At 71.1% G+C, this 54531-nt stretch carries 53 protein-coding genes and 2 tRNA genes (2 of these 55 only partly in view); 18 read left to right on the top strand and 37 right to left on the bottom strand.

The genetic code is table 11. The features are described 5' to 3' along the window. A protein-coding gene (locus tag GTY58_RS08355) for a roadblock/LC7 domain-containing protein (protein WP_010983016.1) crosses the window boundary here: on the bottom strand, positions 1 to 334 show its 5' portion. The gene continues 83 nt to the left of window position 1, outside the view; only the first 334 of its 417 coding nucleotides appear in the window; it begins with the start codon at positions 332 to 334; its stop codon lies beyond the left edge, outside the window. A 95-nt stretch (positions 335 to 429) separates the two neighbouring features. Here GTY58_RS08355 and GTY58_RS08360 point away from each other — a divergent pair, with 95 nt between their 5' ends. After that, positions 430 to 858: a PPOX class F420-dependent oxidoreductase gene (locus tag GTY58_RS08360; RefSeq protein ID WP_037646191.1), complete on the top strand. Its 429-nt coding sequence runs from the start codon at positions 430 to 432 to the stop codon at positions 856 to 858. Between the two features lie 19 nt (positions 859 to 877). Here the strand turns inward: GTY58_RS08360 and GTY58_RS08365 are convergent, their stop codons facing one another. The 5 genes from GTY58_RS08365 to GTY58_RS08385 form a co-directional block, all read right to left on the bottom strand. Continuing rightward, positions 878 to 1483 (bottom strand): ATP/GTP-binding protein, encoded by a 606-nt coding sequence (locus GTY58_RS08365; RefSeq protein WP_010983018.1) that lies wholly within the window; start codon positions 1481 to 1483, stop codon positions 878 to 880. Positions 1484 to 1514: 31 nt separating this feature from the next. Then, the gene (locus GTY58_RS08370; protein ID WP_010983019.1) at positions 1515 to 1928 is read right to left on the bottom strand and encodes a DUF742 domain-containing protein; all 414 of its coding nucleotides are present in this window, start codon (positions 1926 to 1928) and stop codon (positions 1515 to 1517) included. A 19-nt stretch (positions 1929 to 1947) separates the two neighbouring features. Continuing rightward, positions 1948 to 2385, bottom strand: coding sequence for a roadblock/LC7 domain-containing protein (locus tag GTY58_RS08375; protein ID WP_010983020.1), 438 nt, complete (start codon positions 2383 to 2385; stop codon positions 1948 to 1950). Then, positions 2382 to 4934, bottom strand: coding sequence for a nitrate- and nitrite sensing domain-containing protein (locus GTY58_RS08380; RefSeq protein WP_010983021.1), 2553 nt, complete (start codon positions 4932 to 4934; stop codon positions 2382 to 2384). Before GTY58_RS08380 ends, GTY58_RS08375 begins: the two co-directional genes overlap by 4 nt. Before the next feature lie 63 nt (positions 4935 to 4997). After that, positions 4998 to 5771 carry an MHYT domain-containing protein gene (locus GTY58_RS08385; protein ID WP_037645905.1) on the bottom strand — a complete coding sequence of 258 codons (774 nt, stop codon included), beginning with the start codon at positions 5769 to 5771 and terminating at the stop codon, positions 4998 to 5000. A gap of 152 nt (positions 5772 to 5923) precedes the next feature. Here GTY58_RS08385 and GTY58_RS08390 point away from each other — a divergent pair, with 152 nt between their 5' ends. After that, complete coding sequence (locus GTY58_RS08390; protein WP_037645903.1) at positions 5924 to 6523, top strand: class I SAM-dependent methyltransferase; 600 nt, start codon at positions 5924 to 5926, stop codon at positions 6521 to 6523. 26 nt (positions 6524 to 6549) lie between these two features. Here the strand turns inward: GTY58_RS08390 and GTY58_RS08395 are convergent, their stop codons facing one another. After that, positions 6550 to 7308, bottom strand: coding sequence for an alpha/beta hydrolase (locus GTY58_RS08395; RefSeq protein ID WP_010983024.1), 759 nt, complete (start codon positions 7306 to 7308; stop codon positions 6550 to 6552). 139 nt (positions 7309 to 7447) lie between these two features. On the opposite strand from GTY58_RS08395, the gene GTY58_RS08400 reads away from it, so the two are divergent. After that, positions 7448 to 7981, top strand: a complete 534-nt coding sequence (locus tag GTY58_RS08400) for a PadR family transcriptional regulator (RefSeq protein ID WP_037646190.1) — start codon at positions 7448 to 7450, stop codon at positions 7979 to 7981. Here GTY58_RS08400 and GTY58_RS08405 read toward each other — a convergent pair. After that, positions 7958 to 8863 (bottom strand): oxygenase MpaB family protein, encoded by a 906-nt coding sequence (locus GTY58_RS08405; protein WP_010983026.1) that lies wholly within the window; start codon positions 8861 to 8863, stop codon positions 7958 to 7960. The two genes, GTY58_RS08400 and GTY58_RS08405, sit on opposite strands and share 24 nt — an antisense overlap. A gap of 99 nt (positions 8864 to 8962) precedes the next feature. Between GTY58_RS08405 and GTY58_RS08410 the strand changes: the two genes are divergently transcribed. Beyond that, the gene (locus tag GTY58_RS08410) at positions 8963 to 9259 is read left to right on the top strand and encodes a hypothetical protein (protein ID WP_037645902.1); all 297 of its coding nucleotides are present in this window, start codon (positions 8963 to 8965) and stop codon (positions 9257 to 9259) included. 155 nt (positions 9260 to 9414) lie between these two features. Beyond that, on the top strand, positions 9415 to 10296 hold the full coding sequence (locus GTY58_RS08415; RefSeq protein ID WP_010983028.1) for a hypothetical protein: 882 nt from the start codon (positions 9415 to 9417) through the stop codon (positions 10294 to 10296). 125 nt (positions 10297 to 10421) lie between these two features. Here the strand turns inward: GTY58_RS08415 and GTY58_RS08420 are convergent, their stop codons facing one another. Together GTY58_RS08420 and GTY58_RS08425 are read right to left on the bottom strand one after the other, a co-directional pair. Beyond that, a complete protein-coding gene (locus tag GTY58_RS08420; RefSeq protein WP_037646188.1) occupies positions 10422 to 10604 on the bottom strand; it encodes a hypothetical protein in 183 nt (60 codons plus the stop codon). 124 nt (positions 10605 to 10728) lie between these two features. After that, complete coding sequence (locus tag GTY58_RS08425; protein ID WP_010983030.1) at positions 10729 to 11790, bottom strand: acyl-CoA desaturase; 1062 nt, start codon at positions 11788 to 11790, stop codon at positions 10729 to 10731. Between the two features lie 265 nt (positions 11791 to 12055). Here GTY58_RS08425 and GTY58_RS08430 point away from each other — a divergent pair, with 265 nt between their 5' ends. Beyond that, entirely contained in the window at positions 12056 to 14995 is a 2940-nt protein-coding gene (locus GTY58_RS08430) for a DEAD/DEAH box helicase (protein WP_010983031.1), read from the top strand. Beyond that, entirely contained in the window at positions 14992 to 16269 is a 1278-nt protein-coding gene (locus tag GTY58_RS08435) for a hypothetical protein (RefSeq protein WP_010983032.1), read from the top strand. The genes GTY58_RS08430 and GTY58_RS08435 overlap by 4 nt, the downstream gene beginning before the upstream one ends. 124 nt (positions 16270 to 16393) lie before the next feature. Here the strand turns inward: GTY58_RS08435 and GTY58_RS08440 are convergent, their stop codons facing one another. Both GTY58_RS08440 and kstD read right to left on the bottom strand, forming a co-directional pair. Beyond that, entirely contained in the window at positions 16394 to 17677 is a 1284-nt protein-coding gene (locus GTY58_RS08440; protein ID WP_010983033.1) for a hypothetical protein, read from the bottom strand. Positions 17678 to 17799: 122 nt separating this feature from the next. Next, positions 17800 to 19608, bottom strand: coding sequence for a 3-oxosteroid 1-dehydrogenase (kstD, locus tag GTY58_RS08445; RefSeq protein WP_042492867.1), 1809 nt, complete (start codon positions 19606 to 19608; stop codon positions 17800 to 17802). Positions 19609 to 19813: 205 nt separating this feature from the next. Between kstD and GTY58_RS08450 the strand changes: the two genes are divergently transcribed. Then, positions 19814 to 20260 carry a hypothetical protein gene (locus tag GTY58_RS08450; protein WP_048894399.1) on the top strand — a complete coding sequence of 149 codons (447 nt, stop codon included), beginning with the start codon at positions 19814 to 19816 and terminating at the stop codon, positions 20258 to 20260. Between the two features lie 84 nt (positions 20261 to 20344). On the opposite strand, the gene GTY58_RS08455 is transcribed toward GTY58_RS08450, so the two are convergent. After that, positions 20345 to 21313 carry an aldo/keto reductase gene (locus GTY58_RS08455; RefSeq protein ID WP_010983036.1) on the bottom strand — a complete coding sequence of 323 codons (969 nt, stop codon included), beginning with the start codon at positions 21311 to 21313 and terminating at the stop codon, positions 20345 to 20347. Positions 21314 to 21720: 407 nt separating this feature from the next. Here GTY58_RS08455 and GTY58_RS08460 point away from each other — a divergent pair, with 407 nt between their 5' ends. Then, positions 21721 to 22575, top strand: coding sequence for a caspase family protein (locus GTY58_RS08460; protein WP_010983037.1), 855 nt, complete (start codon positions 21721 to 21723; stop codon positions 22573 to 22575). 84 nt (positions 22576 to 22659) lie between these two features. Here the strand turns inward: GTY58_RS08460 and GTY58_RS08465 are convergent. After that, positions 22660 to 22733, bottom strand: a tRNA-Pro gene (locus GTY58_RS08465). A gap of 99 nt (positions 22734 to 22832) precedes the next feature. On the opposite strand from GTY58_RS08465, the gene GTY58_RS08470 reads away from it, so the two are divergent. The 3 genes from GTY58_RS08470 (at position 22833) to GTY58_RS08480 (ending at position 24979) form a co-directional block, all read left to right on the top strand. Then, complete coding sequence (locus GTY58_RS08470; protein ID WP_037645900.1) at positions 22833 to 23360, top strand: DUF309 domain-containing protein; 528 nt, start codon at positions 22833 to 22835, stop codon at positions 23358 to 23360. A 59-nt stretch (positions 23361 to 23419) separates the two neighbouring features. Next, complete coding sequence (gene cobF / locus GTY58_RS08475) at positions 23420 to 24190, top strand: precorrin-6A synthase (deacetylating) (RefSeq protein ID WP_010983039.1); 771 nt, start codon at positions 23420 to 23422, stop codon at positions 24188 to 24190. 288 nt (positions 24191 to 24478) lie between these two features. Further along, positions 24479 to 24979: a hypothetical protein gene (locus GTY58_RS08480; protein ID WP_037645898.1), complete on the top strand. Its 501-nt coding sequence runs from the start codon at positions 24479 to 24481 to the stop codon at positions 24977 to 24979. Here GTY58_RS08480 and GTY58_RS08485 read toward each other — a convergent pair. The 4 genes from GTY58_RS08485 to GTY58_RS08500 all read right to left on the bottom strand — a co-directional run bounded on the left by GTY58_RS08485 (position 24966) and on the right by GTY58_RS08500 (position 29438). Beyond that, positions 24966 to 25712: a cobalt-precorrin-6A reductase gene (locus tag GTY58_RS08485; RefSeq protein ID WP_010983040.1), complete on the bottom strand. Its 747-nt coding sequence runs from the start codon at positions 25710 to 25712 to the stop codon at positions 24966 to 24968. The genes GTY58_RS08480 and GTY58_RS08485 overlap by 14 nt on opposite strands. A gap of 21 nt (positions 25713 to 25733) precedes the next feature. Next, positions 25734 to 26507, bottom strand: a complete 774-nt coding sequence (locus GTY58_RS08490) for a sulfite exporter TauE/SafE family protein (RefSeq protein ID WP_010983041.1) — start codon at positions 26505 to 26507, stop codon at positions 25734 to 25736. 102 nt (positions 26508 to 26609) lie between these two features. Beyond that, positions 26610 to 28121 (bottom strand): long-chain fatty acid--CoA ligase, encoded by a 1512-nt coding sequence (locus GTY58_RS08495; RefSeq protein ID WP_010983042.1) that lies wholly within the window; start codon positions 28119 to 28121, stop codon positions 26610 to 26612. A 129-nt stretch (positions 28122 to 28250) separates the two neighbouring features. Continuing rightward, positions 28251 to 29438: a thiolase family protein gene (locus GTY58_RS08500; RefSeq protein ID WP_010983043.1), complete on the bottom strand. Its 1188-nt coding sequence runs from the start codon at positions 29436 to 29438 to the stop codon at positions 28251 to 28253. Positions 29439 to 29630: 192 nt separating this feature from the next. Here GTY58_RS08500 and GTY58_RS08505 point away from each other — a divergent pair, with 192 nt between their 5' ends. The 3 genes from GTY58_RS08505 to GTY58_RS08515 all read left to right on the top strand — a co-directional run bounded on the left by GTY58_RS08505 (position 29631) and on the right by GTY58_RS08515 (position 32360). Then, positions 29631 to 30113 (top strand): DNA starvation/stationary phase protection protein, encoded by a 483-nt coding sequence (locus GTY58_RS08505; protein WP_010983044.1) that lies wholly within the window; start codon positions 29631 to 29633, stop codon positions 30111 to 30113. 19 nt (positions 30114 to 30132) lie between these two features. Beyond that, a complete protein-coding gene (locus GTY58_RS08510) occupies positions 30133 to 30780 on the top strand; it encodes an endonuclease (protein WP_010983045.1) in 648 nt (215 codons plus the stop codon). A gap of 518 nt (positions 30781 to 31298) precedes the next feature. After that, a complete protein-coding gene (locus GTY58_RS08515) occupies positions 31299 to 32360 on the top strand; it encodes an AI-2E family transporter (protein WP_244905204.1) in 1062 nt (353 codons plus the stop codon). 231 nt (positions 32361 to 32591) lie between these two features. Here GTY58_RS08515 and GTY58_RS08520 read toward each other — a convergent pair whose 3' ends face one another. From GTY58_RS08520 to GTY58_RS08540, 5 genes are all read right to left on the bottom strand, one after another. Then, complete coding sequence (locus GTY58_RS08520) at positions 32592 to 33119, bottom strand: MarR family transcriptional regulator (RefSeq protein WP_037645897.1); 528 nt, start codon at positions 33117 to 33119, stop codon at positions 32592 to 32594. Between the two features lie 30 nt (positions 33120 to 33149). Continuing rightward, positions 33150 to 34367, bottom strand: a complete 1218-nt coding sequence (locus GTY58_RS08525) for an FAD-dependent oxidoreductase (RefSeq protein ID WP_010983048.1) — start codon at positions 34365 to 34367, stop codon at positions 33150 to 33152. Then, the gene (locus tag GTY58_RS08530) at positions 34364 to 34561 is read right to left on the bottom strand and encodes a ferredoxin (protein ID WP_010983049.1); all 198 of its coding nucleotides are present in this window, start codon (positions 34559 to 34561) and stop codon (positions 34364 to 34366) included. The genes GTY58_RS08525 and GTY58_RS08530 overlap by 4 nt, the downstream gene beginning before the upstream one ends. Positions 34562 to 34595: 34 nt before the next feature. Next, positions 34596 to 35837, bottom strand: a complete 1242-nt coding sequence (locus GTY58_RS08535) for a cytochrome P450 (protein WP_010983050.1) — start codon at positions 35835 to 35837, stop codon at positions 34596 to 34598. A gap of 343 nt (positions 35838 to 36180) precedes the next feature. Beyond that, on the bottom strand, positions 36181 to 36885 hold the full coding sequence (locus GTY58_RS08540) for a response regulator transcription factor (protein WP_010983051.1): 705 nt from the start codon (positions 36883 to 36885) through the stop codon (positions 36181 to 36183). A gap of 302 nt (positions 36886 to 37187) precedes the next feature. Here GTY58_RS08540 and GTY58_RS08545 point away from each other — a divergent pair, with 302 nt between their 5' ends. Then, the gene (locus GTY58_RS08545) at positions 37188 to 37958 is read left to right on the top strand and encodes an SDR family oxidoreductase (protein ID WP_010983052.1); all 771 of its coding nucleotides are present in this window, start codon (positions 37188 to 37190) and stop codon (positions 37956 to 37958) included. Between the two features lie 300 nt (positions 37959 to 38258). Here GTY58_RS08545 and GTY58_RS08550 read toward each other — a convergent pair whose 3' ends face one another. The 10 genes from GTY58_RS08550 to GTY58_RS08595 all read right to left on the bottom strand — a co-directional run bounded on the left by GTY58_RS08550 (position 38259) and on the right by GTY58_RS08595 (position 49398). Continuing rightward, positions 38259 to 39587, bottom strand: a complete 1329-nt coding sequence (locus GTY58_RS08550; RefSeq protein WP_010983053.1) for an aromatic acid/H+ symport family MFS transporter — start codon at positions 39585 to 39587, stop codon at positions 38259 to 38261. A gap of 254 nt (positions 39588 to 39841) precedes the next feature. Further along, positions 39842 to 40792, bottom strand: coding sequence for a catechol 2,3-dioxygenase (locus tag GTY58_RS08555; protein WP_010983054.1), 951 nt, complete (start codon positions 40790 to 40792; stop codon positions 39842 to 39844). Positions 40793 to 40802: 10 nt separating this feature from the next. After that, positions 40803 to 41903: a 4-oxalomesaconate tautomerase gene (locus GTY58_RS08560; protein WP_174514634.1), complete on the bottom strand. Its 1101-nt coding sequence runs from the start codon at positions 41901 to 41903 to the stop codon at positions 40803 to 40805. After that, positions 41900 to 42610, bottom strand: a complete 711-nt coding sequence (locus tag GTY58_RS08565) for a 4-carboxy-4-hydroxy-2-oxoadipate aldolase/oxaloacetate decarboxylase (RefSeq protein WP_010983056.1) — start codon at positions 42608 to 42610, stop codon at positions 41900 to 41902. Before GTY58_RS08565 ends, GTY58_RS08560 begins: the two co-directional genes overlap by 4 nt. Further along, positions 42607 to 43356, bottom strand: a complete 750-nt coding sequence (locus tag GTY58_RS08570) for a PIG-L deacetylase family protein (RefSeq protein ID WP_010983057.1) — start codon at positions 43354 to 43356, stop codon at positions 42607 to 42609. Before GTY58_RS08570 ends, GTY58_RS08565 begins: the two co-directional genes overlap by 4 nt. A gap of 45 nt (positions 43357 to 43401) precedes the next feature. Beyond that, a complete protein-coding gene (locus GTY58_RS08575) occupies positions 43402 to 44052 on the bottom strand; it encodes a GntR family transcriptional regulator (protein ID WP_010983058.1) in 651 nt (216 codons plus the stop codon). Positions 44053 to 44382: 330 nt separating this feature from the next. Further along, on the bottom strand, positions 44383 to 45879 hold the full coding sequence (locus GTY58_RS08580) for an amino acid permease (protein ID WP_010983059.1): 1497 nt from the start codon (positions 45877 to 45879) through the stop codon (positions 44383 to 44385). After that, positions 45879 to 47423 (bottom strand): GMC oxidoreductase, encoded by a 1545-nt coding sequence (locus GTY58_RS08585; protein WP_010983060.1) that lies wholly within the window; start codon positions 47421 to 47423, stop codon positions 45879 to 45881. Before GTY58_RS08585 ends, GTY58_RS08580 begins: the two co-directional genes overlap by 1 nt. Before the next feature lie 31 nt (positions 47424 to 47454). Continuing rightward, a complete protein-coding gene (locus tag GTY58_RS08590) occupies positions 47455 to 48921 on the bottom strand; it encodes an aldehyde dehydrogenase family protein (RefSeq protein ID WP_010983061.1) in 1467 nt (488 codons plus the stop codon). A 403-nt stretch (positions 48922 to 49324) separates the two neighbouring features. After that, a tRNA-Pro gene (locus tag GTY58_RS08595) sits at positions 49325 to 49398 on the bottom strand. A 198-nt stretch (positions 49399 to 49596) separates the two neighbouring features. On the opposite strand from GTY58_RS08595, the gene GTY58_RS08600 reads away from it, so the two are divergent. Both GTY58_RS08600 and GTY58_RS08605 read left to right on the top strand, forming a co-directional pair. After that, positions 49597 to 50307 (top strand): thiamine pyrophosphate-dependent enzyme, encoded by a 711-nt coding sequence (locus GTY58_RS08600; protein WP_010983062.1) that lies wholly within the window; start codon positions 49597 to 49599, stop codon positions 50305 to 50307. 98 nt (positions 50308 to 50405) lie between these two features. After that, positions 50406 to 51317 carry a transketolase gene (locus GTY58_RS08605; protein ID WP_010983063.1) on the top strand — a complete coding sequence of 304 codons (912 nt, stop codon included), beginning with the start codon at positions 50406 to 50408 and terminating at the stop codon, positions 51315 to 51317. 39 nt (positions 51318 to 51356) lie between these two features. Here the strand turns inward: GTY58_RS08605 and GTY58_RS08610 are convergent, their stop codons facing one another. From GTY58_RS08610 to tdh, 4 genes are all read right to left on the bottom strand, one after another. Next, positions 51357 to 51716, bottom strand: coding sequence for an MmcQ/YjbR family DNA-binding protein (locus GTY58_RS08610; RefSeq protein WP_037645896.1), 360 nt, complete (start codon positions 51714 to 51716; stop codon positions 51357 to 51359). Positions 51717 to 51885: 169 nt separating this feature from the next. Continuing rightward, the gene (locus tag GTY58_RS08615) at positions 51886 to 52791 is read right to left on the bottom strand and encodes a LysR family transcriptional regulator (RefSeq protein ID WP_010983065.1); all 906 of its coding nucleotides are present in this window, start codon (positions 52789 to 52791) and stop codon (positions 51886 to 51888) included. Positions 52792 to 53076: 285 nt separating this feature from the next. Further along, entirely contained in the window at positions 53077 to 54270 is a 1194-nt protein-coding gene (locus tag GTY58_RS08620) for a glycine C-acetyltransferase (RefSeq protein ID WP_037646184.1), read from the bottom strand. 19 nt (positions 54271 to 54289) lie between these two features. Continuing rightward, positions 54290 to 54531 carry the final stretch of an L-threonine 3-dehydrogenase gene (tdh, locus tag GTY58_RS08625; RefSeq protein ID WP_010983067.1) on the bottom strand. It continues 787 nt past the right edge of the window, so only the last 242 of its 1029 coding nucleotides appear in the window; its start codon lies beyond the right edge, outside the window — the gene reads right to left on this strand; the stop codon is at positions 54290 to 54292.

The following is a 54531-nucleotide window of genomic DNA, read 5'->3' on the forward strand; positions in this document are numbered from 1 at the left end:
TCATCTCGTAGGCGACCTGCCCGATGTCCGCCTCGGCCGCGCTCAGCACGCTGAGACAGCTGCCTTCGCCCGCCGCGGTGACGAAGAGGACCGCGTCGTCGAACTCGATCATGGTCTGGCGCACGCGCCCGGCACCGAAGTGCCGGCCCGAGCCCTTGGCCAGGCTGTGCAGTCCCGACGAGATGGCCGCGAGATGCTCGGCGTCCTCGCGTCGCAGGCCCGTGCTCGCCCCGGTCACCAGTCCGTCGTTGGACAGCACCAGCGCGTGTCGCACATGTTCGACGCGCTCGGTCAAGTCGTCCAGCAGCCAGCCGAGCCCCGTGTTCTGCGCCATAGTCCTAGCTCCCCGTGTTGTCGCTCCCCCTGGCCGGAGGATCCGATCAGCCAGCCTTCCCCACCTCCACCGTGCGGGCAAGGAGGATGGGCGGCATGGCACAGAAGATGACCGAAGAGGAATGGCGGGCGTTCGTCTCGCACGGCACCCGTACCGGGAAACTGTCCACGGTGCGCGCCGACGGCAGGCCGCATGTGGCACCGATCTGGTTTCTGCTGGACGGGGACGACCTGGTGTTCAACACGGCGCGGGACAGCGTCAAGGGCCGGAATCTCGCCCGGGACGGCCGGGCCGCCCTGTGTGTCGACGAGGACCGGCCGCCGTTCGCCTTCGTCGTGTTCCAGGGGCAGGCCGAGCTGTCGGAGGACCTCGACGAGGTGCGCCTCTGGGCCACGCGACTCGGCGCCCGCTACATGGGCGAGGAGCGGGCCGAGGAGTTCGGCAGTCGCAACGGCGTGCCGGGGGAACTCCTCGTCCGCCTGCGGATCGACAAGGTGCTGGCGTACTCGGCGGTCGCCGACTAGCGCAAACGGATCCGGCTCGTCAGCCCACTGAGTCCAGCAGCCGGGCGGTGTGCATCCGCCCGGCGTACTCGACGAGCCGGATCAGCACCTCCTTGCCCGAGTCGCGGTCGCGGGCGTCACAGAGCACCACGGGCGTGCCCTGGTCGAGGTCGAGGGCACGCGACACGTCGTGGGCACCGTAGGTGCGGGCGCCCGCGAAGCAGTTGACGGCCACCACGAACGGGATGTGCCGGTGCTCGAAGTAGTCCACTGCCGGAAAGCAGTCCTCGAGCCGTCTGGTGTCCGCGAGGACGACCGCGCCGAGGGCGCCCTGCGACAGCTCGTCCCAGAGGAACCAGAACCGGTCCTGGCCCGGGGTGCCGAAGAGGTACAGGGAGAGGCCGGATCTGATGGTGATGCGGCCGAAGTCCATGGCGACAGTCGTGGTGACCTTCTGGTCCACTCCGTCGGTGTCGTCCACCGACTGCCCCGCCTCGCTCAGCAGTTCCTCGGTCCGCAGCGGCCTGATCTCACTGACCGCGCCCACCATGGTGGTCTTGCCCACGCCGAATCCGCCGGCGACCAGTATCTTCAACGCCAGGGCGGTCGTCTCGACATTCGTGGCGTCGGAGTTCTCGGAGACCATCGCTCACTTCTCTCGGGAGTTTGTCCATCGTCTACAGCGCCCTCAGGCCTGCGATGACTTCGCGCAGGATCCGCTCGTCGGGCAGTTGTGCGGGCGGCACCGGGCGGCTGACGGTGACACAGCCCAGCTCCAACAGGTCGCCGAGGAGGACCCTGACGACTCCCACGGGCAGGTCGGCGCCCGCGGCGAGTTCGGCGACGGACTGTGTCTCGACGCGGCACAGGTCGATGAGGGCGCGGTGCTCCGGGCCCAGTGACGTGTCGTCGTCGACGCGGGGCGCGGCCGTGTCGAGGGTGACGAGCGCGATGAGGTCGAAGCGCACCCCGGTGGGGCCGGGTTTGGTGCGGCCGCCCGTCATGGCGTAGGGGCGCACGAGTGGTCCGGCCTCGTTGTCGTACCACTGGCTGCCCGCTTGCAGCGCGGAGCCTGGCCTGTCCTCGGTCATCTGCGGCCGCCTTCGGTCGTCATCCGGCGGTGGGCGGCCGCGCGGCGATCCGCGCCGGTGTGTACAGGTGCTCGCCGACGCGCTTCACCAGCCGCGCCATCTCGTACGCCACCAGGCCGATGTCGGCCGTGACGGCGGTGAGGAGGGCGAGGCAGGAGCCGTCGCCCGCGGCCGCCACGAACAGGAAGCCGTCGTCCATCTCCACCATGGTCTGACGCACTCCGCCGGCGCCGAAGTGACGGCCGGTGCCCTTGGCCAGACTGTGAAAACCGGAGGCGACGGCCGCGAGGTGCTCCGCGTCCTCGCGCCTGAGGTCCGCGGAGGCGCCGACCGCGAGGCCGTCGTTCGACAGCACCACCGCGTGCCGTACCTCTGCCACCCGCAGGACCAAGTCGTCCAGCAGCCAGTCGAGTTCGCCGGGCCGCTGGTCGGCCTTCATGCCCGGGTCCTGGATCATGCGGGGTCTCCTTCGCTGCTGTCACCGGCGGGGCCGGCCGCACGGCCGGGTGAGCGGCCGCCGCCGCGCGCCCAGCCGTCCCGGTAGGCCGCCATGCGGTCCCGTACGAGTTCGGGGGTGCGCTCCTCGTCGTCCCGGACCCCGTGGGTGTGTGGCGCCGGTTCCTCGGGGCGCTGTCGGCGCAACTGGGGTGCGAGACTCGCCTGCCGTACCCGTCGCGGAAGGTCGTCCGAGCCTTCGGGGTCGTCCTGTTCCCCGGCCTCCGGGCCCTCCGCGTCCGGGGGGCGGTGCAGCCGTAGGGTGGCGACGCCGGGCGGCGGATTCTCGGGCGTGGTGTCCGGGGCTGCTTCCACGGCGGCGTGCACGGGGGGCACCAGTGCGGGTCGCCCGACCGCCTGCTGGACGGACTGGTGCGAGGCGGCGGCCACGCGCGCGTACGCGGGTTCCGCGTCCCGCCCGGTGTCGGCCGCACGGGGGACACGCTCCGCCGTGCCGCTGTGCAGCAGTGCGGTGGGCAGCAGCACGACGGCGGTGGTCCCGCCGTAGGGCGAGGTCCGCAGGTGCACCTTGATGCCGTGCCGGGCGGCGAGCCTGCTGACCACGAAGAGGCCGAGCCGGTCACTGTCGAAGAGGTCGAGGGCCTCGGACTGTTCGATACGGCGGTTGGCCTCGGCGAGTGTCTCCTTGCCCATGCCCAGTCCCCGGTCCTCGACCTCGACGGCGTATCCGTTGCCGACGGGTTCGCCGGTGACGCGCACGCGTGTGTGGGGCGGCGAGAACTGGGCGGCGTTCTCGACGATCTCGGCCATGAGGTGGGTGAGGTCGGCGACCGCGGCTCCGACGACGGAGGCCTCGGGAAGTTGTCGTACCTCCACGCGCGCGTAGTCCTCGACTTCGGACACGGCCGCGCGGACCACGTTCGTCAGCGAGACGGGCATGCGCCAGGCCCGGCCGGGTGCGGCCCCGGAGAGGATGATCAGGCTCTCCGCGTGGCGCCGCATGCGGGTGGTCAGGTGGTCGAGCCGGAAGAGGTCGCTCAGCTCGTTGGGGTCCTCCGACCTGCGTTCCATGCTGTCCAGCAGGCTGAGCTGCCGGTGCACCAGGATCTGACTGCGGCGGGCGAGGTTGACGAAGACTCCGGAGATGCCGCTGGCGAGTTCCGCGCGTTCGACGGCGGCGCGCAGCGCGGCGCGGTGCACGGTGCTCAGGGCTTCGGCGACCTGTCCGGTCTCGTCCTCGGCGGGCGGCCCCGGCGGGGCTTCGGCGCGAACGTCGATCTCTTCTCCGGCCCGCAACTTGCGCATGGCCTGCGGAAGTTTGCGGCGGGCGATCTCCAGGGCGCTGTTGCGGAGGCTGATCAGCTCGATGACGAGGCCGCGACCGATACGGACGGAGATGACCAGTGAAGCGGCCACGGCGGCGAGTCCGAAGAGGACAGCGGCGCCGGCCGGCGTGAGCAGGCCGCGGGTGAGGGGGTCGGCCCGGTCCGCGACGCCGCGTCCCGCGTCCGCCTCGATGGTCCGCATGCCCTCCTGCACGCGCGCGTGGGCCGGGTCCCAGGTGGCTTGCGGGGCGGCGGCGATCCGCCTGGCTCCGGGACGGTTGGCGAGCACCTTGTCCTCGGCGGTGCGTACGTCGGCGTACGCGCGCCCCGTCGCGACGCCTTGCCAGGCGGCTCGTTCGCGTTCGCTCAGGTCCGCGACCGCGGAGTCGGTCAGGGTACGCCGAGTGTCCACGGCGCCGGTGAACAGCCGCAGCCGTTCGCCGTCGAGGGTGCCCGCGAGCCGCGCGCTGGACAGCACCGCGTCCTCCTGGGCCAGCGCCTCGCCCGCACGGGAGAATTCGAGCAGTACGCGCGCGTCGGAGCCGAGATCGGCGTCCTGGATGCCGGTGAGCGCGCCGCCGACGCCGAAGGCCGCCGCGATCGTCCTGGTGTACTGCCCGAAGGTCTCGTCCCAGCGGGCCCGGCGTTCGAGCACCGCGCCGCGCAGGGAGCGCAGTTGCTCGGCTCCGCTGACGAAGGTCTCCAGGCGCCCGGGCACTTGGGCGGGGAGGTCGGCGCCGTCGGCGACGGTGTGGTGTCCGCCGAGCCGCAGCTTGTCCACCGCCCGGTCGGTGCGTGCCGCGAGCGTCCGGAAGCCGCTGTCCGGTTCTGCGGAGGGATCAATCACGTGGCGTACGGCGGCCGCGCGCTCGGCCTGGAGCGCGGCCACGGCGGCGGCGACCGGCGCTCGCACTGTCGTGTCGACCTGCTGGACCTGGCGCAGCCGTGCCACGTCCTGGGCCGTGCTGACAGTGGCGTACGCCCAGAGGGCGAGCAGCGAGACGACGGGCACCATCAACAGGCAGACGATCTTGGCCCGGACGGTCCGGGGACGCACGCCCCACCGTCCCGCGCCCACGGGTGAGTCGGCCGATGCGGCGGTGACGGTCTCGTCGGTCCCGGTGTCCTCGTCGGCGGGCTGGCCCGCGTGGGCGCGCCGGCCGCGCACCGGGGGCCGGGACGGCGGCTCGGCGCCGGCTGATGGGGTCCTACGGGATGTACGCATGGCCTCCTCGCTCGGAGTGGTTCGGGGCGCGCCGCCCGGGTCCTCGCCGGTCCCGGGCCGCCGCTAGCGGGCGACGCTCTCCACCGGCTGCTGGGCCGACGCGGATGCCTCGCGCTCTCCGGCGGTCGGCGACAGCGCGACGAACGCCGATGTCAGGAAGAGGTAGGACCCGAGGCCGACGGCGAGGGGGAAGATGAACTGCATCGCCGTGGCCCCGGGCAGGACCTCCCCGGCAGGGCTGACGCGCACGCGGACCGCGATCATTCCGGTGTAGTGCATGCTGCTCACCGCCACGCCCATGACGAGGGAGGCGACGGCGACGGCGATCGGCGACTGGATGTTGAGGGCCGCCCACAGGGCCGCGGTCGCCGCGACCACGGCGATCAGGACGGAGAGTCCGACGAGCACCGGGTCGTAGTGCACGACGCCGTGCAGCCGCAGCGCCGCCATGCCCAGGTAGTGCATGCTGGCGACGCCGAGACCGGTGGTGAGGCCCCCGAGGAAGAGCGCCCGGGCGCGGTCCCGGCCGTAGCCGACGGCGAAGACCCCGGTGCCGACGACGACCATGGCGACCAGCAGGCTGAGAATGGTCAGTGGCACGTTGTAGCGGATCTCGGTGCCGCTGACGCTGAAGCCGAGCATGGCCACGAAGTGCATGGTCCAGATGCCGGTGCCGATCGCGGAGGCCGCGGTGATCAGCCAGTTCCGGCGCGATCGCCCGGTGGCGCCGAGCGCGCGGACGGTGCAGCGCAGCCCGAGGGCTGCGCCGATGCAGGCCATCACATACGACAGCACGGGGGTCAGCCAGCCGAAGGCGGCGTGGTCCAGGTGTCCCATGGCCCAGGGACGCTAGTCCGCACAAGGGCGCACAAGGGGGGCGCATTTCGAAAGGTGTTGAAATATGACACAGAGAGGTACAGGAGCGACCGCCTCACGTTCGAACGTGCGCACAGCTTCGTACTCCGTGCCGGTGAGGGATCATGCGGTGCATGAGCGACGACCACACACACGTCCAGGAGTTCTTCGAGGCGCGGGCCGCCGACTGGGACAGCCGGTTCCCCGACGACGGGCCCGCGCACGCGGCCGCGGTCGCCGAGCTGGGGCTGCGCGAGGGCGACCGCGTGCTCGACGCGGGCTGCGGGACGGGACGCGCCCTGCCGTCGCTGCGTGCCGCCGTCGGGTCCTCCGGTGTGGTCGTCGGCGTCGATCTGACCCCGGCCATGCTGGCGGCCGCCGCACGGGCCGGCAGGGGACGCGACGGGCACCTCCTGCTCGCCGACGTGACCAGGCTGCCTCTGGGCACGGAATCACTCGACGCCGTGTTCGCGGCCGGTCTCATCGCCCATCTCCCCGAACCGGCGGAGAACCTGAGGGAGTTGGCGCGAGTGGTGCGAGCCGGCGGCACTCTCGCGCTCTTCCACCCGATCGGCCGGGCGGCGCTCGCGGCGCGCCAGGGGCGGCAGATCACCCCGGACGATCTTCGCGCGGAGGCCAACCTCGGCCCGCTGCTTGCCGGTTCCGGCTGGCGTATGACGTCGTACGTCGACGAGGACGCCCGGTTCCTGGCGCTGGCCGTACGCGTGAAGTGACACAGCCGTACGCGTGAGGTGACACATCAGGGCACGCCGACGACCTCTGCGGCAAAGGCGTCCGGGTTGTCGAACATGACGTTGTGGCCGGCGCCGGGCACGGTCACCACACGTACACCCGCCGCCTCCAGGTCCCGCCTGCCCTCGACTTCACCGCTCAGTTCGCCCTGGAGATAGACGCGGTCCGCGGTCATTCCTTCCAGGAGGCGGCGCATCGTGGGGGTCGTGCCGCGTGCGAGGTTCACCGCGGTGCGATGGAGGGCGCGCGGGTCGGCGAGTCGCATCGTCGCCGCCCAGGTGGGCCCGATCTTGTCCAGCACGCGCGCGTGGCCACCGTTGTCGACGTAGTCGGCCTCCTCGTACGAGGCGATGCCACTGCTGCCGGCCTTGACGGGAGGGTACGGATCGAGGTTGGCCTCGGACAGCACCAGTCGCGAGACGAGACCGGGTCGCCGGTGGGCCAGCACGATGGCGACCGCCCCGCCCATGCTGTGGGCGACGATCTCCGCCCCGCTCACCCCGGCCTCGTCCAGCGCGGCGGAGAGCGCGTCCGCGTGGTCCTCCAGGGTGTAGCCGTAGTCCGCGGGCCGGTCGCTGATGCCGTGTCCCGGGAGATCCACGAACAGCGTGCGGCGGCCGGCCATTTCGGGCCGCGCCGCGATGTGCGCGTGGTACACCGTCGAGGCCGAGCCCAGCCCGTGCACGTACACGCGTGCCGGTTCGAAGCCCGGCGTCTCCGTCCACCGGATCATGCTTCCCCTGCCGTCGAACTCAGCCTGCTTCATCGCCCTCTCCTTGCTTCCGCCATCGATTCCGTCGCCTTCAAGAGAGTACATCGGTTCCGATGTATAGATAGACCGATGTAGAGAAAAAGTGATGTAGGGAGGGAGCGATGTACAGCGAGAGTGAGGCAGAATGCGCAGCATGCTGGAGTTGGCCATCCTCGGATTTCTGTACGACGCGCCGCTGCACGGCTACGAGCTGCGCAAACGCATCACGGCCCTGACGGGGCACGTGCGACCCATCGCCGAGAGCACGCTGTATCCCGCGATCAAGCGGCTGGAGACGGCCGGTCTGCTGAAGCGGGCGACGGAGCCGGGCTCCGTGGCGGCCCCGCGTCACGTCCTCACACTCACCGAGGACGGCAGGCGCGAGCTGCGCCGGCGGCTGGCGGAACCGGTTCAGCGCGACATCACCGACGAGAACCGCTGGTTCACGGTGCTCGCCTTCCTCAGGCACCTGGCCGACCCCACGGCTCAGGCCGCCGTCCTGCGGCGCCGACTGGCCTTCCTGGAGGAACCCGCGAGCTTCTTCTACGAGGGCGACCGGCCGCTGCGCGCGGAGGAACTCGACGACCCCTTCCGGCGCGGCATTCTCACCATCGCGCGGGCCACGAGCCGGGCCGAGCTGGACTGGCTGCGGACCACGATCGGCTCACTCGACGGGAGCGGTGGCTGACGTCCCCGAGTGCCGGACCGGACAGCCCCTCACCCCCGGCACCGGAGTGGTGCCGAGCTCGCCGACGCGGTAGCCGTTCGGATAGCCCTTGACCTCCCAGTTGCGCCGCGCGAAGTGCGGCGCCCGGCGCGGCGGCAGCAGACGCACCATCCGGCCCCGTGCCCGCACCGCGCGGCGCACCAACGCACGGGTGGCGGCGCCCGGCGGCTCGTACCGGAAGGCCCGCAGGAGCGGTTCGTCGAGCAGGGCGAACGTGGAGGTGCGCAACAGCGGCGCGAGAGGGCCGGGATACCAGGAGGTCATCAGGCCCAGCGTCGCGTCGGCGACCCGGCGCGCATCCGCGTCCCAGGCGAAATGGGCCTCTTCGTAGGTGTCGAGACAGTCCTCGAACTCCTCGTAGGTCCCTGGGATGTCCTTGATGCCCATGTGCCGCCCCAGAGTGCGGTAGTACACGGTGGTGGCGACGACCTCGTGCCGGGAGAGCCTGCGCCAGGCGTAGGCGTCGACCCACCGTCTGGGCATCACCACGAACGTGGACAGCACGTACCGCATGTCGTCGTTGCTGATGTCGTAGCTGCGGTGCATCTGGTTGATCCGGCGGATCGCGCTGCGCCCTTCCGCACCGTCGAAGCCGTGCTCGACGACGGCGTCGAGAAGCAGCGCGGTGTCGTCGTAGCGCTTCTGTGTGCGGTCCGTGAGTTCGGCCGTCTCGGCGAGCAGCCGCCCGATGCTCGGGACGGCGTACGTGCGGTACAGCGCCAGCTCCAGAGCCCGGGTGAAGTCCCATGGGAACTCGTAGGCCGCGGTCAGCCGGTAGATCTTCAGCGCGTCCTTCTCCGGGTCCATCCGACGGATCTGTTCGAGCCGCTCGAAGCGCTTCACCGTGCCGTCCCCCTTCTACCGACGAAGCTCCAACTTTACGGTGAACAGCGTCAGATGGGTGAGGGGCGACGTCAGTCGCACAGGGGGAAGGCGGCACAGATGTTCGGCAGACTCCGCACGTCCTTCAGCAGGTTTCGCAACTCCATGCGTGTGGAGGCGGCCCCGCGCGGGGGCAAGCAGAACCACAACCTGTTCGAAGCGGCCGCCGCCTATGTGGCCGCGTGCGCCGAGGACGACCAGGAGCGGATGGACGAGGCCGCGACCTGGGTGTCGCCCGAGGCGCTGTCGTTCGGGGTGAGCGAGCTGGCGTGCCGGGCCGTCATCGCGCTCGCGCGGGAACGCGACGAGTCGTCGCGGACCGTGGCGCGGACCCTCCTCGGGCTGCCCATGGCCTGACACCGTGGACGTAATGGCCGATTCGCCCCCGTCCGGCCGGATATTCACCCCTGTCCGGCCGGATATCTGCAGCTCCAGGTGTGCTTCGCAGTCGTGACAACCGGCTTCGGGTCGCATTAGGGTGCGCCGACGGACCAAGCGATGGGGAGGGTGGAATGGCCGGGACGGACGAAGAGACCGTCGCCGCCCAGGACGACGCGCTGTATGTGCTGACGGCGGTGCTGTTGACGCCCGCGAAGTTTCCCAGCGTGTTGGGTGACGACTATCCGGAAGCCTGCGCGGCGCTCGGTCTGGCGCCGCTCGCCGACGGGTACGGCCTCGTGCTCGGCCAGGACGGAGATGGCGCGCGGTGGACCGTCGTCATCGACGATGTGTCGCTGGTGGCCGTGGCCATCGCGTCATGGGACTGCGGCATGGAGTACGACCTGTCGCCCGAGGAGCACACGGTCGTCGCCGCGCTGCCCGGCTGGCCCCTGGCGGTCGCCGTCGCGGCCCCCGGTGTGCCGGCTCCGCATGATCCCTCGCCCGAGGTCACGGATCTCGAGCCGCTGCGTCCGCCGGACTGCGAGACCTGGGGTTCCGCGCAGCGGCGCCTGGGTGCGGACGAGATCGCGCTCCAGTGGGCGACCTGGCGGGGGCAGATCGGCGACGACTACTTCACGAACCGGAACGGCGAAGCGTCGGCCGAGGAACCCGTGAAAGCCGACGACGGTGACGGCAACAACGAGAACGACGCCGGCGACGACAACGTCGACAGCCGGAACACGCCGCGTCGCGGCATCCGCCGTGTCCTCGCGGAGGCGCGCTCGTACGTGGACACTCCGCCGCCGCTGGGCCGTGTCCGGTCCTCCTTCGCGCCCGGCGACGCCCGCACCCTGCGTGCGGACGGGCCCGGCTGGTCCATCGTGGCCCGGACGGACGACATCGCGTTCGTCCTGCTCGACGAGGAGCCCGGAGAGGTCCTTCCGGTGGGCCGTGGTCCCGAGCTGCCCGGCCTTCTGGAGGCACTCGACAAGATGGCGGTCCGCCCGGCCTGATCCGGGTGGACGGGTCGGCACGCGTCGCAAGGCGCCGCCCGCAGGACGGGCTGCCGGCAGGCCCGCGGGCGGCGATACGGTCGGCGCCCGTGCGCCGACGGGCTACGCACCGGGCGGACGAGTGCTCAGCGGCCGAGTTCCTTGCGCGTGACACGGCGCAGCCTGCGCCGCTGTGCGGGGTCCAGTGCCAGATACGCGGCGGCCGGCACTCCCAGGATGATCAGGAGGGCGGCCCACCAGGGAAGCCAGATCCACAGGATGAGCCCGACCACCACACCGCCGGTGGCGATCTTCGCGTTCTTCGACATGTATGTCGCCTCCTTCGCGGCCACTGCCGCTCTCTGTCCTGAGAACGGGTGCATGCTGCGCGCGGTTCCAGCTCGCGACCCTGATACAACCCTGAGAAACCTCGGCCTCCGGCTCTCGAAGGCCTCATGGGTACTGGCTCCGCAGAGGCTCGCCCACCTCGCGCATGTGGCGCAGGGCCTGCCGGTAGGAGTCGACGAGCCCGGCCTCCACGTAGGAGATACCCGTTTCGCGGCAGTGGGCGCGTACCAGGGGCTGGGCGAGGCGCAAGTGGGGGCGGGGCATGCTCGGGAACAGATGGTGCTCGATCTGGTAGTTGAGTCCGCCGAGGAACCAGTCGGTCAGCGGACCGCCCCGGACGTTGCGCGAGGTGAGGACCTGTCGGCGCAGGTGGCCCAAGCGTGTGGCGTCGGGGTCGGGCATTTCCATGCCCTTGTGGTTGGGTGCGAAGGACAGGCCCAGGTGGAGACCGAAGAGTGCCTGATGGACGGCGGCGAAGGCGAGGGCCTTGCCGGGGGACATGGAGACGAGCAGCAGGCAGGCGTAGCCGATGACGTGCGAGACCAGGAGCAGGGCCTCCACCGTCCGTTCGCGCGGCGGCTGACGGCGCAGGTCCTGGAAGCCGGACACCTTGAGGGCAATGCCTTCGAGGAGGGTGAGCGGGAAGAACAGCCAGGCCTGGTTGCGGGTGAGCCAGCGTCGGAAGCCCACCCGTTCCCTCGCCTGCTCACTGGTGAAGACCAGGACGTCGGCGGCGACGTCGGGGTCCTTGTCGATGTGGTTGGGGTTGGCGTGGTGACGGTTGTGCTTGTCGTTCCACCACGCATAGCTCATGCCGAGGAGAAGGTTGCCGTGGATCAGTCCGATGAGGCGGCTGACGGACTTGTCGCCGGTGATCTGGGAGTGACCGGCGTCGTGACCTATGAACGCGGTGCGCGTGGAGAGCACGGCGAGCACCGGGGCGAGGAGCAGCACCCACCAGGAGGTACCCATCAGCAGGACGCCCGTCACGACCGACGCCAGGGCCAGGGCGTTCAGGGCGATCTCGCGCGCGTACCAGCCGTGTCGCCGCTCCAGCAGGCCCTGCCCCTTCACGGTGCGCAACAGGGGCGCGAATTCACTGCCCGCGTGCTGTCCGGAGAGTGTGCCCGGAGGTGGCTCCGTGGCGACTGCTGCGATGTGGGGCATGGTGGGACTCCGGTCTCTCGGACAACGAGCTGACCTGATGAAACGTAGGGACAAGCGGCCGCCGGCGACCATGGCGCCACCACCCGTGTGCGTACCGGGATCTCCCCCGGCCCTTCAGGGGGGTTGACTCCACCCCCCTCCGCCCCCAACGCCAAGTGACTGCCTTCACCGCACCGGTGCCCACGCCGCGCCTGTGGAGTGCTGTACTCTCGACCACCCTGACTCAGTAGTCAAATTTGAGGAATGCGCTATCGCTGTGCAGAGGATGCCCGCGGCGACCCCCGCCGAGATCACCGAAGTGGCCCGCTGCTGTGCCGTGTTCATGCCCGCCGAACCGGCCCGCACCGGTCGCGTCGCCTTCTGGCGGCCCGACGGCGACGCACCGCCCGCCGTCGCGGGCGGCTCGGTCGAAGAGCTGACCGTCGTTCTGCCCGGCGACGAGGGTGTCGAACGGGTCGCCGTACCGGCCGTGCTGCTGTCGGTGCGTGCCGCTCTGCCGGTCCTCACGCGCGCGCGTGCTGCCGCGCACACCCACCGGGCGACCGCGTTCTGGGGCACCGCCGGAGTGCTCGCGCTGCAACTCGTGGCGCGGGGGCTGCTGCTGCCCGGCCTGACCGCCGGCGACCACGATGCGTGGCGGGCGGGTCCGCTGCGCGCCGAGGACCTGGACCGCATCCGTGACCTGGCCGCCGCGATGCCGCCCGAGGCGCACGCCGTGCCGTGGGCCGACACCGAGCCGCTGCGGCTGCCCGGCCCCGAGCCGCTGCTGCGCGCCTTCCTCGACGCGGTCGCCGACACCCTGCCCCGCTCCCCCGCCGCGCCGCTGGCGGCGGGCGGCCCGGCCTTCGCGGCGCGAGAGCCGCAGCAGGTGCCCGAACAGCGGGCCTGGGCCGCGGACGTCGCCGCCGGGCACGACGCCGGCGTACGGATCTCCCTGCGCGTCGAGGTACCGGGGCTCGCGTCGATCGCACCCGGGGAGGCGGGCTCGGCCGCGTCGCGAGCGGAAGCATCGGCCAGGCCGCAGGAGAGGTCGTCCCCGGGCCCGGAGGAGACGGCGTCGACCGGATCGGCGGCGGTGCACCCCGCCTTGCGCGCCGTACTGCAAGTGCACAGTGTGAGCGACCCCGCGCTCGTTGCGGACGCCTCCGCCGTGTGGGCCGGGGCGCGGGCCTTCGGGCCGCGCGCGCGGATGGACGTCCTGCTCGCGCTGCACCGTGCGGCCCGGGCCTGGGCGCCGCTCGCCCCGCTGCTCTCGGCCGCCGTACCGGACACGGTCGACCTCGCGGACGACGAGGCGGCCGAACTCCTCGGTGAGGGCTCCCGGATGCTGGCCGCGGCCGGTGTCGACGTGCACTGGCCCAAGGAACTCGCGCGCCCGCTGACAGCCCGGGCGGTCATCGGCCCGCCGGACGGCGGGCAGGGGAAGGACCGAGCCGCGTCGGACGTGCCGTCGTTCCTGTCCGCCGACGCGCTGCTCGCCTTCAGCTGGTGGTTCGCGCTGGGCGACCAGCAGCTCACGCGGGCGGAGCTGGACACGCTCGCCGAGGCGAACCGCCCCCTCGTGCGGCTACGCGACCAGTGGGTCCTGGTCGACCCGCGGGAGGTGCGTCGCGCCCGCGCGCAGCAGGACCGCAAGGTCACACCCATCGACGCGCTCAGCGCCGTTCTGACGGGCTCCACGGAGGTCGACGGCCGCCGGGTCGACGTCCGGGCCACGGGATGGCTCGCGGCCCTGCGGGAGCGGCTTGCGGCCCCGGAGGGGCAGGCGCCGGTCGCGCAGCCCGCCGCGCTCGCCGCGACGCTGCGGGACTATCAGCTGCGCGGCCTCGGCTGGCTGGCCCGGATGACCTCACTGGGGCTGGGCGGGTGTCTCGCCGACGACATGGGCCTGGGCAAGACGATCACCCTGATCGCCCTCCATCTGCACCGGCAGTCCGACGATTCGGCGGCCGGCCCGACGCTCGTCGTCTGCCCGACCTCCCTGATGGGCAACTGGCAGCGGGAGATCGAGCGGTTCGCGCCCGGCACGCCGGTGCGCCGCTTCCACGGCTCCGCGCGCAGCCTGGACGGGGTGGCGGACGGCGGGTTCGTACTCACCACGTACGGCACGATGCGCCTCGATGCGGAGCGGCTCGCCGAGGCGCGGTGGGGCATGGTCGTCGCGGACGAGGCACAGCACGTGAAGAACCCCTACTCGGCCACGGCCCGGGCGCTGCGCACGATCGGCGCACACGCGCGCGTGGCGCTCACCGGCACTCCGGTGGAGAACAACCTCTCCGAACTGTGGGCGATCCTCGACTGGACGACACCCGGCCTGCTCGGCACGCTCGGCAGCTTCCGCACGCGGTACGCGCAGGCAGTCGAGGGCGGCCGGGACCCCGCGGCGGCGGAGCGGCTCGCCCGGCTCCTGGGGCCGTTCCTGCTGCGGCGCCGCAAGTCGGATCCGGGTATCGCGCCGGAACTGCCGCCGAAGACCGAGACCGACCGCACCGTGTCACTCACCAAGGAGCAGGCGGGTCTCTACGAGGCGGTGGTGCGCGAGACACTCGCGGAGATCTCCGGCGCCGACAGCATGGCGCGGCGCGGCCTGATCGTGAAGCTGCTGACCGGGCTGAAGCAGATCTGCAACCACCCGGCGCAGTTCCTCAAGGAGGAGCGGCCGAACATCGCGGGCCGCTCCGGAAAGCTGGAACTGCTGGACGAGTTGCTCGACACCATCCTCTCCGAGGGGGCGGGTGTCCTGGTCTTCACGCAGTACGTGCGGATGGCCCGCCTGCTCGAACGGCACCTGGCGGCGCGCGGAGTGCCGTCGCAGTTCCTGCACGGCGGCACGCCCGTCCACGAGCGGGAGGCGATGGTGCACCGCTTCCAGGAGGGCGAAGTGCCCGTCTTCCTGCTGTCGTTGAAGGCCGCCGGAACGGGACTGAACCTGACCCGGGCGGAACACGTCGTGCACTACGACCGCTGGTGGAACCCGGCCGTCGAGGCGCAGGCCACCGACCGCGCCTACCGCATCGGCCAGACCCGGCCGGTGCAGGTGCACCGGCTGATCGCGGAGGGCACCATCGAGGACCGCATCGCCGACATGCTGCTGCGCAAGCGGGAGTTGGCCGATGCCGTGCTCGGTTCCGGGGAGTCCGCGCTGACGGAGCTGACCGATGCCCAACTGGCCGACCTGGTGGAACTGCGAGGGGGCGCACGATGAAGGACCGGGACGAGGAACGTACGTTCGCGCCGTTGCCGCCCGCACACGGGCGGGGTTTCGCCCGGACCTGGTGGGGCCAGGCCTGGTTGAGGGCCCTGGAGGACGCCGCGCTGGACTCGGAGCAGGTGAGGACGGGCCGTCGGCTCGCGCGCGCGGGCGCCGTGGGAGCCGTGTCGGTGCGCCCCGGAGGCGTCACGGCCGTCGTCCAGGACCACGACCACACCGCGCACCGCGCCGACGTACTACTCCAGGAGCTGTCCGAGGAGCAGTGGGACCGCTTCCTGGACATGACCGTCGAACGGGCCGGGCACATCGCGGCGCTGCTCGACCGTGAGATGCCGCCGCATCTGGTCGAGGACGCGGCGGCCGCCGGAGTCGAACTCCTGCCGGGCCTCGGCGATCTGGAGGCCACATGCGACTGCGACGCCTGGGACCACTGCGGGCACACCGCCGCGCTCTGCTACCAGATGGCGCGCCTGCTGGACCAGGATCCGTTTGTGCTGCTGCTGATACGGGGGCGCGGCGAGAGCGAGTTGCTCCACGCTCTCCAGGCCCGCAGCGCCGTCTCCCCTCAGGAGCCGTCGGCCCCGGACAGGCCCCTGGAGGGCGTGGACGCCGCCGAGACGTACGCGACCGGATTCCTTCTTCCTCCGCTGCCCGGGCCTCCGGAACTGCCCGCGGAGCCGGGGCTGCCGCCTTCCCTGGACACCGAGGTGCCCCCGGCGCCCGGCGTCGATCCGGACGCGCTGGGGTTCCTGGCCGCACGCGCCGCGCACGAGGCGCACCGACTGCTCGCCGAGGCCCTGCGGACGGGGCATGAACAGCACGTGGCCGAGGAGGAGTTGACGCCCGCCGAGGACGCGGTCCGGCTCGCGGCCGGCGCCCCGGGAACGACCGTCGCGGCCCGGCTCGCCGACGGTACGGGCCGTGACGGTGAAGGACTGGCGGCGGCCGTACGCGCCTGGCACTGCGGGGGCGTGGCCGCACTGGCCGTACTCGAGGACGACTGGACGGCGGAGCCGGAAGCACTCTCACGCGCGCGTGCCGCCCTGGAGTCGTCCTGGGACGAGGACGAGCGCCCCCGTCTGCGGGCGTCGGGCAACCGCTGGAGCGTGGTCGGCGGGCGGGCGCAGGTCCGTCTGGGGGCGGAGGGCCGGTGGTGGCCGTACCGAAAGGAACGTGGCCGCTGGCTGCCCGCGGGCCCGGCGGCCCAGGATCCGGCGACGGCGCTGGCGCTGGCGCTGGCAGCGACGGACGGGGAAGAAAGAGGCTGAGGAGGTGGAGGTGGAGGTGGTGCGAGCCCGGGCACGACCGGCATACGGCGGCAGGCCGCGCACACCGGCACGCCCGGCATCCGGCGCCCGCAGCCGTCTCGGCTCCGGGCGCCGCTCGGTCAGCTCACGCCTCGGCCGACTCCGCCGCCGGGGCCGCCTTGCGCAGAGTGGTGATGCACATCGTGATGGCCTGCTGGAGCTCCTCAAGGCGCTGGAGCATGTCGTCCTCGTAGATCGTGTCGAGGTCGTCGACGTCGTCGAAGGTCAGCTCCTCGAAGACCCTCGTCGCCCTCTGGAGGCTGCTGTAGAACTTCGTACGGCGCTCCTGGAGGCGCAGTTCAGGGTCGGCGGCGACCGTCTGGGCGACGAGGTCCTTCACGGTGTCGTACGCGTCCGTGGCCCACTGTCCGGCCTCTTCGTCGTCGTCCAGCTCGTCGATGAGGGACAGATGCCGCTCGGCCTCCGCCCGCAGCTCGGCGGGGGCGTCGATCGTCTGCCCGGCCGGCGTCTTGACCTGACCGTTCTCGACGATCTGGCGCACGTATCCGATGCGGTCGGCGGCCCGGGTCTCGGTGGCGACCGCCTTCTTCAGCTCGTCGGTCCTGGCGATGTCGCGCGCCAGCTCCGTCTGCAGGGCCGGGTCCTCCTTGAGCCGGTCGAGCAGCGCGGCGCGGGCCGCCTGGGCGGTGGAGGGGTCGGCGAGGATCGCGGCCCGCAGCGCGGTCGGGTTCTCGGCGACCTCCAGCGCCTTGGTCGGCCGGATGCCCTCCGCCTGGGCCGCCGCCGCGATCGCGGTCCCGCGCTCCGAGGCGGCGCTGGAGCGCGAGGTGTAGTACGACAGCCACACGTCCGCGTCCGGCAGCTCGATGTCCGCGCCGGGAACCAGCACCTCGAAGTGCGGGACGATCCCGTCGTCGGCCGCCTTGTCCCAGGCCTTGTAGTAGCGCATGACCCGCTCCGCCGAGCAGCCCGCCAGTGCGGCGAACTCCTTCGCGGACACCTTGGGCGTCTCCTCGGCCGACTGCCCGCCGGGCCGCACGCTGCGCGCCACCTTCAACGCGAACGCCCAGCCGCCGGTCCGCGCGTACACCCCGAACTCACGGGCGTCCCGGGCCACCGGCTCGGGCACGTCGAGGACAGGGGCGGAGTTCTCCGTCGCCGCGGAGCCCTCCTTCGATGCGGAGCTCTCCGTCGATGCGGAGTCCTCCATCGACGCGGAACCCTCCATGGGCGCAGCGTCACCCGACGCAGCCGCGTCACCCGACGACGCGACCTCGCTCGACGGTGCAGCGTCACCCGACGGTGCGACATCGCCGGACGCGGGTGGCTCGACCCAGAACTCCTCGTCTGCGGACGTCTCTTCGGCAGGCGGAACGGCCGCTTCGGACGGAGCGATCGTTACGGTCACAGGGGACTCTCCCAGGCGCTGGCGGACGGTACGGACGGCATGGAACCGAAGCGAGCAGCCTATATGAACCTGTTGCTACGGCTTTGCACACCTCTCCCCGGCGCCCGGCACGCGGCCCTGCCTCAGCTTCCGGCCGCAGCCGCGATGTCCAGGGCGGCGATGTACCCGAAGGTCATCGCCGGCCCGATCGTCGAGCCCGCGCCCGCATAGCTGTGCCCCATCACCGCGGCACTGGCGTTCCCCGCCGCGTACAGGCCGGGGATCACCGAGCCGTCCGCGCGCAGCACACGCGCGCGTGCGTCCGTGCGCAGGCCTCCCTTGGTGCCGAGATCCCCCGGGACGATCTTGAAAGCGTAGTACGGGGCCAGCCACAGGGGGGCCAGACAGGAGTTCGGCACGATCGCGGGGTCGGTGTAGTAGTGGTCGTACGTGCTGTCGCCGCGCTGGAAGTCGGTGTCGTCGCCGCTCAGGGCCAGGCTGTTGAACCGGTTGACGGTGGCCCGCAGGGCGGCCGCGGGCATGCCGATCCGCCCGGCGAGGGCGTCCAGGGTCCAGGCCTTGTGCGCGGCGCCGGAGTCGTACCAGGAGCCGGGGAACGCGAGCGTCGGCGCGACGTCCTTGAAGAGGTAGCGGTTGCGGTAGTTCTGGTCGACGATCAGCCAGGCCGGGATGTCCGGGGCGGTCGGGTTCCGCTCGTACATGGTGTGGACGACGTCGCTGTAGGGGGCGGCTTCGTTGACGAACCGCGCTCCGGCGGCGTTGACGAGGAGGCCGCCGGGCAGGGTGCGTTCGGCAAGACAGAAGTAGGGCTGGTCGGGCAGCGGGATCGTCGGTCCCCACCAGGCGTCGTCCATCAGGTCGAGCGCGGCGCCAGCCCGCTCGCCGGCCCGGATGCCGTCGCCGGTGTTCTCCTTGGCGCCCACGGTCCACGCGGTGCCGATGGGTTGGCGCTGGTACTGGTCGCGCATGGCCGCGTTGTGCTCGAACCCGCCGGAGCCGACGACGACCCCGTGCCGGGCCCTGACCAGACCGGCCGAGCCGCCCTTGGCCACCACTGCCCCGGTGACCGTCCCGTTCTCCCGGTACAGATCGGTCAGCGGGGTGTTCAGCCACACCGGCACCTGGGCGGCGAGCAGGCCGGCGCGCAGACCCGCGGCCAGCGACTGCCCCATGGTGAGGGGCTTCTGGCCGAGGAGGGCCGCCTTGGTCCCGCGGGCCAGGCATTCCGCGGCGACGGCGAGGCCCTTGGCGCTGACCGCGGACAGGGTGAGCCACTTGTAGTCGGCGCTGAAGACGACCATGCCGGCCGGGACGGCCATGTACGACGGGTTCAGGTGGGCGAGTTCGGCGCCGAGGATGTTCCCGTCGAGCTGGTCGGGTTCGATGGAGCGGCCGTTCGGCAGCCCGCCGGAGAGCTCGGGGTAGTAGTCGCTGTACCCCTCCATCCAGCGGAAGCGGAGCGGGCTGTTCGCCATGACGAAGGAGATCATGGCGGGTCCGTGGCCGAGGAAGGCGCGCTGCCGGTCGGCGGAGACGTCGGGCCCGACGACCGCCGCGAGGTAGGCGGCGGCCTTCGCCGGGGTGTCGGGGACGCCCGCGGCGAGGATGACGGGGTTGTTCGGAATCCAGATGCCCGCGCCGGACCGCGCCGCCGAGCCCCCGAAGGTGGCCGCCTTCTCCACGACGACGCAGCTCAGCCCCTGCTTCGCGGCCGTCAGCGCGGCGGTCATACCGGCCGCCCCGGAGCCGATCACGACGACGTCGTACGTGCCGAGGAGGGGCAGGTCGGCCGCGTCGGCGGCGCCGCCGACACCGGGGAGCCCGGCCGCGAGCGCAAGCCCCGCACCCGTCCCGCCGAGCACGCGGCGCCGCGACGGGCCGACCGCGGAGAGGGATTCGATACGTCTCGCAGGGTCCGCACTTGTGGACATGGCAGGTCGCTCCTGTGTGGCGAGGGAACGTGGGGTCGTGCGCCGCCCAGGACCATGACCAACCCTGGACGCAAGGATTCTGATGGAGAGTCAGGAATGTCGCGCGAGGGTCTTGTGAAGTCAAGGGCGTCAGCGCGTCGGACCTTGGGGCGGCCGGTTGTCCCCGTGCGGCCGATTGTCAGTGGCTCCTGGCACGATCTCCGGCATGGGAGTTCGCTACGACTACTTCGCCGCTGCCGACGACGCCGGGGCCCTGGCCCGCCTTCACGGGGACCTGGGGGCGGTCGACGACGAGTTCGGCCTGACGGGTCTCAAGGGAGCGGACCCGGATCTCATCCTCGGGCCGGTCGAAGCGGGCCTCACCGGGCGTTCCGTGGCGGAGGTGGAGGACGACCCGCGTTTTACGCGCCTGATCAGTGATCCGCAGGCCGAGGACCGTTGCCTGGTCACTCTCACCGGGACATTGCGTGATGCCCTGGCCGGGGCGCGGCCGGAGCGCCTGGGGCAGACCGCCATGACGGTGGTGTCCGGCCCCGAGGACTCGGCGGGCTGGGACGCGGACCTGCTCGCCGACTTCCTTCAGCGGCTGGCCGAGCTGAGCAGGCACGCGCGCGTGACGCACCAACAGCTCTACTGCCTCATATCGTTGTGAGTGGCGGTGCCCGTGACGGCTTGATGTCCTCGGCGATATCGATACCGGCAGCCCGTGGGCCACCGGTATCACCGAGCCTGTCGGTCAGTGACCGCTGATGGCCCTGGGTACGTACGGCTGCTCCAACTGCTCGATCTCCTTCTCGGACAATTCCAGGTCGAGCGCGGCGACCGCGTCGTCGAGATGCGCCGGCTTGGTGGCGCCGACGATCGGTGCCGTCACCGCGCGTTGGTGCAGCAGCCAGGCGAGGGCGACCCGGGCCCGCGGCACACCACGGTCGGCGGCGATCCGGGCCACGGCGTCGACGATCTCGTCGTCGCCCTGCCGGTACAGGGTCTTGCCGAACTCGTCGGTCCGGCTGCGGGCGGTGGTGACGTCGCGATCCCGCGTGAGACGGCCCCGAGCCAACGGGCTCCAGGGCAGCACGCCGACCCCCTGGTCCTCGCACAGCGGCAGCATCTCGCGCTCCTCTTCTCGGTAGAGGAGGTTGTAGTGGTTCTGCATGGAGACGAACCGCGTCCAGCCGTTCAGCCGGGCGGTGTACTGGGCCTTGGAGAACTGCCAGGCGTACATCGAACTGGCCCCGACATAACGGGCCTTGCCCGCCTTGACCACGTCATGCAGGGCCTCCATCGTCTCCTCGACGGGGGTGGTCGGATCCCAGCGGTGGATCTGGTACAGGTCGACGTAGTCGGTCCCCAAGCGGCGCAGGCTGTTGTCGATCTCCGTCATGATCGCCTTGCGGGACAGGCCGTGGCCGTTGGGTCCTTCGTGCATGCTGCCGTTGACTTTGGTCGCGAGGACGATCTCCTCACGGCGTGCGAAGTCCGCCAGGGCACGGCCGACGATCTCCTCGCTGGTGCCGTCGGAGTAGACGTTCGCCGTGTCGAAGAAGTTGATCCCGGCCTCCAGCGCCTGCCGGATCAGCGGCCGCGAGGCCTCCTCGTCGAGGGTCCACTCGTGGGGCCCACGGTCGGGAAGGCCGAAACTCATGCAGCCCACGCAGATCCGGGACACATCCAGGCCCGTCGAACCGAGCTTCACAAACTGCATGCGCACTCCTGCTCTCGCCGGGAACGGGCTTGCCACGCCCAGCCCGACGGTACCCGGGGAACACCCACGCGGCATCCCCGTACGCGGCCATCACCAGCCAACTTCCGTTCCTGTCAGCCCAGTTGTCGACAGGCACCGACCAACCGGTGAATTCCGCCGACGTCGAGGCCGCGGACACGCCGGCATGTCCGCTCCCCAAAAAACGCGCCCTCACCCAAATGGCCCAGTAAATCCATTACGCACCTAATCAAACGATTAAGCTCGGTCCGGATCCATAAGGGCGAGCATCCCTCTGGCTGGCGCTTCCAGCTGATGCCTGATGTCTGACACCTGACACCTGACACCTGACACCTGACACCTCTGCACCCTCTCGGGCGGCACCCGTTCCGCATGGAAGGAACCTCCTCATGGCTCATGGCATTTCCCTCCACATCGGACTCAACGGCGTCGACCGCACCAAATACGGTGGGTGGGACGGCAAGCTCATCGCCTGCGAGAACGACGCACGCGACATGGAACAGCTCGCCAAGGAAGCCGGGATCAAAGAGCGCACAACGCTGCTCACCCCCGAGGCGACGGTCGACAACATCACCGCTGAGCTGCGCAAGGCGGCGAAGGTCCTCACAGCCGGCGACCTCCTGCTCTTCAGCTACTCGGGCCACGGCGGGCAGGTACCCGACCTCAATGGCCCCGAGGACGAGTCGGACCGGCTCGACGAGACCATGTGTTTCTTCGACCGGGAGTACATCGACGACGAGCTGTACAAGGAATTCGAGGGATTCGCCGAGGGCGTTCGGATTCTCTGCTTCCTTGACTGCTGCCACAGCGGCAGTGGCATCAGGGTGCGAGAAATTCTCTCGCCGGAGGCCATGGAAGAACAGTTCCAGACGACCGACCCCAACCAGGTCGAGACAACGGCCAGGATCATGCCCCTGGACATGCAGGCTGAGATGTACGACCGGAACAAGGAGTTCTTCGACGACATCCAGCGCAAGCTCAACGCCAAGGACAACCGCGACCTCGGCGCGACCGCCCTGCTCATCTCGGCCTGCCAGGACAATCAGCTGGCAGCCGACGGCCTGCGTAACGGTCTGTTCACCGCGACCGTGCTTCAGGTCTGGAACGGCGGCAAGTTCACGGGCGGGTACAAGGCGTTTCACCGCGAGATCCTCAAGCAGATGCCGGCCATCCAGAGCCCGAATCTGTTCATCACCGGCCGGGCCAACAACCGGTTCATCACGGAGCGGCCTTTCACGCTCTGAGAGATCGGGCGAGAAAATGACCGAGAGCCCCGCCTCACCGAAGTGAGACGGGGCTCTGATCTACGACTATGAGTGAACCTCTAGTCGGGACGACAGGATTTGAACCTGCGACCCCTTGACCCCCAGTCAAGTGCGCTACCAAGCTGCGCCACGTCCCGATGCGCTTCCCGCGGTGATCTGCGTGAGCGCGCTGACAGAACTTTACCCCACGTCGGGGGGTGTCCCGAAGGGGGCGCAGGGCGCGGGACAATTGCGGTATGAACGGGACATCCGAAGTACATGCGGACGGCGGGCGGGACCGGGACGCGGAGGGGCGGGCGCGGAACGCCAGGCCGCGGGACGGGCTGGGCCGGCCTCTCCCCTACGGGGTGGACGGGGTGGCGCGCCAGCCGGAAGGCGTCGTACGCAGCCCCATGGACACCGTCACCGAGGCGCAGGCCCTGCTGGACGCCGGGAAGCCCTTCCATGCCCACGAGGTGTTCGAGGACGCCTGGAAGTCCGGGCCCGAGGAGGAGAGCGGCCTGTGGCGCGGCCTGGCCCAGCTCGCCGTGGGCCTCACACACGCGGCCCGGGGGAATACGACAGGCGGCGCCCGGCTGCTTCGGCGCGGCGCGGGTGCCGTCGAGGAGTGGGCCTCGCGGGCGGGTCGGGACCGGCCCTACGGCATGGACCTGACGGACGTCGTCGCCTGGGCGCGGGACTTGGCCGCGGACGTGGAACGCGACGAGGAGGCCATCGACGCGGGGGCGTCGGCGCCACGGTTGCGGGGGAGCACGCCCCGGTAGACGAGTGCGGATGCGGATGCGGTGCGCGGACTGTCAGTGGCGTGCGGCAGACTCGGGGCGTGCGAAAGATTCTTGTCATCGGTATCGGTGCGGGCGACCCCGACCAGCTGACCTTGCAGGCGGTCAAGGCGCTGAGGAGCACGGACGTGTTCTTCATCCTGGACAAGGGCGAGGTGAAGTCGGACCTCGTCCAGCTCCGCCGTGACATGCTCGACGCGCACATACAGGAGGGGACGTACCGGCTGGTCGAGGCGCGTGACCCCGAGCGCGACCGGGCCGCCGGCGGCGCCGCGTACTCCCCCGCCGTCGGGGACTGGCGCAGCGCCCGCGCCGAGATCTACGAGCGGCTCATCACCGACGAGCTGGGCGAGGACGAGTGCGGGGCGTTCCTCGTGTGGGGCGACCCCGCGCTGTACGACAGCACGCTCGGCATTCTGGAGGAGATCCTGGAGCGGGGCGCGGTGGCGTTCTCGTACGACGTCGTGCCCGGCATCAGCAGCGTCTCCGCGCTCGTGGCCAAGCACCGCACCGGGCTCAACCGGGTCGCGCGGCCGGTCCAGATCACCACGGGCCGGCGCCTCGCGGAGGGCTTCCCCGAGGATGTCGACGACGTGGTGGTGATGCTCGACGCCCACCAGACCTTCCGGCGGTACGCCGACCAGGACATCGACATCTACTGGGGCGCGTACATAGGCACGCCGGACGAGATCCTCGCCTCCGGCCCCATCGCGGAGGCGGCCCCTCGCATCGAGCTGCTGCGCGCGGAGGCCCGGGAGCGGAAGGGCTGGATCATGGACACGTACTTGCTGCGCAGGCATCCGCGGGATTAGGGGACCCGGTGGGCAGTGGCCGGCCCACGCCGGCCTCGGGCTGATCGGCGCTCGCCGCCGCATACCTCCGGAGGTTCTGGTGCCGGTCTTCGACCGCGTGGTCGAGGAGGAGCTGTCCGGCCCCCGTCGGCTCCCTCTTCCGTACCTGGCCAACGGCACGTCCACCTGGACATCGGCGCCGGCCTCGGGCGAATCCGGCCGAGGGCGGCGCGGGAAGCCGCTCCACAGTCCGGCGAGGCGGCGAATACGGGCGTGCTCGCCGCCACGCGTCCTTGTCATACTCCTGCCATGTCCGCCGCCCCGACCCGTTTCCGGGATCTCCGCGCCACGAAGTACGACTTCGTGGACTCGGTTCTGGTCCGCTGCCCCCGCTGCGAGCGCATCGCCCATGTCGAGCGGCGGCCGGATCCCGACGGGCAGGCCACCTCGGGGATGCTCGGGGCGAGGCGGCTCGTCTGCCGTGCCTGCGGGTACGCGCGGACGTGGCAGGGCAGGTCGGTGATGTTCTCCGGCAGCTCGGCCGCCCCGGCCCGCGATCCGTATTTCCGCGCCCCGCTCTGGCTGCAGACCGGGACACGCCACGGACGGCTGTGGGCGTACAACCTCGAACAGCTCGACTACCTCGGGCGGTTCGTCGGCGCGCCGCTGCGGGAGCGGGCGCCCTGGTACGACACCGGGCAGAAGATGACGTACGTGGCCCGCCTGCCCGCATGGATCAAGAGCGCCAAGAACCGCGACGAGGTGCTGCGCGCCATCGACCGGCTCCGCGTCTGTGTCACGGCAGGCTGAGGCCGAGCCGAGCCAGCGCTCCGGCGACGTCCGGGACGGCGGTCACGCCCTCCGGCAGCGGCGGGCGGCGTACGACGACGACCGGCAGCCCGAGTTCCCGCGCGGCGGTGAGTTTCGCCGCGGTCGCCGCTCCCCCGCTGTCCTTCGTCACGAGGACGTCGACGCGGTGCTCGCGCAGCAGCCCGAGTTCGTCGGCCACCGTGAACGGTCCCCGCGCCAGCACCACCTCCGTGTCCGGCGGCATCGGCGGCTCGGGCGACTCCACCGAACGGACGACGAAGTGCAGTTCGGCCTGGTGCGCGAAGGCCGCGAGGCCGAGGCGGCCCGTGGTGAGGAACACGCGGCGGCCGAGTTCCGGCAGGAGGTCCGCAGCCGCCGGGAGTGAAGCGACCGCGTGCCAGCGGTCCCCGGGCCCCGGCCGCCAGCCCGGCCGGCGCAGGACGACCGCCGGCACTCCGGTCGCCGCCGCGGCCCGGGCCGCGTTCGCCGTGATGCCCGCGGCGAAGGGGTGCGTGGCGTCGACGACCGCGTCGACACGGTGCTCGCCCAGCCACGCGGCCAGCCCCTGCGCCCCGCCGAACCCACCGATGCGTACGTCCCCTTCCACCGTCCCGGGCCGGGAGACACGCCCCGCCAGCGACGTGGTCACGCGCACACCGGGGCGCGGTGCGAGCGACGCAGCGAGTTCACGTGCCTCGGTGGTGCCGCCGAGGACCAGGACGTGCAGGGACATGCCGTCGACTCTAGAGCTGTCTCAGCGCAGCAGGAGCTGGGCCCCTCCCACCACGGTCGCCGCGATCACGAGCTGTTCGAACAGCCGCTGGTTGATGCGGTTCACCGCCCACTTGCCGATGAGGGCGCCCGGTACGACGAAGACGGCGAGTGCCGCGTCCAGCAGCAGTGAGTGGCCGTCGATCAGACCGAGGCCCACGCTGAAGGGCACCTTGGACACGTTGACGATGAGGAAGAAGAACGCCGAGGTGCCCAGGAAGCCGAGCTTCCGGAAGCCCGCGGAGAGGAGATACAGGGACATCACCGGGCCGCCCGCGTTCGCGACCATCGTGGTGAAGCCGCCGAGGACACCGTACGAGCGGGCCTTGATCCGGCCCGTGCGCGTGGCCACCGCCTCCGGTTCCCCGGTCCTGTCCGCAGTCCGTCGGCGCCAGACCGTGACCGCCGCCATCAGCAGCAGGATCGCGCCGATCGACGTCCGTACGATCCCGTCGTCCGCCCACACCAGGAACAGTGTGCCGAACACGACGCCCGCCGCGACGGCCGGGAACAGCCGCCACAGCGTGGGCCAGTGGGCGTGCCGCCGGTAGGTGAGGACCGCGAGGACGTCACCGACGATCAGGATGGGCAGGAGTACGCCGGTGGAGGCGCGGGCGGGCAGGACGGCCGCGAAGATCGCGAGACTGACCGTGTTGGCCCCGCTCACAGCGGTCTTCGAGAAGCCGACGAGCAGGGCCGCGGCGGCGAGGGCGGCGAACTCCCACGGGGTTATGTGCCAAAGCGTCATCGTGTTCATGCGGGGACCGATGCTATGTCCACGGGTCTCGCCGCGTCTCGCCGCGTCAGGAGCGTCTCGACAGGTGATCGTCGACCATCGGCCCACGCACATCACCGCATGTCATTGTGCGTACCGCACCCTCAGCTCCCGCTTGAGGATCTTCATGCTCGGGCCCAGCGGCAGGGCGTCCGTGAACTCGACGCGCCGCGGGTACTTGTGCCGCCCCAGATGCTCCTTCGACCACTCGGTGATCTCGGCGGCCTCCGGGACGGCGCCCGTGGCGCGTACGACGACCGCGCACACCTCTTCGCCGTGCAGCTCGTCCGGCAGTCCGATCACGGCGGCCTGGGCGACGCCGGGGTGGCGCAGGAGCACCTCCTCGACCTCCCTCGGGTAGACGTTGTAGCCGCCGCGGATGATGACGTCCTTCTTGCGGTCGACGATCCGCAGGAAGCCCTCGTCGTCCTTGGTGCCGAGGTCGCCGGTGCGCAGCCAGCCGTCGACGAGCGTCTCGGCGGTGGCTTCGGGGCGGCCGAGGTAACCGGAGAAGACGTTGTGGCCCCGGACGACGACCTCGCCCAGCTCGCCGGGCGGCAGCAGTTCGACGCGTCCTTCGACCTCGGCACGCGCGATCTCGACGTCCACGCCCCACAGCGGGTGCCCGATGGTGCCCGCCCTGGTGCCGAAAACGGGCTGGTTCACGGTCGCGGTCGGCGAGGTCTCCGACAGCCCGTACCCCTCGTAGATCTTCGCGCCGAACGCCTCCTCGAAGCGTTCCAGTACGGCGAGTGGCAGCGAGGCGCCGCCCGACACGCAGACGCGCAGCTCGGGCAGCGCGTCCATGGCTGCGGCGGCGCCCGCCAGGGCGACGAACATCGTCGGGACACCGTGGAACGTGTTCACCCCCTCCTTCACCATCAGCTCGATCGCGCGCGCCGCGTCGAAGCGCGGGAGCAGGACGAGCGTCGCGCCCGCGCGCCAGGTGGAGTTCATGGAGACCGTCTGGCCGAAGGCGTGAAACAGCGGGAGAGCGCCGAGGGCGACGTCGTCGGGGCGGATGTCGTTGGCGTCGAAGGCGTTGACGGTCGCGTTCATGACCAGGTTGAAGTGGCTGAGCACGGCGCCCTTGGGGACGCCGGTGGTTCCGCTGGTGTAGAACACGACGGCCGGGTCGTCCGCCGCGCGGGTGACGTACGAGGGCAGCGGCTCGGCGATCCTGGCCAGCTTCTCGAACTCGGCGCCCAGCGTGATGACTTGGACGCCGACGGCCTGAGCGGCGGCCGTACCGGTCTCGGCCTGCGCGGGGTGGCACAGGAGCAGTGTGGCGCCACTGTCCTTCAGGACGTGCTCGACCTCGGACGCCGACAACAGGAGATGGACCGGGACGACCACACCGCCGGCCGCGGCGATCGCGTAGTAGGCGTGGGGGAAGTCGGCGGTGTTGGGCGCCATGAGCGCCACCCGGTCCCCCGGCCGTACGCCGAGACCGACGAGGGCGCCGGCCTGGGCGCGGGCGCGCTGCCACACCTCGGCGAAGGTGAGGCGCAGCTCGCCCTCGACGAGCGCCGTCTTCTCGGGGCGGCGGCGGGCGTTCTCGGCGAGGATCGCGGCGAGGGAGAGGGTGGCGGCCATGGACGAGGGGCTCCGTTTCCTTGCTGGTGCGGCGGTGAACCAGAGGGAGGACTCAGCGGTGGTGCTCAGTCATGCGCGACAAAGAACGTGGCGGTGCTCAGTCACGCGCGACAAAGAACGTAGTGGCGCTCAGTGGCGTTCGACGAGGATCGCACTGCCCTGCCCGACCCCGACGCACATCGTGGCCAGGCCGCGGGCCGCGCCGGTGCGGCGCATGCGGTGGAGCAGCGTGGTGAGGATGCGGGCGCCCGAGCAGCCGAGCGGGTGACCGAGGGCGATGGCGCCGCCGGTGGGGTTGACGAGCTCCGGGTCGATGCCGAGGCGGTCCACGCAGGCGAGGGCCTGGGCGGCGAACGCCTCGTTGAACTCGGCCTCTTCGATGTCGCCGATCGTCCAGCCGACGCGAGCCAGGGCCTTCTCGGTCGCGGGCACGGGGCCGATACCCATGACGTCGGGATGGACACCGGCCGAGGCGCCGGCGACGTACTGTCCCAGGGACTCCAGACCCAGCTCGTTCAGGGCCTCCTCGCTGACGAGGAGGAGTCCGGCCGCTCCGTCGTTCATCGGCGAGGCATTGCCGGCGGTGACGGTGCCGCCCTGGCGGAACACCGGCTTGAGACGGGACAGCTTCTCGTACGAGGTGTCCTCGCGTACGCACTCGTCGTCGGCGACGACCACGCCGTCGGGCCGGGTGACGGGCAGCAGCTCGTCGTCGAAGTACCCGTTCTTGCGGGCGTCCGCGGCGCGCCGGTGACTGCGCAGCGCGAACTCGTCCTGGCGTTCGCGCGGGACCGCGTACCGTTCGGCGACCTCCTCGGCGGTCTCACCCATGGAGAGCAGGCCGTGCAGTTCCTTCATGGCCGGGTTGACCAGGCGCCAGCCGAGCCGGGTGTCGACGGTCTCGATGCGGTGCGGCAGGGCCTCGTCCGGGCGGGGCAGCACGAAGGGGGCGCGGCTCATGGACTCGGAGCCGCCCGCGAGCACGATGTCGGCCTCGCCGGCGGCGATCGTGCGGGCGGCCGTGGTCACCGCCTCCAGACCGGAGGCACAGAGCCGGTTGACCGTGGCGCCGGGCACCGACTCGGGCAGCCCGGCGAGGAGGGCGGCCATGCGGGCGACATTGCGGTTGTCCTCGCCGGCCTGGTTGGCCGCGCCCCAGTACACGTCGTCGATACGGGCCGGGTCGAGCCCGGGCAGGTCGGCGATCAGACCGCGTATCACCGTCGCCGCGAGGTCGTCGGGCCGCACGACGGACAGGGCGCCGCGCAGCTTGCCGATGGGGGTGCGGCGAGCTGCCGCGAAGTGGACGGGACGCACGACCTGACTCCTGACCGAATTCGATCCACGGCAGGTGCACCGCCCGCCGTCGGTTAATTAGCACTGCTAGTTTTCGACTATAGCCCCCCGGCCGTCACCTGGGAACCCTGCCGTTTCACCCGTTCCTTCCAGGGCACGCGAAACAGAGCAAAGGAGTCATGACAAGCCACGAACCACAAGGAGAAGCACGGTATGCCGGTTGTGAAGAGCACGCTCCCCGAGCCCGCCCGCCAGGTCGTCGGCGAGGCCCTGCAGCAGACGCTGGTCGATCTGCTCGGACTCTCGCTCATCGGGAAGCAGGCCCACTGGAACATCGTCGGACCGAGGTTCCGCTCGATCCATCTCCAGCTCGACGAAGTGGTGTCGACGGCCCGTACGTACGCCGACACGGTGGCCGAGCGGGCGGCGGCGCTCGGCGTCTCCCCCGACGGCCGGCCCGAGACCGTCGCCGCGTCCTTCGGTCTGCAGGGTCCGAAGGACGGCTGGCTGCGGGACACCGAGGTCGTACGGCTGCTCGTCGAGGCGCTGGAGGCGACGGTCGGAGGGCTGCGTGAGCGGATCGCCGTCACGGAGAAGGCCGATCCGGTCACCCAGGACCTGCTGATCGGGCTCACCGCCGAACTGGAGAAGCAGTACTGGATGTTCCAGGCGGAGGACTGGCCGCGCGACAACTGACCAACTCGAGGAGCCGGCCATGCAGCAGGACCGTCGCATCATCGGGGAACTGATCGCCGCGCACGGCACCACGTACGCCGATGAGGCGGGCATCCGGCTCAAGGATGCCCCGCAGCCGCTGTACCGGCTCCTGGTCATGGCCTGTCTGCTCAGCGCCCGGATCCGCAGTTCGGTCGCCCTCGCCGCCACGCGCGCGCTGTACGACGCCGGGTTGCGCGATCCGCGCCGTATGGCCGAGGCCGACTGGCAGGAACGGGTCGACGCGCTGGGACGCGGCGGCTACCGGCGTTACGACGAGCGCACCGCGACCCAGCTCGGCGAGGGTGCCGAGCTGCTGATCGAGCGCTGGGGCGGGGACCTGCGGCGGATGCGGGACGAGGCGGACGGCAAGGTCCCCGAGCTGCGCAGGCTGCTGCGGGAGATTCCGGGGATGGGTCCGGCCGGCGCGGACATCTTCCTGCGCGAAGTGCAGCACGTCTGGCCGGGGGTGGCGCCGCACCTGGACAACAAGGCGCTGTCCGGTGCCGAGCGGCTCGGACTCCCGAAGGATCCCCGGAAGCTGATGGAACGTGCCGGTGACACCGAGCCGGCCGTTCTGGCCGCCGCGTTGGTCCGGGTGGCCCTGGACAAGAAGTCGGCGCGGGAAGTGCTCGCGCGGGTCGGTTGACGGGGCTCGGCCGTCGACCGACGGCCGTCAACGGACGGGCGCCGCACGGCGCCGGCGGCTCGCCCTCGTCGGGCAGGGCCAGGATCTCGTCCCGCAGCGCGCGTAAAAGCTGTCCTCACAGGGCGGTGCCCGCGCCCGTTCCAGCAGGCGGCGGATCCTTTTCCCGCCCTACTCTGTCCATGACGTCACCCGTGTTCGACCCGCTCCGGTCCGCTCCGGTCTGATGGTCCGCTCCGGTCCGGTCACGCGATTCCACCGGCGTCCTGACGTGTCCCTACAAGTGTCCCTACGGGGATCCGTAGCTTTGCGGGGTCCCGACGGCGGGAGGCGGTGACGCAGAGGTGAGCGACGGATCGCGTCGTCCCGGCTCCGGTTCCGGCCGTGGTCGAGGTCGCGGGGGGCGACGGATGCGGTACATCGTGCTGGGGAGCCGGCCTGCGCACGGGGTGGGGGCGGTGGCACGGGCGCGCACCGCAGAGAAGGCGACGCGGCGTGCCGGGGACCGCGACGGCGTGACCGTGAACCACGGGCTGCGGGTGGCCGCGGCGTACGCATGGCGGCTGCTGGTGGTCGGGGTGGCCGTGTACGTGGGCTTCATGACCCTGGGGCGGTTGCAGCTGGTCGCCGTGGCGCTGTTCCTCGCGCTGGTCGTGACCGCGGTGCTGCGTCCGCCGGCCGGACTGCTGGCGCGGCGGCTGCCGAGGGCCGCGGCGGTGGCGGTGAGCGTGGTGGGCAGCCTGGTGGTGGCGCTGGGGCTGCTGGCGCTGGTCGGCGGCCTGGTGGCGGGCGAGTGGGACCAGCTGGGCCGGGAGTTCGGCGGGGGCCTCGGGCGGATCGAACGATGGCTGGAAGGCCCTCCCTTCCATGTGGACCCCGCCGTGATGTCGGATCTTCAGGGCAAGGTGAGCTCCTTCGTTTCGGAGCACCGCTCCCAGCTGATCAGCAGCGCGCTGAGCGGCGCCGGGCGCGTGGTCGAGGTGCTCACCGCAGCGGTGCTCGCGCTGTTCTGCTCCATTTTCTTCCTTCACTCCGGGGACAACTACTGGCACTGGTTCCTGGCGCGGCTGCCGGAGGGCGCACGGGAACCCTGGGGCCGCGCGGGACGGGCGGCGTGGCGGACGTTCGCCGGATACACGCGGGGGATCATCATCGTCGCGGCCAGCAATGCGGTGCTGGTCGGGATCGCCCTGTTCGCGCTGCAGGTGCCGCTGGCCCTGCCGCTGACGCTGCTGGAGTTCTTCGCCGCGTTCATTCCCCTGGTGGGTTCGCCCATCGCGCTGGCCGTGGCCACGGTCGTCGCCCTGGCCTCACGGGGGCCGGTCGTCGCGATCGCGGTGCTCGCCCTGATCGTGGTCGTCGGCCAGATCGAGGGTCATCTGCTGCACCCGCTGGTGATGAGCTGGGCGGTCCGGCTGCACCCCGTGGTCGTGGCCCTCTCCGTCATCGCCGGCAGCATCCTGGCCGGGGTGATCGGCGCGGTGGTGGCTGTCCCGATGGTGTCGGTCGCCTGGTCCGTGCTCAGCGTGCTGCGTCCTCCGCACGAGCCGGGCGCGGGTCACCCCGGGCGGTCACCGGGCTGACGCGTCGGTGCGGCCTGCCGACACGTCGATGCGGCGTGCCGACGTGTCGCGGCCGCGTGCCGACGTGTCGCGGCCGCGTGCCGCAACCCGAGTGGCGGTGTGCCGCATCAGACGTTCACGCTGCCGAGCCCGCGCACCCCGAGTGGCTCAACCCATCGCTCCCCGTGTCCGCCACGGTGACTCCGGAAGGTGTGCCGGTCACCGAGGTGGAACGGCCGGGCAGCCGTGCCGTCAGGCGGAGTGGGCCGTTGCCGCGGGCTCCTGCTCGGCGTCGTCGACCGCGTAGGAGAGGAAGTCGTCGACCATCCGGTGGAAGAGGGTGGCCAGTTGCCGCAGTTCCTCGGGGGACCATTCGGCCAGCGCCATCTGCATGCCGCGCGCACCGGCCTCACGGATGCGGTCCACCGCCTCCCGGCCGGTGGACGTCAGCTGAATACGCTGAGCCCGCCGGTCGTCAGGATCCGGGACACGAGTGACGTAACCGGACTTCTCCAACTGCTGCACCTGCCGCGTCACATGCGAAGCCTCCACACCGAGCCGATGGGCCAGCTCCCCCGGCCGCAACGGCTCGGTGTCCGAGATCTGCCGCAGCAACGCCACCGCGGCCCGGTCCAGCGGAACCCCCGCCAGCGCCATCAGACGTTCATGCTGCCGAGCCCGCGTACTCAGATACGTGATCCGGGTCAGGGCCCGCTCGATCCCGGTCACTTCCGGCGAGGCCGAGGCGGCCGGCAGCGAGGGCGGAGAGGGTGTGGACATGCGGCACACTTTACCATATCGTTGCGTAACTCAAGTAATTTTCTCCGGCAGTACGCTGCCCCAAGGGGCCGTTGCCGGGCTGATGTTGTCCCGCACGGCCTCCCGCCAGGTCGCGCCGGCCGCGATCGCCTGGCGCCAGCGGCGGATCGCCCTGGGCGGCAGGCCGGCCGCGAGGGCTCCGGTCAGCCGGTCACCGGTGCGGTACGCGGCGACGAACCGGCGTTCGGCCAGGTCCCCCTCCACGACCACCGTCTCGTCGTGGGCCCGGAAGTAGCCGTACGCCTGAATCTTCATGTCGTACTGGTCCGACCAGAAGTACGGCACCGGCGCGAACGGTCTGCGCGCCTCGGGGCGGAGGAGGTTGCGGGCGGCGGCCATGCCGTGCTCGGCCGCGTTGGTGCGGTGCTCGATCCTCATGGACACCCCGAACAGCGGGTTGTGCCAGCGGGCGACGTCCCCGGCGCCGTACACGCTCCGCGCGGCTTCGCCGTACGCGTCGCAGACCAGACCGTCGCCCAGCGTCAGTCCGCTGCCCTTCAGCCACTCGGTGTTGGGCAGACAGCCGATGGCGACCAGGATCTCGTCCGCCTCGACCACCTCGCCGTCCGCGAGCCGCACCCCCTCGTCGGTCACCTCGGTCACGGTGACTCCGGTGCGCAGCTCCACACCGTGCTCCAGATGGGCCCGCGACAGCACCTCACCCACCTCCGCGCCGACCGCGTGGGCCAGCGGCACCGGTGCGGGTTCGAGGAGGGTCACGTCCGCTCCCAGACGCCGGGCCACGGCGGCGGCCTCCGCCCCGAGGAAGCCGGCCCCGACCACGACCAGCCGCGTGCCCGGCCCGAGCCGGTCCCGCAGCGCGAGGGCGTCGTCCACCGTGCGCAGCACATGCGCGCCCTCCCCGGGCAGCCGGCGCGGGCGCACTCCGGTGGCCACGATCAGACCGTCGTACGGCACCGACGAGCCGTCGGCCAGACGCACCGTACGGTCCGTCACGTCCAGCCCGGTCGCCGCGACGCCGAGCCGCAGGTCGAGGTCGAGTGCCTCCAGGTCGCCCGGCGTCCGCAGGGCGAGCCGCTCGGGTTCCCACTCCGCGGCCAGCAACTGCTTGGACAGTGGCGGCCGGTCATAGGGGGCGTGGCATTCGTCGCCGACGAGGGTGATCGTGCCGTCGTACCCCTCGCGGCGCAGCGTCTCGGCGGCCGTGAGGCCGGCCGCCGAGGCTCCGACGACCAGAATGCGTTTCACCGTTCCACCAGTCGGATCGCCGCCGCCGGGCAGACCGCCGCGGCCTCTCGTACGCCGTCGTGGAGTCCGGCGGCGGGTTCCTCGTCCAGCAGGATCGCGACGCCGTCGTCGTCCCGCTGGTCGAACACCTCGGGGGCGGCCACGACGCACTGCCCCGATGCCACGCACTTCGGTTCGTCCAGTTCCACACGCATGGTTCTTGCCTCTGTTCCTTCGTATGGGGGGGTGTCACCAGGTGACGGGCAGACAGCGGACGCCGTAGGTGGTGCCGGTGTGGTGGAACGCGAGCCGGTCGATCGGGGCGGCCAGACGCAGTGTGGGGAAGCGGCGGTAGAGCGTGCCGTAGACGACCTGGAGCTCCAGCCGGGCCAGCGACTGTCCCAGACACTGGTGGGGCCCGTAGCCGAATGCCTGGTGGTGGCGGGCGGGACGGCTCAGGTCCAGCCGGTCGGCCTCGGGAAAGGCCTCCGAGTCCCAGTTCGCGGCGTGCAGATCGAACAGAAGGCCGTCCCCGGCGCCGATGACCCGGTCGCCGATCTCGATGTCCTCCTTGGCGACCCGGCGGATGCCGGAGTGGACGATGGTCAGATAGCGCAGCAGTTCCTCCACCGCGGCCGCGATCACCTTCGGGTCCTCGGCGTCCCGCAGCACGGCCAGCTGCTCCGGGTGTTCGAGCAGGGCGAGGGTGCCGAGGCTGATCATCGTCGCGGTGGTCTCGTGTCCGGCGATGAGCATGGCGACGCCCATGTGGACAGCCTCGCGGTGCGTCATCTCGCCGGCCTTGATCCGGCCGCCCATCTCGGACAGCACGTCCGCGTCGGGGGCGGCGGTCTTCTCCGCGAGCAGGGTGTCGAGGTAGGCGGCGAGGGCCCCGCTCGCCGCCCGCGCCTCCTCGGCCGGAACGGAGTTGTCGAGCACGAGGTTGCTGTTGCGCTGGAAGAACTCGTGGTCCGCGTACGGCACACCGAGCAACTGGGCGATGACCAGGGACGGCACGGGCAGCGCGAGCGCGGTGAGGAGATCGGCCGGGTTCGGTCCGTCCAGCATGTCGTCGATCAGACCGTCGACGATCCGCTGGACGGCGGGCCGCATGGCCTCGATCCGCTTGATGAGGAAAGGTGCGTTGACCGTCCGGCGCAGCCGGGTGTGTTCCGGTGCGTCGGTGTTGGTGATGAGCCTCGGGGTCGCGTGCGCGATCTCCGCGCGGTGCGCGTTCACGTAGGGGAAGCCGGGATCGCGGTCGTCGTTGCTGACGCGGGGGTCGGTGAGCAGGGCGCGCTGATCGGCGTGGCGGGTGATGAGCCAGGGCGTGCTGCCGTTCCAGATCCGCACCTTGGTGATCGGCTGCTCGTCGCGCAACGGTTGCAGGGCGGGCGGCGGGGCGAGCGGGCAGCTCACCGCCCGGGGCATCGGGTACGCGGCGACCGGCGGGGTGGCGTCGGGCGCGCGGCCCGCCAGGGCATCGGCCATGTCTCTCCTCGGTGGTGGGGGTCCGGTCGGAAGGAAGCGCCGGGGGTGACGGATTCGAGGCCTCGATGAGCACATGCAAACAGAGCGGACTGACAGCGTCCGGTCAGTTTCCTGACAAAAATCTGACGTGATGCACGTCACATCTTCTCGCCTTGCCGCCGGCGGACCGAAGGGCGCGTTCAAGCCCAACTACCTTGCGCGTTCCAGTCATTGGCCCGGCGTGATGGCCTCTGCGCCGCACTCGCCCGAACGGCGAAGGGTGGCACCGCGTCAGCGCGGCGCCACCCTGGAACGGAAGGGAACGGCGCTTGCCCGGCCACCCCCGACGTCATCTCGTTTGCTCTCACCCCAGCCAGTAGCCGAAGCCCCGGCGGGTGTGGATCAGCGGCGGCCCGTCCCGGTCGACCTTGCGTCGCACCCGGGAGACGAGCTGTTCGATCGCGTTGCCCCCGCGGAACTCGCCCCGGACGAACCGGCCGATCCGCTCCTTCGAGAGCACCTTGTTCGCGTTGACGAGCAGGTGGCGCAGCAGCCGGTACTCCGCGGGCGTCAGGTCGAGCGCCCGCTGTCCACGCCACGCCTGGCAGGTGCTGTCGTCGAGCACCAGATCCCCGTAGCCCAGTGTGCCCTCCCGGCGCACCCGCCGCCTGCCGTGCAGTAAGACCTGCGCTCTGGCCAGGACTTCGGCGATCCGAAGGGGCTTGGTGACATAGTCCGTCTCCCCCGGCCCCAGCTCGGGCAGCAGCCGGTCCAGGGAGTCGTACTCGGCCAGGAGCAGCACCCGCGGGCGCTCGACGACGGCGAGGCGGGGCTCCTGCGCGAGTTCCGTCATGTCCGAGAGGTCCGCGTCGAGGACCACGAGGTCGAACCGACGCTTCACGAGCCGCGCCACCGCCTCGCCCGCCGTATCCGCCACGCTGATCCGAAAGCCCGCCAGTTCCATGGTCGTCGACAGCAGTTCGGCGATCTCCGGGTCGTCTACGACAATCAGTACGTGCCGCCCGTCTCCGCGGGCGAGCAAGGGTCTCTCACTGGCTCTGCCGTACATGGAAGACCATTCCTGTAGGACTCATGCCTCACGCCTGAACGGCGGCGGCCGGGACATGGGTGCCGTCCGATCGCGTCAGGCCGCGGGATGTCCCGGCCCCGGGCCGAACCCGGGGACCTCCTCGACGGCATGGACGAGAAACTCGCCGACCCGCATCACCCTACTCTCCAGTTGCCTGACTCAAGCAATATCCGGGGAGCCCCTGGCCGTGGGCCGTTGACTCAAGCCGTTCGGGGGGTACGAGGACAAGCGAGGCCACGAACGTCGTCATCGCCAACTCGCCCGGATTGTGAGGCAGTACGGTGCCGGACTTCTCCAGCAGGGCAGGCGTCGCGTTCGTCGCGGGGGGCACCGGCGGGATCGGCGCGGCGATCGTCCGTACGCTGGCGCGGCGGGGCAGCGACGTGGTGTTCACGTACCGCTCCCAGCAGGCCGCTGCCGACGGTCTCGCCGGTGAGGCCGAGGCGTACGGACGCCGCGTCGTGGCGGTTCGGCTCGACCTGGGCGACGAGGCGGCCACGGCGCGGGCCGTGTCCGGGGCCGCCGGAACGCCGGGCGGGCTCCACACCCTCGTGTACGCGGCGGGCCCGCACGTACCGATGGTGCATCTGAGCAGGGTGTCGCCGAGTCAATACCATGCCCAACTCGCGGCGGACGCGGGGGCGTTCTTCAACCTGGTCCATCCCGCGCTGCCGCCACTGCGTGAGAGCCGGGGCAGCATCGTCGCCGTCACCACCGTGGCCACCCGCCGGTTCCCGGTCCGCGACGGACTGTCGTCGGGCACGAAGGGGGCGGTCGAGGCGGTCGCTCGGGCGCTGGCCGCCGAAGAGGGACGCTACGGCGTACGCGTCAACTGTGTCGCGCCCGGCATGCTGACCGACGGCATGGCCGCACGCCTGATCGAGTCCGGCGAACTCGACGAGGCGGCGCTGGAGATCACCCGGGGCAACATCCCGCTGCGCCGCTTCGGCGATGCGACGGACATCGCGGAAGCGGTCGCGTTCCTGGCCTCGGACCGCGCCGGCTACATCACCGGCCAGTCCCTGGGTGTCGACGGCGGGTACAGCGTCTGACCGGTCGGCGCGCTCCGGTGTGATCCGGCGTCCGTCGACGTACGCGGAGCAGGCACAGGTCGGCGACCGAACCGACCGCCGCCCGCATGACCGCCTACGGGTCGCAGGGGCCGCGCCTCCCCTGAACGGACGCTTGCGAGGCGGGCGATCGGTCGGGCCGGTTCGCTCACGCCGTCGGGGTCCTCCGCTCAAGTGGCTGCGGAGCAACCGGTGTTGACGGTCCGCCGGGCGCGTCGCGAGATCAGGGCACAGACCCGGGCCGGACCGCTCTCGGTCCGGCCCGGGCGCGGGTCTCCGTGGTCAGCCGGTGGTGGACAGCCGCTGCGGAGCGGTGCTCCCCTGCGTCCGCCGCGGGCTGCGCAGGCCGGTGAGGCTCACGAACACGGTGGCCAGGACGGCGGCGACGGCGAAGGCGGTGAAGCCCCAGCCCTCGGCCTTGCTCGCGACGAGCTGGCCGCCGAGCCACGGCCCGAAGACGGCTCCGAAGCGGCCGATGCCGGACACCCAGCCCACGGCCGTGGCGCGGTTGTCGGCACCGGAGCGGCCGGCCACCGCCGCGTAGATCATGGCCTGGGCGCTGAAGAGGAACAGGCCGGTGAGGAAGACCACCACGTAGGTGAGCGCGAGCGGCATGTGAATGCCGAGCAGGTAGACGCCGACGGCGGTGGCCGCGAACCAGATGGTGGCGACGAGCGGCGCGCCGTAGCGGTCGGAGAAGCGGCCGGCGACCAGCATGCCCACGATGCCGCCGAGGTTGATGACGATGACGAACGACAGGGAGGAGCCGAGCTCGTAGCCAGCGCCGCGCATCATGGTGGGCAGCCAGTTGCTGACGCCGTACACGAGCAGCAGTCCGCAGAAGGAGGCCAGCCAGAACAGCAGGGTGGTGCGCCACAGGTTGCCGCGGAACAGTGCGGCGAGGGCGCTCCAGCGCTCCCCGGCGGCGGGGCGCTCCGCCTCGGGGGCGGGCATGTCGACGTCGTAGCGGCGGGCGAGTTCACGGGCTTCCTCGGTGCGGCCCCGGGCGAGCAGGAAGCTCATCGACTCCGGCAGGAACTTGGCGACCAGCGGCACTCCGATGAACAGCGGGACCACGCAGATCCAGTAGGCGACGCGCCAGCCGCCCGCGCCGCCGGTCCACAGACCCACGAAGCCCGAGAGGATGCCGCCGGCCTGATGGGCGGTCATCAGCATGCCGACGATCAGGGCGCCGCGACCGCGCGGGGCGTACTCGGCGACCATCGTGATCGTGGTGGGCAGCAGGCCGCCGAGGCCGAGGCCGGCGATGAAGCGGCCGAGTCCGAAGACACCGATGCTGGGGGCGACCGCGCACAGGGCGGAGGCGAGCGAGAACACCGCGGTGCAGCTGAGGATGACCTTCTTGCGGCCGACCCAGTCGGTGACCGTACCCGCGGACAGGGCGCCGATCAGCATGCCGAAGGTGGCGTAGCTGCCGAGGTCGCCGGCCTGGGACGGCTCGAGGCCGAGGGCGTGCTCCTCCAGCATGTGGGGCAGCACGGCGCCGTAGACGAACATGTCGAGGCCGTCGAAGAGGACGACCAGCCAGCACAGGCCGACGACCAGCGCGGCCAGTCTGCTGCCGCGAGCGGACAGGTGGGAGGAGGACATCGTTGTTTTCCTCTCGTCCAGGAGGCGTGTCCCTGGAGGGGATCTGTGAGGCGGGCCGTCGCGGCTCGTGCGGCTGACCCGGTGGTGCGCTCGACGGTAAAGAGCCGCCCTGGAAAGTGTCAACGCTTTTGTCAACAATCTTAGAAACAATCAAGACAGTCGGCCATGGCCGCCGATACGGCCGCGGGAGCAGGTACGACAAGGGGTGGGCGGCACAGAACTGTGCGCCGCCCACCCCCTCTGTATGGCTTGTTTCAGTCGACGGGCGGTGTGCCGTGGGTGTGGAAGGACTCGATGGTCTTCAGGCCCCAGGCCTGCCCCTTGGCCCGCTCGGCCTCGGTCCAGGTGATCAGCGGCCAGTCGGGGGCCAGCACCAGACGGGTGAGCGGGTTGCACAGCTCGATGCGGTTGCCGCCCGGCTCGTAGACGTACAGGAAGAACGTCTGCTGGATGGCGTGCTTGTGCGGACCGGTCTCGATGAACACGTCGTTGTCGAGGCAGAGGTCGGCGGCGCGCAGGATGTCGTCACGGTTGTCGGTCGCGAACGCGACGTGGTGCAGCCGTCCGCTGGAACCCGTCCAGTCCGAGGTGTAGACGACGTCGTACGACTTGTTGGTGAAGGTGAGCCACTGGGCGGCCACCTTCCCGCTGTCGAGCACGATCTGCTCGGTGGCGCGGGCGCCGAGCACCTCCCGGGTGAAGGCCGCGTTGGCCGCGACGTCGGAGGCGAGGAAGTTGACGTGGTCCAGGCGGCGCACGCCCACGCCCTGGCCGGGCTTGGCCTGGGGCTGGTTCTTCAGACCCGGCTTCAGCTCGGGCGGTGCCTCGTACCACTCGCTCTCCCAATACAGGGCGAGTTCGTGGCCGTCGGGATCACTGGAGACGTACAGCGGGCCGATGCCCGGTTCGTCCTCGACCCAGCGACCCCCGCGGCCGGTGTTCTCCAGATCCTTGACCCGGCGCTGAAGGGCCTCCTCGCTGGAGGCGCGCAGGGCCGTGCGGCGCATCCCCGGCTTCCCGTGCGCGGTGAGGATCAGACTGTGGTGCTCGTAGTCGTCCCAGGTCCGCAGGTAGACGGAGTCTCCGGAGGTGCCGTTGACGGTCAGCCCGAGGATGTCGGTGAAGAACCGGACACTGCGGTCCAGGTCCGGGGTGAGCAGTTCGACGTGCCCGAGGTGGGCGATGTCTCCGAGGGGCGGAGTCATCCTTGTCTCCTTAGCTGTGGCGCGCGGGTGTCGGCGCGGTTGCGGCGGACCGGGGGAAGACGGTGCCGTCGAAGATCTTTCGCGCGGTACGCACGACGGCGGTCCGGCGGGCCACCGGCACTGCGCCCGCGGCGCCGTGCTCGATGCTGGTTTCGAGGTCGAGGAACCCGGTGGGGTGCTCGATGCGCAATCGGTCCCCGTGTGCGGGCAGGCGCGCCAGGTCCTGGCCGACGCCCCCCTCGACGCGCAGCCCGGCGGCCACACTCGCGGCGCCCAGGACACCGATGGAGGTGTGGCAGCGCACCGGGATGAAGGTGCGGGTCATGATCGCGCCGCCGTGCAGGGGCGGTGCCAGGAGGCTGAGTTTGGGCACGGTGGTGCCGTCGACGTCACCGAGCCCCATCAGCCGTCCGGCCTCCAGCCGGATCGCCCGGAGCCGGTCGGCGAGGGCCACATCCTCCTCCAGGTCCTTGGGGTCCTCGTAGCCCTTGACGTTCAGTGAGGAAGCGGCGATCAACACGGTCGGCATTCCGTTGTCCACGCAGGTCACCGGGGTGCCGGCGACGACGTCACGGGCCAGCCCTGTAGGCAGCAGCGGACTGCCGCCCGGCGGGAACTCGATGACCACCGGGGCGGCGGTCCCCGGCACACCGGAGATCTCGGCCGAGCCGGTGTAGTCGACGCGTCCCCCCGGGGTGGGAAAGGTCGCGACGGCCAGGTCCCCGGTGTTGAGCATGCGGATCCGTACGGACGTCTCCGCGTCCCCCGGGGCGACCAGCCCGCGTTCCACGGCGAAGGGGCCGACCCCGGCGAGCAGGTTGCCGCAGTTCTGCCGGTCGGTCACCTGGGCGGTGTCGACGCCGACTTGGAGGAACAGATAGCCGACGTCCGCCTCGGGGTCGGCGGAGACGGAGACGACGGCCACCTTGCTGGTCAGGGGATGCGCCCCGCCCAGGCCGTCGATCTGGCGCGGATCGGGGCTGCCCATGACGCGCAGCAGCAGGTCGTCGCGCGCGCCGGCGTCGGCGGGCAGGTCCTCGGCCAGGAAGTAGGCCCCCTTGGAGGTGCCGCCGCGCATGAGCATGCAGCGCACCTCCCGGGTCCCGGTCACGAGCCCGCCTCCTCGCGGGCGTACTCCTCGTAGGTGCGGTACTCGACGCCGAGCCGGGCGAGGGTGTCGCGCAGTCCGTAGCGGTCGAGGCCCAGCTCGCCCTTGGCGAAGGCGGCGCGGGACGCCTCTTCCTTGGCGGTGCGGGCGGCGGACGCCTCGACGGCCCGGGCGGACCGCTCGCGGGGCACACACATGACACCGTCGTCGTCGGCGAGGATCACATCGCCGGGCCGGACCGTCTGCCCGCCGATCGCGACCGGTACGTTGACCGAGCCGCCGGTGGCCTTCACGGTGCCCTGGGAGCTCACGGCCCTCGCCCACACCGGGAAGCCCATCTCACGCAGTTCTTCGGTGTCCCGCACGCCCGCGTTGGTCACCAGGCCGCGCACGCCCCGCCGTTGGAGGGCGGTGGCGAACAGCTCGCCGAACATGCCGTCGGTGGAGGGAGAGGTGGTGGTGACGACCAGGAGGTCGCCCTCGCCGCACTGCTCCACCGCCGCGTGGATCATGAGGTTGTCGCCGGGCCAGCTGAGTACGGTGACGGCGCTGCCGCAGATCCGTACGCCCTGCTGGATGGGGCGCAGGTCGGGGCCGAGGAGGCCGCTGCGGCCGAGCGCCTCGTGGACCGTGGCCACGCCGTAGCCGGACAGCGACTCGACGTCCTTCGCATCCGCCTTGGGCGGGTTGGTGACGATCACGCCGCTCATGCCAGCTCCCCCGTGACCTGCGGGTAGGGACGCATGTACGCCTCGGCGTACGTGGCGTGCGGCAGACCGAGGTTGGGTCCGGCGTTGCGCTTGAGCTGGACACCGCGGCGCTTGCCCAGGTCGGTGTAGTAGTCCCACAGGTGCTGCTGGGCGGCCAGGCACTCCATGGCCTTGCGCTTGGTCTCCCACACCTCGGTGATGTCGAGGAGGACCTCCGGCTTGAACCCGCACATCTCGGGCTGGTGCGGCTCGAAGAAGAACACCGGCGGGGCCCCGATGATCTCCCCGGGGGCCGGGTAGCCGATGGCCTGGGCGAGCACGCGCGCGTCCAGGGCCATCCGAGCCGCCGCCGGGTGGTCGCCGTTGTAGGGGTCGTCGAGGGGGTGGGTGAGCACGACGTCCGGCTGGGCCTGCCGGTGAACGGCCACCAGCCGGTCGGTCAACTCGGGCGTGGCGAGCAGGGGGTAGTCGCCGGCGTCGAAGAAGACGACCTCGGCGCCGAGGGTGGCGGCCGCCTTCTCGGCCTCCTCGCGCCGGATCCCCTTGATCTCCTCCAGCGACTTGCCCTCGCGCCACGCCTTGGCGGATTCGCCGCGCTCACCGAAGGTCAGACACGCGATGGTGACCTTCTCGCCGCGGGACGCCGCCAGGGCGATGGCTCCGCCCGCTCGCCACACGAAGTCCCCGGCGTGCGCGGTGATGACGAGTGTGGACCGTGGGGTGGCGGGCGCGTTGCCGTGCGTCATTACTGAATCTCCTTGGTGAACAGGGGTGCGCCCGCCTCGTCCGCGTCAGTCGCGCAGCGCCTCGATCACGCTGGTGAGGTGGGCGCGGACGGCCACCTCGGCCGCCTGCGGGTCCCTGTCCCTGATCGCTTCGATCATGGACAGGTGCTCGTTCAGGGAGTGCTGCGGACGCCCCGGTCTCAGCGCCAACTGGAAGCGATGGCGCACCAGTTGCGCGTTGAGCCGCTCCAGTAGCTCCACGGCCGTCTGCTGCCCGGAGAACTCCCGGATCCTGTCGTGCAGTTCATGGTTGAGCTCCGAGTACGTCACCGGCTCGCCGTCGGCCACGGCCTTGGTCATCGCCGCGCCCAGGTCCGCGAGCTCGGTCAGCTGCTCGTCGCTGGCCGCGACGGCCGCCTTGGCCGCGCACAGCCCTTCGAGGACCATGCGGCACTCGGTGATGGCGACCGCTTCCTCCACGGTCACCACCCGCACCCGCGAACCGCGGTTGCGGATCCGCTCCACCAGCCCTTCGGCCGCCAGATCGATGAGCGCCGCCCGGATGCTGGCCCGCGTCACACCGAACTGTTCGGCGAGTTCGTTCTCCACCAGCCGCTGCGCCGGTGCCATCTCGCCGTGCAGGATCGCCTGCCGCAGCTGCGTCAACGCATGCTGCTTGGCCTGCTCTCCAGTGCTCGGACGGGCTTCCTTCGGCATCGTTGCCCTCCCTGAGTGAGTGCCTGTCGAACCTAAATCTAGCCAAGCAAGATTGTCAACAATTTTGTCCTCCATATTGCGTGCATGCGTCGGCGCCGCCACGGTCCCGGGGCGGCGCGGTTTCGCTGTGTGCCGGGCCTGCACGCGAGTACGGAACGAGGGACGACCCGTCAGGGAATCCTCGGGCTCGGGCGCATACCGATACCCGTACTGTCCGAGGTACTGACGTGCTCCCCGGCCTGAAGGCCGGGGGTTCCTGCCGCGGTCTTCCGACCGTCTCGGTGGCCTGGTGAGCGACAACAGGCGCTGCTGTCCACCACGGTCAGGGCGTCAGACGGAAGTACCGTCACAAGGGATCGCGTCTCCCGACGGAGCCTCGCCGCGCCCGTGGTGGCGGGTGGTCACCATGTACAGCAGGCCGGTGATCAGGACGACGCCTCCGCACAGCAGCACGACGTAGTTGTCGAACCACGGCTGTTCCGGATTTCGAGGCCAGCAGATGTTGATGATGGCGAAGATCCCGTAGGCCAGGGCGGCGGCGTTCACGACGAGCCCGAAGCGGCCCAGAGTGAACTCGCCCGCGGGTTCCCAGCCCTTGAGGCGGGCTCGCAGCGCGGCCAGGACGACCATCTGGAACGAGGCGTAGATACCGAGGATCGCGAACGAGACGATCTTCGTGAGGGCGTTCTCCGACACCAGCGAGCCGAAGGCGATCAGCGCGGGCACGACGGCCGCGACGAGCAGCGCGTAGGTGGGTACGGCCCGTGCCGGGGAGAACCGCTCCAGCAGCTTGTGCCCGAAGATCATGCGGTCGCGTGCGTACGAGTAGATGAGCCGGCCCGCCGCCGCCTGAAGGCTGACGGTGCAGGACAGGAACGAGATGAGGACGACCCCCATCACGAGCCTGGCGCCCACTTCGCCCATCGCGTCGTACAGCACGCGCACCACGGGGTCGGTGTCCTTGCCGGAGATGACGGCCCGGTAGTCCGTCACCGACAGCAGGAGCGTGAGGCAGGTGAAGGTGGCCGCGGCGCCGCCCACGTAGATCGTGCGGCGCATGGCCCGGGGGATGACACGGCCGGGGTGCTCGACCTCCTCCGCGGTGTCGCCGCAGGCCTCGAACCCGTAGTACTGGTAGAAGCCGATGATGGCCGCGCCGAGGAACGCCGGCAGGTAGCTGCCGTCGCCCTCGGCGCCGAAGGAGTCGAAGATGACGCCGATGCCGTGCTCGCGATGGGTGACCAGCAGGTAGATGCCGACGACCAGCGCCCCGACCAGTTCCCCGGTGAAACCGATGACGGCCGCCCACGAAAGAGCCCTGGTTCCCGCGTAGTTGATCAGGGCGGCCACCACGATGAGGACCACCGTGCACCCGACGGTCGTGTGCACGGTCGGCGCGAAGCCGAGCAGGATCGCGATGTACGGGCCTGCCCCGTACGCCACCGAGGTGATCGTGACCAGGAGCGCCCACATATAGACCCAGCCGGTCATCCAGGCCCACCGCGGGCCCCACAGGCGCCGGGCCCAGGGATAGACGCCTCCGGCGATGGGGTACTGCGCCACGACCTCGCCGAAGACGAGGGCGACGAGGAACTGGCCGGCACCGGCCAGCAGGAACGCCCAGATCATGGGCGGTCCGCCCGCGGCGAGCGCGGTGCCGAACAAGGTGTAGGTACTGACGACGGGTGACAGGTAGGTGAAGCCGAGTGCGAAGTTCGCCCACGGCCCCATGTCCTTGCGGAACTTGGAGTCCGGCACCCAGCCGGGTTCCGAGGGCTTCCCGCCCGGCGAGCCGGCTCCCGCGGTCGGGTCGCTGGTTCCGGCCATCAGCGTGCCTCTCCGGGCTGCCGCGTCCCCTTGATCAGATCGACCGCGCGTTCCGCTGCCAGCAGCACGGTCAGCATCGGGTTGATGGTGGGCATCGTCGGGAACAGGGACGCGTCGACGACTCGCACTCCGCTGACGCCGCGCACCCGCAGCTGCGGGTCGAGGACGGCCAGCGGATCGTCGTCCGCGCCCATCCGGCAGGTGCCGGCCGGGTGGTAGACGGTGTGCGCGGCTTTCCTTCCGTACGCGGACAGTTCGGCGTCCGTGCGGATGTCCGGTCCCGGCGCGACCTCCCGTTTCAGCCAGTCCCGCAACGGTGCGGCGGCGGCCACTTCCCGGGCGATCCCGAGTCCGTCGACGATGGTCTTCTCGTCGTAGCCCTCGGGGTCGGTGAAGTACCGGAAGTCCAGGCAGGGCTGCCGCGTCGGGTCCGCGTCGGCCAGCCACATCCGTCCCACCGAGCGGGCTCTGGGTACGTTCGGTGTCATACAGACGCCGTGCTCGATCGCCGGGTGGCCGAGCCGTTCGGTGTTGACCGTGAACGGGACTTGGTAGAAGTGGAACATCAGGTCCGGGCGCGGCCCGCGCGGAGCGCGGCGCAGGAACAGTCCCGCGTCCGAGTCCATGGCCGAGTTCGGGGGCAGCGGGCCGTGCGTCTCCCAGACGATGACCGACTCGGGGTGGTCGAGGAGGTTCTCGCCGACGCCCGGCACATCCGCCCGCACCTCGATGCCGAGATCGCGGAGCTGCTGCGCGGGCCCCACGCCGGACAGCAGGAGCAGGCGCGGTGTGTCGATCGCTCCCGCGCACAGCAGCATGTCGCGCGCGGCTCGCACCGTCGCGGTGGTGCCGTCGCTCTGCCGGACCTGGACGCGGGTGAGACGGCCGTCACCGTCCGGCAGCAGCCCGTACGCCCATGTCTCCAGCCGGAGCGTCAGGTTGGGGCGGTCCAGCACGGGGTGCAGATAGGCGACGGAGGCGGAGGAGCGCCGGTTGCTCTCCGGCTCGTACGCCAGGGAGAAGAATCCGGCGCCTTCGGCGAACGGCCGCGCGTTGAAGTCCTCGATCACCGGGACCCCGAGGGCCGAAGCGGCGGCGGTCACGAAATCGCGGGCGATCGGATTGCGGTCCTTGTCGGCGACCGGCACGATCCGGTTCTGGAGGCGATGACGGTACGGCAGCAGCACGTCCGGACCCCAGCCGGTGCAGCCCCTGTCGACCCAGTCGTCGAGGTCCTCGGGCAGCGGAAGGAAGCTGATGACCGTGTTGTGCGAGGAGCAGCCGCCGAGGACGCGGGCCCGGGAATGCAGAATGTGCGAGTTCCCGCGCGGCTGTTCCACGGTCGTGTAGCCGTAGTCGAACTCCGAGCCGAGCAGGTTGATCCAGTTGCGCAGGCGCAGGATCCGCTCGTCGCCCACGTCGCTGGGACCGCCCTCGATGACGCAGACGCGGCAGTCGGGGTCCTCCGTCAGGCGGGCCGCCAGAACGCATCCGGCCGTGCCCCCGCCGACGATGACGTAGTCGTATTCCGGTTCGTCCGTCACGGACCGCTCCCCAGCCATGCCGTCACGCCCCTCAGCCCTTGAACCAGCCGGAGGGGCCGGGAGAGAGGTTCTGGTAGATGTGCTTGATCTCCTGGTATTCGCGCAGGCCCGTGGGTCCCAGCTCACGTCCCACGCCCGACTGCCCGTAGCCGCCCCACTCCGCCTGGGGGAGATACGGGTGGAAGTCGTTGATCCACACCGTGCCGTGCCGCAGCCGGGCGGCGACACGCTGCGCCCGGCTCGCCTCGCCGGTCCACACACCTGCCGCGAGCCCGTAGCGGGTGTCGTTCGCGAGCTCGACCGCTTCGTCCTCGGTACGGAACGTCTCGACGGTGACCACCGGTCCGAAGACCTCCTCCTGGACGATGCGCATGGACCGGTCGCAGTCGTCGAAGATCGTCGGCAGCAGGAAGAAGCCGTGTGCGAGGTCCGGGTCGTCGGGGCGCCGGCCCCCGGTCACCAGCCGTGCTCCCTCGGACCGGCCGAGGTCGATGTACTTCTCCACCTTGGCCCGGTGTTCGGCGGAGCTGAGCGGACCGCTCTCGGTGTGCGGGTCGAGGCCGTTGCCGAGCCGGATGCGGGAGGCACGGTCGGCGAGTTCCCGGACGAAGCGGTCGTGCCAGGAGTCCTGCACCAGCAGCCGTGAGCCGGCCGAGCAGACCTGCCCGGAGTGCAGGAAGGACGCGTCGAGCGTGTGGTCGACCGCGGCCTCGAAGTCCGCGTCGTCGAAGACGACGTTCGGGTTCTTGCCGCCCAGTTCCAGGGCGATGTTCTTCACCTCGCGGGCCGCCGACTCCATGATCCGGCGGCCGGTTCCCAGACCGCCCGTGAAGGACACCAGGTCCACCTCCGGGTGCACCGTCATCGCCGACCCGACGGTGGCGCCGGCGCCGAGAACGAGATTGGCCACTCCGGGAGGTGCGCCCGCCTCCTCGATGAGCCGCATCATGGCGATGGTCGTGAGCGGGGTGATCTCGCTCGGTTTGAGGACGAACGTGTTGCCCGCGGCGAGCGCCGGTGCGACCTTCCAAGAAGCCTGGAGCAGTGGATAGTTCCAGGGGGCGATCAGCGCGCAGACCCCGACGGGTTCGTGGACGACGCGGCTGAGAACGTCCGGGCCGGCGTCGACGACGCGTCCCGCGTCCTTGCCGGCCATCTCGGCGAAGTAGCGGAAGGCGTTCGACACGTCCTTGACGTCGATCCGGGCTTCGGCAAGGGTCTTGCCCGTGTTCAGGGTCTCGTCCCGCGCGATCTCCTCGATGTCCCGCAGGAGGTACTCCGCCACCCGGAACAGGACGTCCGCCCGTCGCTGTGTCGGCGCGGCCGCCCAGTCAGCGGCGTGGAAGGCCCGCCTGGCCGCTGTCACCGCGCGGTCGACGTCCGTGGCATCGCCCTCGTCGACACTGCGGACAACGGTCGCGTCGAAGGGATTGACCACCTCCCGTGTCGTGCCTGTCGCGCCCCGGACCCACTCACCGTCGATGAACAGATCGGGCATCGCCGCCACTCCTCCGTGCAGGGCCGAAGCCGTCCTACCGCCGAACCTCCAACCTGCGTCAGCGCCCGAGCCGGGCCGGAGCGGCACACCGCAGGTGCGCGGGCGCGGGCCCATAAGTTGACCCCGCTGGTCTACGGGCGCCTCGCGCGCTTGCGGTGCGGGGGGGGCAGGCGCGATCCACGGGAGGACGTGCCGACCTGCCCTCGGGTTCAGGCCTCGGGTTCAGGCCTCGGGCTCAGGACTCAGGCTCAGAACTCAGGCTCAGGTCTCGGGCTCAGGTCTCGGCCGGCGCCTCGGCGGGAGCGGGACGTGCGGCGCTGTGGCATCGGCGGGCAGTGCGAGCTGACCCCTTCCACGCAAAAGGGCCCCCACAGGCTCTCGCCTGCGAAGACCCTTCGCACGGTCGGGACGACAGGATTTGAACCTGCGACCCCTTGACCCCCAGTCAAGTGCGCTACCAAGCTGCGCCACGTCCCGTTGCCCGTCTGACCTGGGATTTCCCCTGGCCGAACGTGCACGGAAACAATACCGCACTCCGGCCGGTGGTCGCGCACTCCTTTATTCGGGGCCGACGGACCGGGTATTCGAGGCCGACGGACCGGGCGCGGCCACGGCGGCGAGAAGCACCGGCCGGCGCTTGACCTGAAGTTTGGTTGAGGTTGCACGATCGTCGGTATGACGATCACGACGGAACGCGGTTCCCAGCAGTACGCGTACACCGACCTGCCCCGGCTGATGGGGCTGATGACCGGCGACGAGAAGCACGGGCCCGCCGCGACGTCCACGCTGGACGCGCTGTGGGTGCTCTACGACCGTGTGCTGCGCGTCGCTCCCGAGCGGGTGGACGAGCCGGGGCGGGACCGGTTCCTGCTGTCCAAGGGGCACGGGCCGATGGCGTACTACGCCGTTCTCGCCGCCAAGGGGTTCCTGCCGGTCGACTGGCTGCCGGACTTCGGCTCGTACGACTCGCCGCTCGGGCACCACCCCGACCGCGTCCTGGTGCCGGGCGCCGAGATCGGCAGCGGGTCGCTCGGCCACGGGCTGCCCATCGCCGTGGGCACGGCCCTGGGGCTGCGGGCCCAGGGACTAGGCGAGCCGCGCGTCTGGGTGCTGACCGGCGACGCCGAACTCGACGAGGGGAGCAATCACGAGGCGATCGCGTACGCCGGTGCCGCCGGCCTCGAACGCCTGCACACCATCGTGATCGACAACTCCTCCGCCACCCACGCCCTGACCGGCGGGATCGCCGCCCGCTTCGAGGCGGCCGGCTGGGCCACCACGACCGTCGACGGCCACGACCACGAGGCCTTGCACGCCGCCTTCACCGCGCCCCACGAGGGCCGGCCGCTCGCAGTCGTCGCCCGTGTCCGCCCGAAGGACGCCTGAGTCCGTCTCTCCTGCGCGCATCGGCCTCACACCACACAGCACTCACACCGCACAGCACTCGCCGCCCGCCGTACGTTCCGTGAAAGGACACCCCCTCCATGGACACCATGCGTGACCGTTTCGCCCCCGTCGTCTCCCGGCTGCTCGACGAGGACCCCCGGGTCGTGGTCGTCCTCGCCGAGATCGGCAAGGACGGCTTCACCGAGGCCCGGCGCAGGCATCCCGACCGGGTGATCAACGTCGGTATCCGCGAACAGCTCCTGGTCGGAGCCGGTGCGGGGCTCGCCCTGACCGGGCTGCGGCCGGTGCTGCACACGTTCGCCAGTTTTCTGGTCGAGCGGCCCTTCGAGCAGGTCAAGCTGGATCTCGGCCACCAGGACGTGGGCGCGGTCCTCGTCAGCGCCGCGGCCTCCTTCGACTGGCCCGCCGGCGGCTACACCCATATGTCGCCCGGTGACGTGGCCCTCCTGGACACGCTGGACGGCTGGACCATGCACGTCCCCGGTCATCCGGACGAGGCGGAGACGCTGCTCAGGCACGCCGTGGCCGCGGGCGACGACAAGGTGTACGTACGGCTGTCCGTGCAGTCGAACGCGCGGCGCCGCGCCGTCGACGGCGAGCGCTTCCTGACCGTCCGCGAGGGACGCGCGGGCGTGGTCGTCGCCGTCGGCCCGCTGCTCGACCCCGTGCTCGAAGCCACCGAGGGACTCGACGTCACCGTCCTGTACGCGACCACCGTCCGCCCCTTCGACGCCGTCGCCCTGCGCCGGGCCACGGAGACCGCGGGCACCGATGTCGTCCTGGTCGAGCCGTACCTGGCGGGGACCTCGACCGCCGCCGCGAACGACGCGCTCCACGATGTGCCGCACCGTGTGCTCGGCCTCGGCGTGGGCCGGCCCGAGCTGCGCCGCTACGGCAGCGTCGACGAGCACATGGCGGCCCATGGGCTGGACGCGGGATCGCTGCGGCAGCGGATCGCGGAGTTCGCGGGCGCCCCGGCGCGCGCCTGACAGCCGCTGCCACGGCGCACCGACAGCGCCGGCAGGTGGTCAGTCCGCGGCCGGAAGCCCCAACTCCGGGTGGGCGTCGATCAGTCGGGGCGGAGCCGCCTGCCGCCAGGAGTCGGCGAGGATGTCGCGCAGTTCGGCCTCGTCCTCCAGCGCCACGAGCCGGACCCGCACCCAGGCGAAGCCGGCCTCGTGGTCGGCGATCCAGAACTTCCGGGGCTCCGCCAGGGCGAGTTCGTCGCGCTCCTCCTTGGGGCAGCGCACGGCGATGGAGGTCTCGTCCTCCGGCACGGTGGCGAACATCTTGCCCGCGACCCTGAAGGTGGGCATGTTCCAGGCGACCTTCTCCGTGGTGTCCGGCAGGGAGAGGGCGATACGGCGTACGTCTTCGGCATCCAGCATGAGTCGCACCGTAACCAACGCCACCGACAACGCCCTGCGGGAGCGGACGGCCCACAGCCGACACCGACAGCCGACAGCCGACAGCGGCGCCGTACCGTGCCGCCGCCCCCTACAGGGCCGGCGGCACACCGTCGCACTCGACTCCCACCCGCTCGTAGAAGATCGCCGGTCAGTCCACGGTCGCGGCCTCCGCCAGCGCGTCGAGGACCGGCCGGATCAGCGGATGGTTCTCCGCGCCACGGCGTACGGCCGCGAAGACCCGGCGCGTGGGCGCGACCCCGTCGACGGGCCGCACGACCACGCCCGTCAGCTCCATGCCGCGCAGCGCCGAGCGTGGCACCAGGGCCACCCCCGCGTCGGCCGAGGCGAGGGCGACGACCGCGCGGAAGTCGTCCGAGGAGTGTTCGAGGCGCGGCTGGAATCCGGCGTTCTCGCAGGCCAGGACCACCACGTCATGGCAGGGGTTGCCGGGGTACGGGCCGATCCAGGGATCCTTGGCCAGTTCGGCGAGCGGGACCTCGGCCGTGTCGGCGAGGCGGTGGGTGACGGGGACTACGGCGTCGAAGGGCTCCGCGTACAGCGGGATGTGCGTGAGGCGCGGATCGTCGGCGTCGGGCGCACCCCGGTACTCGACGGCGACCGCGACGTCGACCTGCCGGTCGAGGACCATCGGCAGGCTGGCGTCCCCCTCGGCGTCCTGGACGCGGATCCGGATGCCGGGCGCGGTCGTGGCGAGCCGGGCCAGGGCGGGCGCGACGACGAGGCCGATGCCCGTGGCGAAGGAGGCGAGCGTGACCGTGCCCGCGGAGCCCGCGCTGTACGCCGCCAACTCGGCCTCGGCGCGCTCCAGTTGAGCGAGTACGGCGTGGGTGTGACCAAGCAGGATCTCGCCGGCCGGGGTGAGGCGTACACCTCGGGCGCTGCGCTCGACGAGGCGGTGGCCGGTCTCCTGTTCCAGGGCGGTCAGCTGCTGGGAGACCGCGGAGGGCGTGAGATACAGCGCGGCGGCAGCCGCCGTCACCGTGCGGTGGTCGGCCACCGCACGGAGGATGTGGAGCCGCCGCGCCTCGATCATGCGGTCGATTCTCTCAGGTCGGGCAAACCGGCCTGTCCGCGCGCCGAGCAGACCGGAATCCCCGGGCGCGAAGGCGCTCGGCGCGTTCCCGCACACCGGGGCCCGCCCCGCAGCCCCCCACACCGGGGCGCCCCGAAGCGTCCCCCGCACGCCGACGCGACCCGGATCGTCCGTCGCGTCGCGTCGCGTCGCCTCAGACCGGGGCCTCCCCCACGTCGGGCGAACCGGGTCGCCGCCCCCTGCTCAAGCCTCCAAGCTCAGACCTCCACGCTCAGGCCTCCAAGCTCAGGCCTCCAGCTCCGCGCGCGCGGACACGAAGGCGTCCACGGCCCGGTTCACGTCGTCCGTCGAGTGCGCGGCGGACAGCTGGACGCGGATGCGGGCCTGCCCCTGCGGGACCACCGGGTACGAGAAGCCGATGACGTAGACGCCGCGCTCCAGGAGCAGCTCGGCCAGGCGGCCGGCCACGGCCGCGTCGCCGATCATGACCGGCGCGATCGCATGGTCGCCGGGGAGGATGTCGAAGCCCTCCTCCGTCATCCGGGAACGGAACAGCGCGGTGTTCTCGGCGAGCCGCACGCGCAGGTCGTCCGCCGACTCCAGCAGGTCCAGAACCTTGAGGGAGGCCGCCGCGATCACCGGAGCGAGCGTGTTCGAGAAGAGGTACGGGCGCGAGCGCTGGCGCAGCAGGGCGACGATCTCGGCACGGGCGGCGACGTAACCGCCGGACGCGCCGCCGAGCGCCTTGCCGAGGGTGCCGGTGATGATGTCGACGCGGTCCATCACGCCGTGCAGCTCAGGAGTGCCGCGTCCGCCGGGGCCGACGAAGCCGACCGCGTGCGAGTCGTCGACCATGACCATCGCGTCGTAGCGGTCGGCGAGGTCGCAGATCTCCCGCAGCGGGGCCACGTAGCCGTCCATGGAGAAGACGCCGTCGGTGACGATCAGCCGGCGCCGGGCACCCGAAGCCTCCTTCAGCTGTCGCTCCAGATCGGCCATGTCGCGGTTCGCGTACCGGAAGCGGCGGGCCTTGGACAGCCGGATCCCGTCGATGATCGACGCGTGGTTGAGGGCGTCGGAGATGACCGCGTCCTCGGCGCCGAGGAGGGTTTCGAAGACGCCTCCGTTGGCGTCGAAGCAGGAGGAGTAGAGGATCGTGTCCTCCTGGCCGAGGAATGCGGACAGCCGCCGCTCCAGCTCCTTGTGCACCTCCTGCGTACCGCAGATGAAGCGCACGGAGGCCATGCCGTAGCCCCAGCGGTCGAGCGCCTCGTGGGCGGCGGCGATGACCTCGGGATGGTCGGCGAGGCCGAGGTAGTTGTTCGCGCAGAAGTTGAGGACCTCGCCGGGGCGGCCGCCCGCCGTGACACTCACGGTGGCGGACTGCGGGGTGCCGATGACGCGCTCGGGCTTGTGCAGACCGGCGGTCCGGATCTCGTCGAGGGTGGTGCGCAGATCGTCGCGTACGGAATCGAACATCATCAGTTCCTTAGAGTCCTCAGAGGGTCCAGTCGAGGATGACCTTGCCGCCGCGGCCGCTCGCCGCGTCGGCGAACGCCGCCTCGTAGTCGCGGTAGCCGTACCGGCCGGTGATCACGGGAGCGAGGTCGAGGCCGCCTTCGAGGAGGACGGACATCGCGTACCAGGTCTCGAACATCTCGCGGCCGTAGATGCCCTTGATCGTGATCATGGAGGTGACGATCCGGGCCCAGTCGACGGGGAACTCCTGGGACGGCAGAC

The sequence above is a fragment of the Streptomyces sp. SID5469 genome, from assembly GCF_009862865.1.
Taxonomy (GTDB): domain Bacteria; phylum Actinomycetota; class Actinomycetes; order Streptomycetales; family Streptomycetaceae; genus Streptomyces; species Streptomyces avermitilis.

What these genes read in the sequence shown, in the direction of transcription:
- kstD (WP_042492867.1), bottom strand. Translation starts at nt 19,608, where the DNA reads ATGTCCACAAGTGCGGACCCTGCGAGACGTATCGAATCCCTCTCCGCG.
- GTY58_RS08530 (WP_010983049.1), bottom strand. Translation starts at nt 34,561, where the DNA reads ATGCGTGTGGAACTGGACGAACCGAAGTGCGTGGCATCGGGGCAGTGC.
- GTY58_RS08510 (WP_010983045.1), top strand. Translation starts at nt 30,133, where the DNA reads ATGCAGCAGGACCGTCGCATCATCGGGGAACTGATCGCCGCGCACGGC.
- GTY58_RS08490 (WP_010983041.1), bottom strand. Translation starts at nt 26,507, where the DNA reads ATGAACACGATGACGCTTTGGCACATAACCCCGTGGGAGTTCGCCGCC.
- GTY58_RS08550 (WP_010983053.1), bottom strand. Translation starts at nt 39,587, where the DNA reads ATGTCCTCCTCCCACCTGTCCGCTCGCGGCAGCAGACTGGCCGCGCTG.
- GTY58_RS08375 (WP_010983020.1), bottom strand. Translation starts at nt 2,385, where the DNA reads ATGATCCAGGACCCGGGCATGAAGGCCGACCAGCGGCCCGGCGAACTC.
- GTY58_RS08600 (WP_010983062.1), top strand. Translation starts at nt 49,597, where the DNA reads ATGACGATCACGACGGAACGCGGTTCCCAGCAGTACGCGTACACCGAC.
- GTY58_RS08430 (WP_010983031.1), top strand. Translation starts at nt 12,056, where the DNA reads ATGCCCGCGGCGACCCCCGCCGAGATCACCGAAGTGGCCCGCTGCTGT.
- GTY58_RS08380 (WP_010983021.1), bottom strand. Translation starts at nt 4,934, where the DNA reads ATGCGTACATCCCGTAGGACCCCATCAGCCGGCGCCGAGCCGCCGTCC.
- GTY58_RS08590 (WP_010983061.1), bottom strand. Translation starts at nt 48,921, where the DNA reads ATGCCCGATCTGTTCATCGACGGTGAGTGGGTCCGGGGCGCGACAGGC.
- GTY58_RS08370 (WP_010983019.1), bottom strand. Translation starts at nt 1,928, where the DNA reads ATGACCGAGGACAGGCCAGGCTCCGCGCTGCAAGCGGGCAGCCAGTGG.
- GTY58_RS08580 (WP_010983059.1), bottom strand. Translation starts at nt 45,879, where the DNA reads ATGGCCGGAACCAGCGACCCGACCGCGGGAGCCGGCTCGCCGGGCGGG.
- GTY58_RS08410 (WP_037645902.1), top strand. Translation starts at nt 8,963, where the DNA reads ATGTTCGGCAGACTCCGCACGTCCTTCAGCAGGTTTCGCAACTCCATG.
- GTY58_RS08415 (WP_010983028.1), top strand. Translation starts at nt 9,415, where the DNA reads ATGGCCGGGACGGACGAAGAGACCGTCGCCGCCCAGGACGACGCGCTG.
- GTY58_RS08615 (WP_010983065.1), bottom strand. Translation starts at nt 52,791, where the DNA reads ATGATCGAGGCGCGGCGGCTCCACATCCTCCGTGCGGTGGCCGACCAC.
- GTY58_RS08460 (WP_010983037.1), top strand. Translation starts at nt 21,721, where the DNA reads ATGGCTCATGGCATTTCCCTCCACATCGGACTCAACGGCGTCGACCGC.
- GTY58_RS08505 (WP_010983044.1), top strand. Translation starts at nt 29,631, where the DNA reads ATGCCGGTTGTGAAGAGCACGCTCCCCGAGCCCGCCCGCCAGGTCGTC.
- GTY58_RS08495 (WP_010983042.1), bottom strand. Translation starts at nt 28,121, where the DNA reads ATGGCCGCCACCCTCTCCCTCGCCGCGATCCTCGCCGAGAACGCCCGC.
- GTY58_RS08555 (WP_010983054.1), bottom strand. Translation starts at nt 40,792, where the DNA reads ATGACTCCGCCCCTCGGAGACATCGCCCACCTCGGGCACGTCGAACTG.
- GTY58_RS08420 (WP_037646188.1), bottom strand. Translation starts at nt 10,604, where the DNA reads ATGTCGAAGAACGCGAAGATCGCCACCGGCGGTGTGGTGGTCGGGCTC.
- GTY58_RS08575 (WP_010983058.1), bottom strand. Translation starts at nt 44,052, where the DNA reads ATGCCGAAGGAAGCCCGTCCGAGCACTGGAGAGCAGGCCAAGCAGCAT.
- GTY58_RS08470 (WP_037645900.1), top strand. Translation starts at nt 22,833, where the DNA reads ATGAACGGGACATCCGAAGTACATGCGGACGGCGGGCGGGACCGGGAC.
- GTY58_RS08450 (WP_048894399.1), top strand. Translation starts at nt 19,814, where the DNA reads ATGGGAGTTCGCTACGACTACTTCGCCGCTGCCGACGACGCCGGGGCC.
- GTY58_RS08435 (WP_010983032.1), top strand. Translation starts at nt 14,992, where the DNA reads ATGAAGGACCGGGACGAGGAACGTACGTTCGCGCCGTTGCCGCCCGCA.
- GTY58_RS08385 (WP_037645905.1), bottom strand. Translation starts at nt 5,771, where the DNA reads ATGGGACACCTGGACCACGCCGCCTTCGGCTGGCTGACCCCCGTGCTG.
- GTY58_RS08390 (WP_037645903.1), top strand. Translation starts at nt 5,924, where the DNA reads ATGAGCGACGACCACACACACGTCCAGGAGTTCTTCGAGGCGCGGGCC.
- GTY58_RS08620 (WP_037646184.1), bottom strand. Translation starts at nt 54,270, where the DNA reads ATGTTCGATTCCGTACGCGACGATCTGCGCACCACCCTCGACGAGATC.
- GTY58_RS08610 (WP_037645896.1), bottom strand. Translation starts at nt 51,716, where the DNA reads ATGCTGGATGCCGAAGACGTACGCCGTATCGCCCTCTCCCTGCCGGAC.
- GTY58_RS08605 (WP_010983063.1), top strand. Translation starts at nt 50,406, where the DNA reads ATGGACACCATGCGTGACCGTTTCGCCCCCGTCGTCTCCCGGCTGCTC.
- GTY58_RS08365 (WP_010983018.1), bottom strand. Translation starts at nt 1,483, where the DNA reads ATGGTCTCCGAGAACTCCGACGCCACGAATGTCGAGACGACCGCCCTG.
- GTY58_RS08520 (WP_037645897.1), bottom strand. Translation starts at nt 33,119, where the DNA reads ATGTCCACACCCTCTCCGCCCTCGCTGCCGGCCGCCTCGGCCTCGCCG.
- GTY58_RS08455 (WP_010983036.1), bottom strand. Translation starts at nt 21,313, where the DNA reads ATGCAGTTTGTGAAGCTCGGTTCGACGGGCCTGGATGTGTCCCGGATC.
- GTY58_RS08535 (WP_010983050.1), bottom strand. Translation starts at nt 35,837, where the DNA reads ATGGCCGATGCCCTGGCGGGCCGCGCGCCCGACGCCACCCCGCCGGTC.
- GTY58_RS08565 (WP_010983056.1), bottom strand. Translation starts at nt 42,610, where the DNA reads ATGAGCGGCGTGATCGTCACCAACCCGCCCAAGGCGGATGCGAAGGAC.
- GTY58_RS08400 (WP_037646190.1), top strand. Translation starts at nt 7,448, where the DNA reads ATGCTGGAGTTGGCCATCCTCGGATTTCTGTACGACGCGCCGCTGCAC.
- GTY58_RS08360 (WP_037646191.1), top strand. Translation starts at nt 430, where the DNA reads ATGGCACAGAAGATGACCGAAGAGGAATGGCGGGCGTTCGTCTCGCAC.
- GTY58_RS08570 (WP_010983057.1), bottom strand. Translation starts at nt 43,356, where the DNA reads ATGACGCACGGCAACGCGCCCGCCACCCCACGGTCCACACTCGTCATC.
- GTY58_RS08480 (WP_037645898.1), top strand. Translation starts at nt 24,479, where the DNA reads ATGTCCGCCGCCCCGACCCGTTTCCGGGATCTCCGCGCCACGAAGTAC.
- GTY58_RS08425 (WP_010983030.1), bottom strand. Translation starts at nt 11,790, where the DNA reads ATGCCCCACATCGCAGCAGTCGCCACGGAGCCACCTCCGGGCACACTC.
- GTY58_RS08485 (WP_010983040.1), bottom strand. Translation starts at nt 25,712, where the DNA reads ATGTCCCTGCACGTCCTGGTCCTCGGCGGCACCACCGAGGCACGTGAA.
- GTY58_RS08540 (WP_010983051.1), bottom strand. Translation starts at nt 36,885, where the DNA reads ATGTACGGCAGAGCCAGTGAGAGACCCTTGCTCGCCCGCGGAGACGGG.
- GTY58_RS08395 (WP_010983024.1), bottom strand. Translation starts at nt 7,308, where the DNA reads ATGAAGCAGGCTGAGTTCGACGGCAGGGGAAGCATGATCCGGTGGACG.